50 protein-coding genes, 2 tRNA genes and 1 riboswitch (1 of these 53 running past the window's edge) are annotated in these 57,671 nt (G+C 34.9%); of the genes, 12 read left to right on the top strand and 40 right to left on the bottom strand.

The genetic code is table 11. From position 1 onward, the window contains the following. Positions 1-684: the beginning of a beta-N-acetylhexosaminidase gene (locus CLV62_RS10075; protein ID WP_110310655.1), read on the bottom strand. 948 nt of this gene lie to the left of the window's left edge; 684 of the gene's 1,632 nt are visible here — the first part of the coding sequence; the start codon lies at positions 682-684; its stop codon lies beyond the left edge, outside the window. A gap of 224 nt (positions 685-908) precedes the next feature. Between CLV62_RS10075 and CLV62_RS10070 the strand changes: the two genes are divergently transcribed. Then, positions 909-1,823, top strand: a complete 915-nt coding sequence (locus tag CLV62_RS10070; protein WP_110310654.1) for a GNAT family N-acetyltransferase — start codon at positions 909-911, stop codon at positions 1,821-1,823. A gap of 69 nt (positions 1,824-1,892) precedes the next feature. Here CLV62_RS10070 and CLV62_RS10065 read toward each other — a convergent pair whose 3' ends face one another. The 8 genes from CLV62_RS10065 to CLV62_RS10030 all read right to left on the bottom strand — a co-directional run bounded on the left by CLV62_RS10065 (position 1,893) and on the right by CLV62_RS10030 (position 9,055). Beyond that, complete coding sequence (locus CLV62_RS10065; RefSeq protein ID WP_221409236.1) at positions 1,893-2,693, bottom strand: hypothetical protein; 801 nt, start codon at positions 2,691-2,693, stop codon at positions 1,893-1,895. 73 nt (positions 2,694-2,766) lie between these two features. Beyond that, positions 2,767-4,365, bottom strand: a complete 1,599-nt coding sequence (locus CLV62_RS10060; RefSeq protein WP_110310653.1) for an MFS transporter — start codon at positions 4,363-4,365, stop codon at positions 2,767-2,769. Between the two features lie 15 nt (positions 4,366-4,380). Next, complete coding sequence (locus CLV62_RS10055) at positions 4,381-5,481, bottom strand: HlyD family secretion protein (protein ID WP_110310652.1); 1,101 nt, start codon at positions 5,479-5,481, stop codon at positions 4,381-4,383. Between the two features lie 51 nt (positions 5,482-5,532). Then, positions 5,533-6,855: a TolC family protein gene (locus tag CLV62_RS10050; RefSeq protein WP_110310651.1), complete on the bottom strand. Its 1,323-nt coding sequence runs from the start codon at positions 6,853-6,855 to the stop codon at positions 5,533-5,535. After that, on the bottom strand, positions 6,848-7,270 hold the full coding sequence (locus CLV62_RS10045) for a MarR family winged helix-turn-helix transcriptional regulator (protein WP_110310650.1): 423 nt from the start codon (positions 7,268-7,270) through the stop codon (positions 6,848-6,850). Before CLV62_RS10045 ends, CLV62_RS10050 begins: the two co-directional genes overlap by 8 nt. Positions 7,271-7,444: 174 nt before the next feature. Then, the gene (glpE, locus tag CLV62_RS10040) at positions 7,445-7,741 is read right to left on the bottom strand and encodes a thiosulfate sulfurtransferase GlpE (RefSeq protein WP_110310649.1); all 297 of its coding nucleotides are present in this window, start codon (positions 7,739-7,741) and stop codon (positions 7,445-7,447) included. Between the two features lie 69 nt (positions 7,742-7,810). After that, a complete protein-coding gene (locus CLV62_RS10035) occupies positions 7,811-8,671 on the bottom strand; it encodes a GNAT family N-acetyltransferase (RefSeq protein WP_110310648.1) in 861 nt (286 codons plus the stop codon). Positions 8,672-8,773: 102 nt separating this feature from the next. Further along, positions 8,774-9,055, bottom strand: a complete 282-nt coding sequence (locus CLV62_RS10030) for a lipoprotein (RefSeq protein ID WP_110310647.1) — start codon at positions 9,053-9,055, stop codon at positions 8,774-8,776. A gap of 167 nt (positions 9,056-9,222) precedes the next feature. Here CLV62_RS10030 and CLV62_RS10025 point away from each other — a divergent pair, with 167 nt between their 5' ends. The 4 genes from CLV62_RS10025 (at position 9,223) to CLV62_RS10010 (ending at position 11,902) form a co-directional block, all read left to right on the top strand. Next, positions 9,223-9,912 (top strand): hypothetical protein, encoded by a 690-nt coding sequence (locus CLV62_RS10025; RefSeq protein WP_110310646.1) that lies wholly within the window; start codon positions 9,223-9,225, stop codon positions 9,910-9,912. Between the two features lie 208 nt (positions 9,913-10,120). Then, the gene (locus CLV62_RS10020) at positions 10,121-10,384 is read left to right on the top strand and encodes a DUF4884 domain-containing protein (RefSeq protein WP_110310645.1); all 264 of its coding nucleotides are present in this window, start codon (positions 10,121-10,123) and stop codon (positions 10,382-10,384) included. Positions 10,385-10,441: 57 nt separating this feature from the next. After that, entirely contained in the window at positions 10,442-11,488 is a 1,047-nt protein-coding gene (locus tag CLV62_RS10015) for an EFR1 family ferrodoxin (RefSeq protein ID WP_110310644.1), read from the top strand. 78 nt (positions 11,489-11,566) lie between these two features. Continuing rightward, positions 11,567-11,902: a hypothetical protein gene (locus tag CLV62_RS10010; protein ID WP_146212725.1), complete on the top strand. Its 336-nt coding sequence runs from the start codon at positions 11,567-11,569 to the stop codon at positions 11,900-11,902. 550 nt (positions 11,903-12,452) lie between these two features. Here CLV62_RS10010 and CLV62_RS10005 read toward each other — a convergent pair. The 3 genes from CLV62_RS10005 to CLV62_RS09995 form a co-directional block, all read right to left on the bottom strand. Next, positions 12,453-12,525, bottom strand: a tRNA-Met gene (locus tag CLV62_RS10005). Positions 12,526-12,641: 116 nt separating this feature from the next. Beyond that, on the bottom strand, positions 12,642-14,078 hold the full coding sequence (locus tag CLV62_RS10000; RefSeq protein WP_110310642.1) for a DUF3078 domain-containing protein: 1,437 nt from the start codon (positions 14,076-14,078) through the stop codon (positions 12,642-12,644). 274 nt (positions 14,079-14,352) lie between these two features. Then, positions 14,353-15,522 carry a lactonase family protein gene (locus tag CLV62_RS09995; RefSeq protein ID WP_110310641.1) on the bottom strand — a complete coding sequence of 390 codons (1,170 nt, stop codon included), beginning with the start codon at positions 15,520-15,522 and terminating at the stop codon, positions 14,353-14,355. A gap of 518 nt (positions 15,523-16,040) precedes the next feature. Between CLV62_RS09995 and CLV62_RS09990 the strand changes: the two genes are divergently transcribed. Next, positions 16,041-16,301, top strand: coding sequence for a type B 50S ribosomal protein L31 (locus CLV62_RS09990; RefSeq protein WP_110310640.1), 261 nt, complete (start codon positions 16,041-16,043; stop codon positions 16,299-16,301). A gap of 52 nt (positions 16,302-16,353) precedes the next feature. On the opposite strand, the gene CLV62_RS09985 is transcribed toward CLV62_RS09990, so the two are convergent. The 14 genes from CLV62_RS09985 to CLV62_RS09920 form a co-directional block, all read right to left on the bottom strand. Next, positions 16,354-16,785: an energy transducer TonB gene (locus CLV62_RS09985; RefSeq protein ID WP_110310639.1), complete on the bottom strand. Its 432-nt coding sequence runs from the start codon at positions 16,783-16,785 to the stop codon at positions 16,354-16,356. A 12-nt stretch (positions 16,786-16,797) separates the two neighbouring features. Further along, the gene (locus tag CLV62_RS09980; RefSeq protein WP_110310638.1) at positions 16,798-17,211 is read right to left on the bottom strand and encodes an energy transducer TonB; all 414 of its coding nucleotides are present in this window, start codon (positions 17,209-17,211) and stop codon (positions 16,798-16,800) included. Positions 17,212-17,297: 86 nt separating this feature from the next. After that, positions 17,298-18,302, bottom strand: a complete 1,005-nt coding sequence (locus tag CLV62_RS09975) for an ABC transporter ATP-binding protein (protein ID WP_245904071.1) — start codon at positions 18,300-18,302, stop codon at positions 17,298-17,300. Between the two features lie 41 nt (positions 18,303-18,343). Further along, positions 18,344-19,381 (bottom strand): iron ABC transporter permease, encoded by a 1,038-nt coding sequence (locus tag CLV62_RS09970; RefSeq protein WP_110310721.1) that lies wholly within the window; start codon positions 19,379-19,381, stop codon positions 18,344-18,346. A gap of 173 nt (positions 19,382-19,554) precedes the next feature. Then, the gene (locus CLV62_RS09965; protein WP_110310637.1) at positions 19,555-20,682 is read right to left on the bottom strand and encodes an ABC transporter substrate-binding protein; all 1,128 of its coding nucleotides are present in this window, start codon (positions 20,680-20,682) and stop codon (positions 19,555-19,557) included. A 61-nt stretch (positions 20,683-20,743) separates the two neighbouring features. Further along, positions 20,744-21,847: a YncE family protein gene (locus tag CLV62_RS09960; protein ID WP_110310636.1), complete on the bottom strand. Its 1,104-nt coding sequence runs from the start codon at positions 21,845-21,847 to the stop codon at positions 20,744-20,746. 61 nt (positions 21,848-21,908) lie between these two features. Continuing rightward, entirely contained in the window at positions 21,909-23,903 is a 1,995-nt protein-coding gene (locus CLV62_RS09955; protein WP_110310635.1) for a TonB-dependent receptor plug domain-containing protein, read from the bottom strand. Positions 23,904-24,040: 137 nt separating this feature from the next. After that, a riboswitch (cobalamin riboswitch) is annotated at positions 24,041-24,201 on the bottom strand. A gap of 34 nt (positions 24,202-24,235) precedes the next feature. Beyond that, positions 24,236-25,702 (bottom strand): MBOAT family O-acyltransferase, encoded by a 1,467-nt coding sequence (locus CLV62_RS09950; protein ID WP_221409237.1) that lies wholly within the window; start codon positions 25,700-25,702, stop codon positions 24,236-24,238. A gap of 35 nt (positions 25,703-25,737) precedes the next feature. Next, positions 25,738-27,201 carry a LysM peptidoglycan-binding domain-containing protein gene (locus tag CLV62_RS09945; protein ID WP_110310633.1) on the bottom strand — a complete coding sequence of 488 codons (1,464 nt, stop codon included), beginning with the start codon at positions 27,199-27,201 and terminating at the stop codon, positions 25,738-25,740. Continuing rightward, complete coding sequence (locus tag CLV62_RS09940; protein ID WP_110310632.1) at positions 27,191-28,600, bottom strand: GDSL-type esterase/lipase family protein; 1,410 nt, start codon at positions 28,598-28,600, stop codon at positions 27,191-27,193. The genes CLV62_RS09945 and CLV62_RS09940 overlap by 11 nt, the downstream gene beginning before the upstream one ends. A gap of 350 nt (positions 28,601-28,950) precedes the next feature. After that, positions 28,951-30,351 (bottom strand): OmpP1/FadL family transporter, encoded by a 1,401-nt coding sequence (locus tag CLV62_RS09935; protein WP_110310720.1) that lies wholly within the window; start codon positions 30,349-30,351, stop codon positions 28,951-28,953. A 199-nt stretch (positions 30,352-30,550) separates the two neighbouring features. Next, complete coding sequence (locus tag CLV62_RS09930; RefSeq protein ID WP_110310631.1) at positions 30,551-32,488, bottom strand: NAD(+) synthase; 1,938 nt, start codon at positions 32,486-32,488, stop codon at positions 30,551-30,553. 247 nt (positions 32,489-32,735) lie between these two features. Further along, complete coding sequence (locus CLV62_RS09925; RefSeq protein ID WP_110310630.1) at positions 32,736-33,371, bottom strand: peroxiredoxin; 636 nt, start codon at positions 33,369-33,371, stop codon at positions 32,736-32,738. Positions 33,372-33,497: 126 nt separating this feature from the next. After that, a complete protein-coding gene (locus CLV62_RS09920) occupies positions 33,498-34,247 on the bottom strand; it encodes an endonuclease/exonuclease/phosphatase family protein (RefSeq protein WP_110310629.1) in 750 nt (249 codons plus the stop codon). Positions 34,248-34,449: 202 nt separating this feature from the next. Between CLV62_RS09920 and CLV62_RS09915 the strand changes: the two genes are divergently transcribed. Beyond that, positions 34,450-34,845 (top strand): iron chaperone, encoded by a 396-nt coding sequence (locus tag CLV62_RS09915; protein ID WP_110310628.1) that lies wholly within the window; start codon positions 34,450-34,452, stop codon positions 34,843-34,845. 33 nt (positions 34,846-34,878) lie between these two features. Here CLV62_RS09915 and CLV62_RS09910 read toward each other — a convergent pair whose 3' ends face one another. From CLV62_RS09910 to recN, 8 genes are all read right to left on the bottom strand, one after another. Beyond that, positions 34,879-35,517 (bottom strand): trimeric intracellular cation channel family protein, encoded by a 639-nt coding sequence (locus CLV62_RS09910; RefSeq protein WP_110310627.1) that lies wholly within the window; start codon positions 35,515-35,517, stop codon positions 34,879-34,881. Between the two features lie 93 nt (positions 35,518-35,610). Continuing rightward, entirely contained in the window at positions 35,611-36,690 is a 1,080-nt protein-coding gene (mnmA, locus tag CLV62_RS09905; RefSeq protein ID WP_110310626.1) for a tRNA 2-thiouridine(34) synthase MnmA, read from the bottom strand. Positions 36,691-36,813: 123 nt separating this feature from the next. Next, positions 36,814-37,317, bottom strand: coding sequence for a hypothetical protein (locus CLV62_RS09900; RefSeq protein WP_110310625.1), 504 nt, complete (start codon positions 37,315-37,317; stop codon positions 36,814-36,816). 220 nt (positions 37,318-37,537) lie between these two features. Then, a complete protein-coding gene (locus tag CLV62_RS09895) occupies positions 37,538-37,915 on the bottom strand; it encodes a YccF domain-containing protein (RefSeq protein WP_110310624.1) in 378 nt (125 codons plus the stop codon). Between the two features lie 87 nt (positions 37,916-38,002). Continuing rightward, positions 38,003-38,380, bottom strand: coding sequence for a RidA family protein (locus tag CLV62_RS09890; protein ID WP_050708642.1), 378 nt, complete (start codon positions 38,378-38,380; stop codon positions 38,003-38,005). 28 nt (positions 38,381-38,408) lie between these two features. Next, positions 38,409-39,152: a 23S rRNA (guanosine(2251)-2'-O)-methyltransferase RlmB gene (gene rlmB, locus CLV62_RS09885; protein ID WP_110310623.1), complete on the bottom strand. Its 744-nt coding sequence runs from the start codon at positions 39,150-39,152 to the stop codon at positions 38,409-38,411. Positions 39,153-39,243: 91 nt separating this feature from the next. Beyond that, entirely contained in the window at positions 39,244-39,954 is a 711-nt protein-coding gene (locus tag CLV62_RS09880; protein WP_110310622.1) for an SMI1/KNR4 family protein, read from the bottom strand. Further along, positions 39,951-41,612, bottom strand: coding sequence for a DNA repair protein RecN (recN, locus tag CLV62_RS09875; RefSeq protein WP_110310621.1), 1,662 nt, complete (start codon positions 41,610-41,612; stop codon positions 39,951-39,953). The genes CLV62_RS09880 and recN overlap by 4 nt, the downstream gene beginning before the upstream one ends. A gap of 120 nt (positions 41,613-41,732) precedes the next feature. On the opposite strand from recN, the gene CLV62_RS09870 reads away from it, so the two are divergent. Beyond that, positions 41,733-42,353, top strand: a complete 621-nt coding sequence (locus CLV62_RS09870; protein ID WP_110310620.1) for a hypothetical protein — start codon at positions 41,733-41,735, stop codon at positions 42,351-42,353. Between the two features lie 58 nt (positions 42,354-42,411). Here the strand turns inward: CLV62_RS09870 and CLV62_RS09865 are convergent, their stop codons facing one another. Beyond that, positions 42,412-43,539 (bottom strand): acyltransferase family protein, encoded by a 1,128-nt coding sequence (locus CLV62_RS09865; protein WP_110310619.1) that lies wholly within the window; start codon positions 43,537-43,539, stop codon positions 42,412-42,414. Positions 43,540-43,749: 210 nt separating this feature from the next. Between CLV62_RS09865 and CLV62_RS09860 the strand changes: the two genes are divergently transcribed. Then, on the top strand, positions 43,750-44,655 hold the full coding sequence (locus tag CLV62_RS09860) for an AraC family transcriptional regulator (RefSeq protein ID WP_110310618.1): 906 nt from the start codon (positions 43,750-43,752) through the stop codon (positions 44,653-44,655). Between the two features lie 35 nt (positions 44,656-44,690). On the opposite strand, the gene CLV62_RS09855 is transcribed toward CLV62_RS09860, so the two are convergent. The 5 genes from CLV62_RS09855 to aspS form a co-directional block, all read right to left on the bottom strand. Continuing rightward, entirely contained in the window at positions 44,691-46,085 is a 1,395-nt protein-coding gene (locus tag CLV62_RS09855; protein WP_110310617.1) for an efflux transporter outer membrane subunit, read from the bottom strand. 13 nt (positions 46,086-46,098) lie between these two features. Further along, complete coding sequence (locus CLV62_RS09850; protein ID WP_110310616.1) at positions 46,099-49,269, bottom strand: efflux RND transporter permease subunit; 3,171 nt, start codon at positions 49,267-49,269, stop codon at positions 46,099-46,101. 131 nt (positions 49,270-49,400) lie between these two features. Next, the gene (locus CLV62_RS09845) at positions 49,401-50,504 is read right to left on the bottom strand and encodes an efflux RND transporter periplasmic adaptor subunit (protein WP_110310615.1); all 1,104 of its coding nucleotides are present in this window, start codon (positions 50,502-50,504) and stop codon (positions 49,401-49,403) included. Between the two features lie 12 nt (positions 50,505-50,516). After that, positions 50,517-50,972 carry a MarR family winged helix-turn-helix transcriptional regulator gene (locus tag CLV62_RS09840; protein WP_110310614.1) on the bottom strand — a complete coding sequence of 152 codons (456 nt, stop codon included), beginning with the start codon at positions 50,970-50,972 and terminating at the stop codon, positions 50,517-50,519. Between the two features lie 210 nt (positions 50,973-51,182). Continuing rightward, positions 51,183-52,937 carry an aspartate--tRNA ligase gene (gene aspS / locus CLV62_RS09835; protein ID WP_110310613.1) on the bottom strand — a complete coding sequence of 585 codons (1,755 nt, stop codon included), beginning with the start codon at positions 52,935-52,937 and terminating at the stop codon, positions 51,183-51,185. A 153-nt stretch (positions 52,938-53,090) separates the two neighbouring features. Between aspS and CLV62_RS09830 the strand changes: the two genes are divergently transcribed. The 3 genes from CLV62_RS09830 to CLV62_RS09820 form a co-directional block, all read left to right on the top strand. Next, a tRNA-Pro gene (locus CLV62_RS09830) sits at positions 53,091-53,165 on the top strand. Between the two features lie 390 nt (positions 53,166-53,555). Further along, on the top strand, positions 53,556-54,470 hold the full coding sequence (locus CLV62_RS09825) for a restriction endonuclease (protein WP_110310612.1): 915 nt from the start codon (positions 53,556-53,558) through the stop codon (positions 54,468-54,470). A gap of 4 nt (positions 54,471-54,474) precedes the next feature. Next, positions 54,475-57,671: DUF7149 domain-containing protein (locus CLV62_RS09820; RefSeq protein ID WP_245904069.1), on the top strand; the 3,197-nt coding region annotated here is incomplete at its 3' end.

Genomic DNA, 57,671 nt, shown 5'->3' with positions numbered 1-57,671 from the left:
TGCACTTGGGGCATTAATTTCACTCCAACTACCAACTGAGCCCTCTTGAGTTAACAGAGGGTATCGTTTTATTTCGATTCTCCATCCTTGCTCATCCGTTAAATGCCAATGAAAGACATTTAATTTCAAACGAGCCATTATGTCCAGATATTGCTTTACAGCCTCTTTTCCCATAAAGTGACGCGATTCGTCAAGCATATAGCCTCGCCATCCATATACGGGAGCATCTTCAATGAGTAGAACGGGAACAGTCTGTTTGCCATTCTCTGTTTTTATCAATTGAGCTAAACTCTGAAGTGCATAGAACAAACCAGCCTCCGTAGATGCTTTACAAAGGATCTTATCAGCTTGAACATTGAGTACATACGCTTCTTTATCCAATTTAGAATCGAATTGAAGCACAATAGAGTTTACAGAAGCTTTTCCATTTAGCTTAGGCGATGTTTTAATCGAAAATTCATTGCCTAAAACTCTCTGAAATGTTTCTGCGACGAGTTTTAGATCATTGCTCGCATAGAGTAAGCTTGTTTTCGCATTAAAAGTGAAAAAGCCTTCTCCCAAAGAAACTTTCTGAGGTTTAGGAATCACATTTACACCTGAGTTTGCATAGGTATTTACCGATAATGCAAAAAGCGAGAAAAGGAGAATGATAACTGTAGATAATCGTGTTTTTCGAGTATTCATAGTAATAAATGCTATTATAAGGTTTCTATATCCAAATTTAAGATTAAATTATATTCTTTCCAACCAAAGCAGATCAATTATAAATAATATCTTTGCTAATTAACATTTAAAGGCCTTAGTCTTATTTATTACTTCGGTATGCACAACAGAAATAACTTGTAGTAATTCGTAAGTATGTCGTCAAAGATTTTCGGTTAATTATTCTCTGCAAATAAAAAGGAAATATGCAAAAAGTAGTGACAAATAATAAAGAATATAATTACATCACTAATTATAAAAACAACGAAGTATTGAGAAACAGTCTTCATGTTCAAACCCAGAAGATTTGGAAATTTGACTTCGAGAAATGGTACAAGAGTGGGCATTGGGGTGATAATTGCCTTTTATATTCTTTGTTCGATAACAATAAAATAGTCTCTCATATTACTGTGAGTATTATTGACTTTATCGTTCTAGGAGAGAAAAAACAATTTATACAATTAGGCACAGTATGTACTGATGAAGAGTATAGAAAACAAGGTCTAAACAGATTTCTTCTGGAGAAAGTAATAGAGGAATGGAAAAGTAAATCTGACCTAATTTATCTGTATGCCAATGATAGCGTTTTAGATTACTACCCTCTATTTGGCTTTGTTCCCGTTGATGAGTACCAAGCTATTAAGAAAATAGACTATAAAAGAAGCTCTCTTATAGTCAGAAAGATAAATATAGATAACACTGATGATTACAAGCTGCTATATAACAAGGCGAAAAATAACATTGCATTATTCAAAGTATCAATGGTGGATAATGCAGGGCTGATTATGTTCTATTGCAACTATTTTGATAAATTCAGTTTCAAAGAAAACCTTTTCTATATTGAATCTCTAGACACAATTGTTGTTGCAGGATATAAGGAGAATGATTTGATTTTGTATGATATTTTATCGACAGAAAAGGTTGAAATAGATGAAGTGATCAGTGCGATGATTACGGATCAAACACAAAACGTAATTATACACTTCATGCCTATTGATAGTGAGAAATATGAAATTAAACTATTAAAAGAAGAAGAAGATACTACCCTATTTGTGATGGGTAACAGTAAAAAGTTGTTTGAAACGAATAAACTTATTTTTCCAATACTATCTCGCACTTAAATATAAAAAAGAAGAGAATCATCTTTAGACAAGACAATTCTCTTCTTATATTTTATAGATATTTCTATCTTAAAAACTCCATGCAAAGCCAAACAAAAAGTTTACCTGCGCAAACCAGAAATGCTGTGAAGCTTTATCACTGCTTGACGATGTAGTACGGATACTAGGCATATTGATATACCCTTGTTTACCTTCGCATCTTAGGAAAAACAAATCCCAAAGTAATACATCTGCTGCAATTTTACCATTCAGACCAAAGCCAGCCACATGAAAATCATCATGCCTCTTTTCATCAAATAGTTTCACATTACTTTTGGGTAGCATAAAACCTGCTCCTACACCTGCTATTCCATTGATTTTAAGAATACCATGTTTATAAAAATTATGGTAATATTCGAATTCTGAATTTATATAATTCAATCCATCTGTATGTTCGAAAGTTAGGAAATCATCAGTCAATCTTACATCTCCGTTGGGTGTGATATGATTCTCAAATCCAGGTCTTACATTCCCCGAAATACTAACAGTCTGGTTCTGATCCATTACATATTTCATGTGATCCACACCTATATTTACAGCCATATTATCCTTAAAGAAATATCCGATCTTGAAATTCGTTTGAGGTATCGTCACACGATTGGGTTGTAAATAGTTATGATAACTTACTGCACTCAATTTGTCATGGGCAACAACACGATGCAATGTAAAATCATAATCATTTCCTGTAAAATGTATTGTAGAATTTGTATAATGTGCTCTGTTCCATCCCCAAAAGGCATAAAATTTACCTTTTTTATAAGCCGGTTCAGTTTGAGCCATAACCAAGATACTAGTCTGCAAAATAAGTGTTAACAATAGAAACTTCTTCATCTTCTTAATTTATGTTTATTTCAAAGTGCAAAGGTACCTTATTTAATCTATATGAAAAAACCTTTTTTTATAATCAATGCATATCTCGCCCTACCGCCACCAATGTAACCGGCTTATATTTGAAAAAGTAGAGCAAAATAACAACCAATAGTATGATACCCATTATTAACATATATCCAAGTATTTCTTTTATGCTGATAGTGAGCGCTTGTATCTGTACTTTCGAATAAAGGGCATTTATCGCCATACGCTGAGCATCCTCTATACTTAGCCCTTTAAGTAGAGAGCTTGTGTAGGTTTGCGAATACAAACTATTCGCTATTGGATTAAGTTGATCTACGCTTTCAGACAGATGCACTGTGTTTTGTTGTTGTAATCGGTACAGCCAATTGGAAAGAATACTAGAGCCAACTGCAGGAGCCAGTACGGAACGGGAACCTATAAGAAAAAAAGCATTGTATATCAGTTGCTGCGGTTCTAAACCCTGAATAGCATAAACTGCTAACGCCACAAACAAGATAAGCATACCAAGCCCTTTTAGAAACATAGGGATATACAGATCTTCGTATAAACCCATCGGCTCAACATTAAAGTATAACAAGCCGATAGCCAGTGTAAAACATGAAAAGCCGATAAATATAAGCCAAGCCATTCTTATAGCTTTCTTAAAGAAGTAATAACATATAAATCCACCCAAAATTATTCCGGGAATCATATATAAATACAACTCATTAGATCTGGTAGTATCCAATCGTAGTACTGAATTAACGTAAGAGGCTGTAAGAATAGTAAAAGATGCAAAAAACATCATTATAAACGAAAAGAGGTATACAACTACCGAGTTTCGGTTTTTCATTACACTCAGATCAACAAAAGGTCTACCGTCTGTAATCAACTGTCGTCGTATAAACATCCATCCGACAATAGGTATTAAGACCGCTGCCACCACTATATTATTTGAAGCAAACCAGTCATTCGTTTTCCCATAAGTAACCACATACAGTATGCACATAAAGAGTAGTGAACATTGGAAGAAACTATACCAATCTATTTCTTTATATGGAATACGGATCAATTTACGCCCAAATGCCATAAATATTACCACCAATACCATGGCAAATAGAAGTAAGGCTATCAGAAAATAATACATATGTTGCCATTGGTAGCGATAGGCAAATTCGGCTGTAAGAACCAGAGATAACTGTCCCAGCGTTAAAGTGATCGGATAGAATTTAGAATAAAACTCATTACGGGTATTACTCGGGCTAAAAATAGGCATTATGATCGCAATAATTTCCAGAAGGGTAAATGCCTTAAAGTAACCTATAAAAAAGCTGCAAATAGTTATTACTTCCATTGAGGTGGTTATTGCACAAATCCAACTCAATATAAACTGACAAAAGAGGACTACCTGAATAATAGTTTTAGAGGTTGCAACGGGTTTTATGAGAGGGATAATAGGATATGCTATTGCCATACCAGCCGAAGCTGCATAATATGCCATATTTATATCTTCAGACAATACACCTAAAGCTCCGGAAATATCAACACTACTACCGGTATAAGCTCCATTTATAAGCATCACGGGAATCAGCACAAGTAGAGCTACCACACAAACTAACCATTGTGGCACCCAACTTCTAAAATGTTGACTACTGTTATTAACCGCCATTGCTTTTCTTTCTTCTTACTTGGATTTAATGGCCTCCGTTTCAACCATCATCCCCGCTCTTAGTTTTTCCATATCCTCATCCGGGATATCCACAAAATCAATTCTTACGGGAATACGTTGCTGTATTTTCACAAAATTTCCTGCTGAATTATCTGTTGGTAATAGAGAGTACTTAGAACCTGTGGCTAAAGAAATAGAGGTTACCTTTCCTTTAAATACCTTATCGGGTATGGCGTCTACTTTGATGTTTATTTCCTGACCTATATAGATATTCTGAATTTGTTTCTCTTTATAATTGGCTATAACCCATTTACCCTCGTCTCTTACAATATTCGTCACGGTTTGACCCGCTTGTACCAATTGACCTTCTTCCAACGTACGACGTCCTAAGTATCCCGAATACGGTGCAGTTATTACGGTATAAGATAAATTCAACTTAGCTAAAGCCAAATCGGCCTCTTTACGGAGGATATTAGCATCTGTGTTACTTCTCTTTTTCTGAGTTTCGGTCGACATAGATCGTAACGATTCTTGTTGCATCATCAAAGAGTTATAATGAGCTTTCATTGCTTCATATTCAGTCTTTACCTGATCGTATTGCTGATGCGAAACGGCATCTGCTTCCAGTAAGTTAGTATATCTCTTATAATCTTGTTCAGACTTCCATAAGCGAGCTTTGGCTTCTTCAATATTAGCCTGTGATACAGCAACATTACTTGTGGTAGTGGTTATACTTGACATCAATACCTCTGCCGATGCTTCAGCATCTTTTAAAGCAGCTTCAGCATCCATCAATTTCAGACGGTATTCGCGGTCATCAATAATCAAAAGTGTATCTCCTTCATGTACCATTTGGTGATCAGTAAAATATATTTTGCTGATATATCCTGCTACACGTGTATTGATAGGTGAAATGTATTGCTCTATGGTTGCATCGTTTGTGATCTCGTATCTATAATAGTTAAGGAAGAAATTACAAGCCCATACAATCCCGGCAATAGCTAAAACGATAGTTATTCCATTTAAGATAAAATTACGACGTCTTTTATTTCTGAGTTTCAGATATATTCGTCGCAGCTCTTTTTTTGCTTCAATTTCCGATTGGTCTATGTCCATAAATATTAATTACTGCTTTTTTGATAAGTTAGCCTATTCGTATCTTTAACCTTATAGCCTGCCACATACATTCAATAACTGATAGTATGTATAGACAGCATTCGTACGGGCTGCTGTTAATTGCAATTCAGCATCAAGCTGCATTGCGTTGGCATCCAAAAGATCTGTTAAGATTGAGAGTTGATTAAAATATTTCTTATTCACAATTCGGTAATTCTCATTTGCTTGCTCTACCGATGTTTCAAGAGCTTTTATACGCATCAAAGCTTCTTTATGTTTCAAGTAGGCAGACTTTACAATACCTCTGATATTTTGCTTTTGCTGCTCTTCTTCCAATTGCTGTAAACTTATCTGAGTCTTTGCTACCGAAAGAGAATGCTTCCGATCAAACAAAGAAGATATTTTATAGGATAAATTTAAAGTTACTCCCCATGAGTCGATAAACAAATCCTGAACAGGCGAAGTATTAGGCAATGGTCTTTGAAAAGTATTCCCAAATTGCAATGATAAGCTTGGGCGAAAATCAGCTTTCGTAATATCCAGATTGTTTTTTGCCAAAGCAATATTTGTTTTAGCAATACGCATTTCAGGATAATCGTGATAAGCTGTCTCAATATAATTATCAATGCCTTCATCCATATTCATTTTTAAATTCAAAAAAGCCGAGTCGGGCTCATAAAGCAAATCCTCATCCATCCCCAATGCTATTGCCAATTGCTGACAAACGAGTGTGATACCATTAGTCGTTTCCTGATATGATAGATCAAAGTTAGTTAGCTCTATTTCACTTCGTAAAACATCATTCGATGTGATCATTCCCTCTTCACGCATCTTGCGAATATCTTGAAGCCTACGCTTAGCTTCATCAATATTTATAGAGTATATTGCTCTTTGTCTGTAAAGGTTATAAAGATCGAGATATTTACCGACCAACCATATTTTCAGATTAGCCTTGTCTTGCGTTAACGACAGTTGGGCTAGTTCCTGCTCCAATTCCGACCTTTTTATATTGTTATTGATACGCCCTCCTTCGTACAAAGGTTGCACGGCACTCAATTGATAGTTTTGTCTCCAATCGGGGGCTGATGTATGTTTTACAAACGATAAGTCTTTATCGAATATAGTAGGTGTACCTACATAACCAAATTGACCAGTAACTGCAACATCAGGCAAACGTTTGTTTTTTGCTAACGAATTCTTATCATTAGCAATCTCAACTTTTAAGTATGTAGATTGAATTACAATACTATGTTCTATTCCTTTTTCGAATAGTTCTTCAACTGAGAGTTTATACTGCGCCTTCGCTTCTGAGAATATAAAAATTATAAGTAGTAGAAGCCATAATGAAGTTATTTTATTTGATATTTTAATCATTGCTTATTATCCCACTTAATTCTTTCATATAATCGACACAAAATTGTAGTTTATTTTTGTCTGTCGTTTCTTCTACTTTATGATATACAGTTTCAACTATAATCTTAATTTGTTGGTGTAAAGCTTGCCCCTCTTCAGTAAGAACAATCAACTTGCTTCTTTTATCTTGATGACTTTCGGTACGAGCTATCAAGTTTCTCTTTTCCATATTATTTAATAAATATGAAAGACTCGATTTGTCTTTATGAGTTTGATTAGCCAAGTCCTGTTGATTCACAGCATCCTTTCGATACAAACACCTCATTACCTGAATCATTTCAAAAGTTAAATCAATCCCCTGCTCTTTAATCCTTTTTTGTATAGCCTGTCTGTAGGAAGCCTGCACCATTAGTAGCGCATATACAAATTCTTGCATTTTAACAATCTTTTCTATTTGACGTACAAATATACAACAAAATAAAACATTGGTTGAATATTCAACTAATAATTTACATAGAAATAATACGTTATATTATACAGAAAAAAACCTGCATAATAAATACTATATACAGGTTTTTTAATTTTTTAACTGAGAATATAAAGAACTCAATTACTCATCCTTCCATTCCTCATACCCTCCATCTATACTATACACTGCTTCGAAACCCTGTGCTGTCAAATATTGAGCTAGCGATTGACTACTATTTCCATGATAACACATTACCAATACAGGAATCTGCTTCTCGGTACCAACTATAAAATCAGATAAATTCTCCTGGGTCAAATGTAACGCATTTTCATCATGCCCCTCATCATAACTCTGAGAATCTCTCATATCAATCAATATAGCTTTCTTTTCTGTCGCCAGCATTTTTTTAGCGACCTCCTTACTTATTCTCTGAAACATATTTAAATCCTTTTCTATATTAAAACTACAAACACCTATATATAACCCCTACTTCGGCTTATTGTTCTATTAATCTAAACTGAGCGTCATTTCATACAAGTTTAGAAAATCAGAAAAGCCAATATCAGGTAATATTTTAATAAGGCTAATACTTTCATCCAAAGTTACAAGCTTTATTACACTACTTTCGGTTCTATCTTTCAACTCACTTACAATAAGTTGTTCCAGATTTTTATTTTCCCAACCCTTTAAAACTCTTAATTGAGGAATATCTCCTCGCTTTTTATGAATAAAACCAAATCCTATTACTTCTTCATTAAAAGATACTGAACAATACTCATAATTATCAATATTATTGAGAATGGATATTCTTTGATTTTGCCATGAAGGCATAAATGGCTGAAAGTTTGCCTCATCAATATTCACATAGTTCGCTTTATCATAGCCTACAGCATAATCATCCGGTAAAGAATCTAAAACATCTTCTTTATTTATTTTAAAGCACTTTAAGCGACGTTGAACTCCAAATCCGTTTTTACGATAAAGATCTATCGCTGGCGTGTTATTTTCCAGTACTTCCAATAGAAAGATATCAACATCATCCTTCTTTAATAAATCGACCAATTTGATAAAGAGATCATTCGCAATACCTTTTCGTCTAAAGCTCGGAATTACACCTGTTCCTCCATCATAGCAATATTTCTTACCATCTATTTTTCTATATCCACATAATATAAATCCGACCAGCTTTCCATCACTAAAACACCCTACCGAACAACTAAAGTCAATGTCCCTAGTTATAATCATCTCTTCAAACCGATCAATAGGCATATCCATAGCAACCTCATAGTCCGAAAACGATTCCATAAAGGCCTCATATACTTGTTTTAAAGATATATTTTCAAGCGAATAAATTTCTAAATTTTCCATGAACTAAATAATTCTTATTTTACAATACAAATAAACAAAAGATTACAAAAAAGCAGAATCTGTTTTCACTGATTCTGCTTCATATAATAAATTCTCTAAGTATTACTTCTTATCTTCAGTCTCTTTATACCATTTATTTAGGTGATCATCAACAAACACAAAGAAGAAATGATTTTTATACATATCCTTGTATTCTAATGTCTCCTGCTGCTTACCCTGTACTTGATTTATACCTGTTGTAGTATACTTATCACCCATAAGCGATACAACTTCTTGTTTTGTCATACCCAACTCTATTTGTTTCAGAGCCGAATTATAAACTTTCATAGAACCACAAGCTGAAAGAACTGTAGCAATAAATGCTATAAAAAGTATCTTTTTCATACGATAATCGTTTTTATTTATCAAATAAACGCTTTACAAGACTGATAAGTTCGAAGAATTCGGACTTCCAAAACAAAAATACTCTATAAAAACAAAAGAATCAATATTTAGAGACTATAAATTACTAGACTTTCTAACTATATTTAAACAATAAAGAATAAGTATATATGAAACAACTTTTAACCGCCTTACTTATCCTCTCAATACATCTTACCTTAAATGCTCAAATCTATAATAAGCCTATAAGAATAGAATACGATGTTTATCATATAAAAAAGAATGATACAATTAAAAGTACACTATATCTTGAATGTACAGGAAATAAGTGGAGTTTTCAGAATAAACACATAGATGATAGTTGGGCAATCCGTTGGATTCAAAAGGACTCAAAAACGAGTAACGATTATTTTGAAGAAACCGGTGTAAAAGAAACTTCTGAAAAGATATTCCTGCATCCTCCTCGCTTCAAAGAATATGCTATTCTGGAGTTTTGCCCATTTCCCTTAATTCACTACCCATTAGAAATAGGTAAGAATTGGGAATGGGAACTGGAAAATATTCCTGAAATCTATTATAGAGCGTTAAACAACCCGACTAAACTCAAAACCACTGTAAGAAATAAATACAGAATCACTAAAAAGACTTCATGGTTTTACAAAAAAGCAAATACACACATAGAATGCTTTGAAGTGGAGGCTATCGGTGAAACTTCTTTAGGAATTACAAAATTAACTTTTTATTTCTCACCTCAATATGGCTTTATATACCTAAACTTTGAAACACTTAACAAGGATCGATTTATTTTGATGTTTAAACAACAAACAGCAAATTTAAAATTTGAGAGTAAATCAAAATAGACTGATTAGTTTGTTTGATAACTCACAACCTTTGTATCACTTATGTATTTTTAATATGAAAATATTATCCTGTTTTTCGTATATTTGAAATTATTAATCTATATAAGTAATTCCAACCAGTTAATGCTATATCTTAAAGTAATAGCCAACTATAGTTCTTTTATTAACCAAATCAAAAAGAAGATCTGAAACCCTAAAACGATAAATAATGAAAACATTTATAATTTTATTAATCGGTATATCTTTACTCAGTTTTTCATCTTGCGGAAGCAATGAACCGCTCGTTCGAACCAAAGCACAAAACAATGCGACATACGAAGTAGATTATCTGTTTGAGCATGACGGATGTAAAGTGTATCGTTTTCTAGATAATCACAAGTATGTATATTTTACGAATTGTACAGGAGATGTAACCGTATCAAATAATGATTCTACTAATACTCAGATACAAACAATTATAAGAAACAGGTGATAATCTGCTTTAGCAAATCGAATAAGTAGAATACATTATTATCAAAACATGTCTATAATGTCAACATATAAAGAAATAACAATATTTTATTTTTCGGGAACAGGAAACGCCCGAAGAATTGCATTATGGATTTCGGAATTTGCGAATAAGAAAAACATCGATTGTCAGCTAATAGATATTTCAAAAATTGATATCAGAGAACTTGAAGCATTTAATACTGATCGGCTAATTATAATTATTTCTCCAATTCATGGCTTTAATTTTCCAAAAATAACAATCGATTTTATACGCCATCTTCCAAAAGGTAAAAATAAGGTTGTATTGATGAATACAAGAGCGGGAATGAAAATAGGCTCTTTTGTCACACCCGGGCTTACGGGAGTTGCTTTTTTATTATCATCACTTCTATTAAAAACCAAAGGTTATAGAATCGCAGGGCAGATTCCTTTCGATATGCCATCTAATTGGATATCGATTCACCCGGCCTTAAGTCAAAAAACAATTAAATTTTTGCATAAAAGAAATTATTACCTCACAGAAAGAGTTTGTGATAAAATATTTTCAGGAGGAACTGTTTTCACAGCATACAAGGATATAATTCAAGATATACTAATCTCTCCGATATCTCTGGTTTATTATATTGCCGGCAGGTTTGCCTTTGCCAAATCGTATTATGCAGGAAACAATTGCGATAATTGCGAATTATGCATAAAGCAATGTCCGGTAAAAGCAATCGAAAAGATTAGCAACAGACCATTCTGGACTTTTAAATGTGAGAGTTGCATGAAGTGCATGAGTAATTGCCCTCAAAAGGCAATTGAAACAGCACATGCTCTCTTCCTTGTAACAGGAATTCTCACCACAAGTATTGGTTCTTATCTGCTCTATAAATTATTTCCAGACAACTTACAGTTTCTATTTATTAAATTTATAGTATTAAACATCACTTTCTTTGCTCTTTTAACGATTTTGTATAAAATACAGCAACTATTATTAAAGAACAGATTTATAAGGAAAATAATATCCCATACATCATTAACATACTATAAATTCTGGGGGAGATACAAATCGATTCCTGATAATAAATGGAAAAAAGATTCATAAAATATTTTTAATTACTTTAAACCTATACTTTATTTTAAAGTCTAATCACTATACTATAAACTCTAATTTATAATGACTATGAAAAAGGTAATATTCTTATTTATTGTTTTTTTAGCATCTATCACAATCCATGCTGCAGATAAAAAAGTGTACAAAGGAGGAAGCTACTCTGATGTAGCTTATACGATTAGGGATAATAAAATATACGTGGGAGGGAGTTACTCTGATGTAGCATATACAATTAGAGATAATACGATATACATAGGAGGAAGCTACTCTGATATTGCTTATACAATTAGAGATAATACGATATACGTGGGAAGAAGTTACTCTGATATAGCATATACAATTAGAGATAATAAAATATACGTAGGAGGGAGTTACTCCGATGTAGCATATACAATTAGAGAATAAGTCTCTATTTTCTTACTGGGTAGTATTTCTTCCCTACTTTAAAGTACACTTGTTTATGCAAAAAAGCAATCGGATTTTCGATTGCTCTTTTTTAGCTGGATACTCTATCTAATTATCGGATAATTTTATTGAGGATAGGAAAAGAAGTAATTTATTTTAGAAGATATCAAAACTATCAAATGTAATTCAAATTTTCATGGTTAAAAATATCCTAATTCAGATTTCGCCAATAGATTTCATCAGAATCTGATGAATCCTTGCAACTTTGTGGTATAATGATTGATGATATCATGTATAATAGAATTATAGATAAAATAATTTCCACTATTATTCTTATAACTAAAATAATCTTACATTCCCTTTCCTCTTCTATTGTAAATAATTTTACAATGCTTTTATCTACATATAAAAAAGTAAAAAATAAAAAAATAAGAATAAAAGGACAGCAACAATACCTCCCCATATTAGAAATATAAATTCTATAAATTCTCCCATATAAACTTTTCCATAATGGAAAAAGAACCACTAATAAGTGATTCTTTCTCTTCTGTTGCGGGGACCGGACTCGAACCGATGACCTTTGGGTTATGAGCCCAACGAGCTACCAACTGCTCCACCCCGCGATATTTCGAGTACAAAGATACGTCTTTTTTAATACAGTCCAAATATTTCGCTCACTATTTTTGTATTATTTTGATAGATATTTCATATACGACTAAGCATCAATACAATAATTCTCTTACCATTTGTAATTTAATCCGAAACTTACAAGTTGGTTAACCTGAAAATAGCCTAATTGCCCACCCTTAGGCACATTATCGTCAAATCGAGTATTCACCGATACAGTAGTAGAAAGAAGACGAGTAAACAACATCGTAAATACATTTTCGAACTCAACTTCCACCCTTTCATAGTTTGTGAAATATTTAAAGCGAGATGTCCATGTCACATATCTGCTAACTCTAAAATCCAGATTCGAACTAACCAGAGAACCAAATTCAGCCAATGTTCGCTCTCCTTCCTCTAATCCAAATCGCTTTTCATCTACCGATTCATCTCTTACATAAATATAGTTGAGAGACAAAGGAGATAAATTCAAAGTTAGATTTAGTCTTTTCCTTTTATCACTTTCAAATTTTTTATCAAGTTTATAGCCCATACCAATACTTATATTTGCCATAAAAGGAGCTAGAAAGGAAGAGGTCTTAACATTAGAATTAAGAGGAAAACTTTGGAAGAATGGAGTCTTTGTCTCTAATCGAGCAGAATATGACCAATTATTATATGCCTTATATCCTAATATATTCTCTAAACGAAATAAGTCTTCACTTATATTTACATCATGGAGTTCATCAGAAGGAGTAGCCTGTAAGTTCAATCTCCACTCCAGAATATTATTAAATGTAATCTTATCTTTAGCATAGTTTACAGTTACCCTGTGATCATTACGAATAAAAAAACTACTATTACCTCCCCTACTCCAGTTATGGGTAATATAATTTTGAGCTACTTGAAGCGCATGATTTCCACTTTTAACCCAATATATAAAACCGGGATCAATTTTCTCCATCTCTATAGGAGTCACCTTTATAGCTTCATCTGTAGCTATAAGATCATGGAGAAAATTACGCTTGGTGGCATCTTCTTCCCTGAGTTTCGGTATACTTTTCAATACTGATGCATTGTATCGGACATCTCCAATATTACTCATATCCATATAAAAATTCCGGCGTCTGGCTTGTACTTCCTCTACTCTTTTTATCAAAGGAGCAAACGTACTCTCTTCGGGAATTAAATGAAATTGAGGAGTTTCCTTTGATGCATCTTTAGGTATAAAATCTAATCGCGGAGGTAAGATCTTACCATCGAACACAACAGGAAGAAAAAGGCGGTCATATATTACTGTATCCCGAAAGCTTACATTATAAGGAAACGGATCCCAATCTACAGGGGGAACAATAATCAATCCGTTAGATCCTCTAGTATATACAAGAGCCGAATCATTCTGGAATATGGATTTTTGAGCTACGTTAAGCGCAAATCTATCGTCCACCGAAAGCATATATGCAGGGATAACTTTTTCATTATAACTTAAATCTAATGTTTCGGCATGAGAAGCCAAAGTACAAAGTGACATCACAAGTGATGCTAAAATATAAAATAAAGAATTTTTCATCTTGATTAGATTGCTTTCCTCTTAACTATTTAGCCAATAAACGAGACATAATATTCAAATATTGCAAATATAATAATAAAAGCTTGTCATAGCTTAATCTTTTACACATGGAAGTCTTCTTTAATTTCTAAATAATACTTATTTTTTACTAAAAAGAAGAAGTGGAGTCCATTACTCGAGAATAAAGAAATTATAAATTTCACCCACCTAAATACAAAAGGAAAGACATAGAGCCTTTCCTTTTATTGATTTTAATAGTTACACGTGATTGTGTTTATTTTATAGATGCAAATTTTATACAAACCGGCATATCTAAATTTATATCATGCCCTGTATCCTCAAGTAAACCTGTATTTTCATCGATTTTAAAAACCTGAATAACATCACTGTCCCGACAAGCCACTAATAATAGTTTGCCATTAGGAGTAATTGCAAAATTACGAGGATGCACTCCTGTAGTACGATACCCTACCTTTGTCAATTTACCATCTGCTTCATTTATTGAAAATATCGCTAAACCATCATTTTTCAGTCGATTGGAAGCATATAGGAATTTACCATTAGGAGTAATGCCAATATCACCACTTCCTTTAGCATTTACCGTATCTGCTTTTATAGTCTGTATCTCCTTCAGATTACCATCATTATAATCGAAAGCTATCACATCTCCTGACAATTCTGTTATCACATATGCAAACTTATTGTTAGGATGGAACTTAAGATGGCGAGGACCTGATCCCCCTTTAATAGAAAATGCAGCAGGACTGCCTACTGATAAAAAATTATCTCCTGATTCATTTACATTGAACTTATGAATCTTATCTGTCCCTAAGTCATTCGCAAATAAGAACTTTCCATCAGGAGTAAACTGCACACAGTGAATATGCGATTGTTTTTGACGGTCAACATCCGTTCCTTTTCCCGAAAAACTAATAACCTGTGACGCTGTCTCCAATCCTCCTGCTTCATTTACAGAGAAATAGGTAAGACTTCCACCCAAATAATTAGCTGTAACAACATGTTTACCATCAGCATCAATATTTATATAACAAGGAGCACCTCCTCCTGTTAATTGCTTATTGATAAAAGTGAGTTTTCCATCCTGTTTATCAAAGGAAAAAGCATTAGCAGCCGATGTCCCGATACCCTCATCCTCAGTTACTGAATATACAAACTTTTCGGATTGATCCAATACCAAATAAGACGGGTTATCAACTTTTATTTCACTTATATATTTAGATGTACCTGTTATAGTATCTAATTTATATACATAAATACCTTTACTTTCTCCTGAAGTATATGTACCAACCAACATATACATTTCCGAATCACTCTTCTCTATTTGATCCATAGACTGATTATCTGCATTATTGTTTGCATTTTTATTTCCACATCCTATTATAAGAAATACTGACGAAAATATTGCTACGACTTTTTTTAGCATAGTTTTTTATATTTGTTTATTACTTGAATTAAACGTACCAAATTTTCAATAAAGTGACATTAGTTATAAGAAGTAACCAATTAGGTAACAAAGGTTACTTGATAAGTGTCACTTTTTGGACTTCGCTAAACCATTGTAAATCAGACAACAATCATTAAAAAGGTGACAAAAGTAACAAAAGTAACACTTTTTTGGAAATCTTTATTTCCCCTTGTTTATTATTCACTGTTTCTCATATTGATTAATTTCCGATTCGGCCAGACTACAGGTCGGTCCCTACTACCCCTATTTCCTAATAATTGCCAACCGTTGATTGCTGTTTGATCCTTGTATAGATAGATAAAATAACCCAACGTTTGAACCGGAAAAATAGAATAAACAAACTTAATGAATAAAAATAGGAGACCAACTCCTTTTTAATAGGAAAATTCGATCGGTAATATTTTTTTATTCTTTAAAAAAGTCTATCTTTGCAGACCTAAAAGAGAATAATTAAAAAAATAAATATAATAATAGCAATGAAAAAAGGAATTCATCCAGAAAACTACCGTCCAGTTGTTTTCAAAGATATGTCAAACGATGAAATCATAATCTCTCGTTCGACAATCAATGCAAGAGAAACTATCGAAGTAGACGGTGTTACTTATCCTCTAGTCAAATTAGAAATCACTAGTTCTTCTCACCCATTCTACACAGGAAAACAAAAATTGGTGGATACTGCAGGACGTGTTGATAAGTTCATGAATCGTTACGCTAAACGCACACAAGTTAAAAAGTAATTTTACTTGGTGATAATAATACTTAAGGCATTCCGAATTTCGGGGTGCTTTTTTATTTTGTACGAAAACAAATTTGGATAGGTATTGTAAAGTAGCAGGCGACATTCTTACCATTCACTTTTCCGGGTATCCATTTTGGCATACTTTCCACAAAACGAATAACTTCCTTTTCAAAGGATTTAGTCAATGGTCTAATGAGTCTTATATTATCAATTTCACCCGTTTCTCTGACTACGAAACGAACTACGAACCTGCCATTATCAATAAGTTCTGACTGATCTAGGATCGGATATCTTAGATATTGGCTGATATATTTCATCATTTCGATTTCACCTCCGGGAAACTGAGGCATAACCTCAGGATTCTTATATATAGTGATAGTATCTCTTCCTATATAAGCAGGTTCATGTTTTGATGGCTTAATTTGAGCTTCCAGATTAAGCGAAAAAAAGATAAGCATAAAAATATATACTAATTTTATCATAAACAGTAGATATTAGTGAGCCATTTTGAACAAAACGGGGAGAGTATAAGGACAAGGTATTTTCTTTCCATTTCTTTCACCGGGTATCCACTTTGGCATTAATTTTACTATACGGATAGCTTCCTCATCTAAATATTTTTCTAAAGAACGCACAACCTCTATATCTGATAATTCTCCTGTTTCTCTCACTACAAATTTCACCACAACTCGCCCCTCAATAGATGATTCATTATGGATTGCCGGCCATGTTAGATTGTCTTTGACAAATTTCATGAGAGCTGTATTACCTCCGGGAAACTGAGGCATATTCTCAATAGGACAAGAAAAAATAGTATTAATAGAATCTGTTCCTGTCAACTTTTTATCTTGAGAGTAAAGAACTATGCTAACTAATAGAAGGCTGGAAAGTAAGGCTAATTTTTTCATAAGAAAACATATTTAGGCAATAAAAGGTTTTAAACCTTAGGTTTTCTTTATAGAGGAAAGAGTAATAGAAATTCCATAAAACAGAATTAGCCTTTTAGCCAAAGATCGAGTTCTTCGAAAGAGGAAAGAATCTCCGTCCGATTATTTCGAATAACCGACATCCCAGTAGAAGACGACAATTTCAAAGAAAGTTCGTTTGTTGCATTATCTGTCAGAGAATATCCTTTTCTCGATAAAAAATTCTTTGTCCAAAAGAACAGTTCACCATCGGCTTCCAGATATATCTCCTTTGTGATATTATGCTCCGAAACAAATCGTCCTGTTTGTCGATCAAAAACAATAGTACTATTTCCGATATAATCATTTATCGCATCAGATAATACTATATCTTCTGTTACACCACACTTCAACCCCTTATCCCTAGCCAACAACCACAAACGATCAGCCAGAGTAAGAGCCAGCTCTATATCATGAGTTGATAATAAAATAGTCTTGTTTTGTTTTATTGCTATCAGATGCAATAAGTTCATAATCTCAATACGGTTAACTATATCAAGAAAAGCAGTCGGTTCGTCCAATATAATAATAGGACATTCTTGTGCCAAAGCTTTTGCAATCATCACTTTTTGACGCTCCCCATCCGATAATTCGGCAACATACGAATCCTTTTTATGCAGAATACAAACATCATTCATTGCTTTTTCTACAATCTGATGATCTTCTTTAGTTAATCGACCAAAGAAGCCTGTATAAGGGTATCTTCCTAGTGCTACAAGTTCAGAAACAGTTAATCCCCCAACAATAGTTTTATCCGTCAATACAAGTCCCAATAGCGTAGACAATTGCTGTTCTGAATATTTTGAAATATTTTTCTCCCGTAAATTAACTTCACCCCTCAATGAAGGTTGAAGCCCCGTGAGTGTACGCAACAATGTTGACTTACCCGCACCATTAGAACCCAACAGACAAGTTAACTCTCCTGCATAAAGATTAAATGACATATCTTCATACAACACAGATGTATTCCTGTTACGGGATTTTGGATACCCGATACTAAGATTTTGAGCTGATATAATAGGTTCTTTATTCACCTTATGGGTATTTAGTCAAAAAAAATAAAGGGTCTGATACCTTAATTGAAATATTGAATTTTCTTTTGATTTACAATAACATATATAATTACAGGAGCTCCAAAAATAGGAGTAATAGCGTTCAATGGAATTAATCCTGCTGAACCTGGAATTACGCTAATCAAGTTACATAACAAAGCCATAAATGTACCTATAAGAATAGTCATGGGTAATAACGACTTATGATTGGATGTTCCCAACATAAGGCGAGCAATATGAGGTACAGCCAACCCTATAAAAGAGATGGGACCACAATAAGCAGTTGTTACAGCCGTCAATATGCCTGCACATAGTAATAACAGAAAACGTACTCTCTTTATATTAACCCCTAGATTAGCAGCATATCTATCACCTAGCAACAAGGCATTTAGCGGCTTCACCAATACAACAGCTAATATTAATCCGATTGATACTGTTATACAGTAAAAGGGAAGTTGTTCCATAGATACACCTGAAAAATCGCCCATCCCCCAGATCATATATGAGAATACCTGCTCACTCGTACTCCAGTATTTCAGTAAAGAAATAACCGAAGAGGTTAGGTAGCCAACCATGATACCAATGATCAGCAGCATAATATTGTTCTTTACAATAGAAGCAAAACCTATAATAATCAGAAGTATAAGAGCTGCTCCTACAAATGCACCTGCAACAACAGTCATAGATATCGAAAGATCAAAGCCTACGTTATTACCTATTATACCACCAAACAGAAGTATGACAATAGCTACACCAAGCCCTGCACCTGCACTGATACCTAGAATACCTGCATCGGCCAAAGGATTACGAAAAGCAGTTTGTAGTAATAAACCAGCAACAGCTATTCCTCCTCCCGTAAATAAAGCTGTAATAGCCTGAGGTAACCGCACTTCAATAATAATATGTTCCCAAGATTTCTTTACAGCTTCACCTCCTGCCAAAATATCAACCATTGCCTGAAACGGAATCTTTACAGATCCCACAAACAGATTTGCAAAAAATAAAATGACAATCGCAACTATAAGTAGCAGTATATATCTTACGAGGTGGTTATTTTTCAATTTCAACAGTTCTATTTATATCTAAAGGTAAATCAAAACCTTTTGCTTAAACAAATATAGTAATACTCTTTTAAAGTAAAGTCACAGCCGTATTTATTGTCTATCCAAGTAAAACGATCGATCGTGATGGTATCTCGGACACAAACAAAATGACTTCATCTACTTTTATTACTTCACTCTTTCATCTTACTATAATAGCGAGGAGTATAGTCCGGAAATAGATCCGGATGGAAGATATATGCAAAGTCTTGTAATATGTAATCGGGATGTATTGGAAGATCTTCATAATAAGACTTCTCAGCCGCATTACATCCGTAAATATTACGATTCTTGAATGCTGAGAAGTACGAATATGGCTTATATTCTTTTTCTAACGAAGTATAGGTCAAATCAGTCGGATGATTATATTTTATCAACCAAAATTGGGCATCTCCCGCTTTATCCAAGATCTCTTCGAAAGCTAAAGGTGTTGAAGCAACATTATCGTTATCAGACCAAACATAGTTAGCACCGGCATCGCTTAGCATTCTTGAAATGAAACTACCTCCACCCGATATATACCAAACGTTTCCATACATTAAATCAATAAATACAGACGGCTTTTCTTTGACCGATGCCATTTTATCTTTAATGGCATTATAGTTATTCACAGTCGTATTGAATAGTGAATCAGCTTGCGATTCATTATCAAAAAATAAAGAATAGAATCTAATCCATTCAGCACGCCCCAATGGCAAAGGCTCCATATAATCAGGCGTTTCTATTACAGGTATACCTGCTTTATCAATACTGCCATAAGTACGCCCTTGTATTGGGGTAGCAAAAATAGCTTCAGGATCAACATCTACTATTTTTTCTATTACTGGATTTGCTGCCTGACCTAAATCGGCAATAGTTCCATTTTTTACACCTTCCTGAATATAGTCGATATCAATATAACTAGGCTCACAAACACCTTTTACTGTCGACAAAACACCTAATTCATTAAGAGTAGCACAATGAATCGTTGAATAAGCAACTACGCTACTCAATGGAGTTCTGATAAGTGTACCTTTAGGTAAGTTGGCAGGTAAGGCTTTAGCTTTATCCACTAAAATATATCGTTGCAGAATTTTTGTAGAATCCCATGGATCTACAACTGTTACTTCTTTATAATCGGCGTATTTTTTTACAGTAAAGCCTTTGGCATATTCTACCGTATAAGCGGTATCTATAGCATTATCAACCTCAATCGATTGTTTATTACCCGAACAAGAGATTAATAAAACTGAAAACAATAATAGAATCAGAGAATGTCTCATACGTTATTATATAAAATCAAAAGGAGCTGTAATACAACTCCTTTTGATAATAAATTTTATATTATTTTACAAACCAGATTTTCACAGGAAAAGCTCCCCCTGTATCTAATTTGGATTTTAATTTACCTGCTGATGAAAATATATACATATCCCCATTATTCTGTCCATTAGCCCCTAAGACATACATATCGCCGGTGGTAGGTTCAGATTTTATTAAGCTAATGTCTTTTATCGTAGTTCCATCTGTTATAAAACTTTCTTCTACCACTTTCTTATTTACGATATCGTAATAAGTAAAAGAAGACGATGGAGTATAACTCGCATCATACTCTTTTTTCAGCATATATAGTCTATCCCCCTCCGGAAATATTGAAAATGAACGCCCTTCATCCAGTTTAGTTACAGCATCTGTAGTTGTATTTATTTGTTGAAGTATGTTTGGTATAATAGGTTTAGTCAAACCATAATTACCCAATGATACTAAATACAAGTTATTATATTTATCCACTTTAAGCTCGTTTGGATTTATTGCTACAATAATATCTTTCTTAGTACTCAATTCTGGATCTACAACTGATACAGTATTATTAAATTGATAATCAGCTACAAAACCACCCGAATTAGCTACATATACTTTATTATTCACAACTTTCACTGCTTCGGGATTAGGACCTACTGCTATGCTTTTATCAATAGTCAATGTTGTAGTATCTATACGGGCTAGATATCCATCAAATAAAGTTACATACACTTTACCATTGTATGACTCCAAAGCACGTGGTTGTAGTTTTTCAGAAGGGCGTGTAGCATCACTTTTTATGGTACTTACAATCTTACCGTTAATATCTAAAACATAGATCAAACCGGAGTTATATACCGCAACATAGGTTTTACTGCCATAAACAATTGCATCCTGTCCGACATCCCCCACCATTATACCATTTGCCTTTTCAAATTGATTTGAGATTTTCGCCGACTTAAAGCCATAGTATGACAAAACAGACCCATTGCTTCCCATTTTTCCACTATTCAGTATATACGCTCCGGGGAGTTCGACTGCCGAAGTATCCTGATTATTATCACTATCATTATCGCTACAAGAAGAGAAACCGATTAGAGTAGCTCCAAATAGTAACATACTCCACAATAAATTCTTTTTTTTCATCTTATTTTTGATTATTATTTAATTTGTTATAATTACTATCGTAATAAAAAGGTCTGGGACCTTAGAAATTCATTCTTAATAATATCCTGTAAGAACGCCCGGGCATAGGATAATCTTTTATTATATAATACGTCTTATTAGATAAGTTGGCAATGTCACCTTGTACCCTGAATTTATATCTGCCCCTTTCGAATGTTCTGTTCAATGTGATTGTATGATCAATAAAACCTTCAATTCTGTTTCTATCTATATTTTGAGGTTCTGCATATGTTTTACCACTTGCTATAAACGAGTATCCGAAATTAACCCAGGGATTTTCCAACGTTAACGATGCTGCACCCGAATGTTCAGGAGTATACGGTATCTGGTCTCTATTGTTTTTATCAGCCGGATCGGTAATATCTATAGCTTTCTGATACGTATAATTACCTGATATTTCTAAATTCAATTTATTGTTAAATACCAGACGGGCATTTGTATTAAAATCTAATCCTGTTATTTTCACTTCTCCTAAATTCACGACTTTGGATTCAAACATAGCAGGATAAATCACAATCTTGTCTTTTACATCATTACGATAGACATCTGTAGAAACACTAAAATAATTGAACAATTCAGAGAAAGAATTTGTCCATGTTAACCCTACATTATATTGCTGAGTTTTTTCGGGGCGAAGGCTCGTATTACCCATCCGGATGTAATAAAGATCATTAAACGAAGGAACCCTGAATATATCTTTATACGATGCCCTTATCCTAAGACCTGTAAAATTGAATGGACGGTAAGAAAAACTGACAGATGGTGATAACCTTTTTCGATCATCGGGTTTATTACCCACCACCACATCCTCTGTGATATAAGTACCCAGCAAATTCGCTATAACGGTAAGTTTCTTATTATCGTATTTTGCAGACAATGAAGTAAGAGAAGTAGACCGGTCAGGCTCTGCAAAACCGGAGTAATTAGCTGTTAATGTATTATAGTTATAATCCTGCGCTAACGAAAAAGATATTGCCTTATCCGGATTGTACAGTAATGAACTTGTAAGATATAATTCATCCTGCTTATATATATCTTCCAATATACCATTCGGATATTTAGCGTTTTTATCCATATATAGGGTATAGGTATTTCCATATTTACCTTGTAGCTGCCAATTAAATTTATCGCTGATAGTATTGATATATTTAGCCTGTGTAAAAAAGTTTCTGTCCCATAGACGTTCCTTACTATCATTATTATAAAAAATAATGGCACCCGGCAAGCCTCTCTCCGAATCAAAATAATATACTTTTACGGACAATTCCTGCGATTTGGTCAATTCCCCGAAAACGTTTAACTCAGTACGCTTAATATCTACATCGGTATTTTGTCTCTTTCCCGTTATTACTGTACTCGCATTCTTTTGTTTAAAGCTATATTCTCCATCAGCCCTTTGCCAGCTGCCATCCAGAGAAAATGAGAATTTATTGCTCAATTTATATGCATAATACAAATATGGATTGAATTGTCCCCATGATCCGGTAACGAGCTGTGCATGTACCGAATATTTTTTATGTGTGAAAGAAGGTTCTCTTGTAGTAATACTTAAAACCCCTACTGAAGCCGAAGCCTTGGCTGTTCTGAAAATATCGTCACTTTGCCCGATTGTCAAAGATAACATGGCAATATTATCTAACGAAAAACGTCCTATATCGACTTGTCCCGATTGGGCATTACTTACAATAATCCCATCATAAAGCACAGCTGTATGCTCAGAACCTACACCTCTGATGGCAACAGTCTTCATGCCTCCGATTCCTCCAAAGTCTTTGACAACGACTCCCGAAAAACGACGTATGGCATCCGAAATAGATAATACTCCGGTCTTGTCTATATCTGATTCTGATAATACCTGAATGGGGTTGCTCGATAGAGCAATGGAAGGCTTTACCTGTGCAGTTACAATTACTTCATCGATATGCTGAGTTTTTATAGAATCTTTATTCTGAGCATCTACTTCAATAAAGCAGAGCTGAAAAATAAGAAAAACAAGCAGGAAATAAGAATACTTCATATACTGAAAGCCTATAAACCAATAATAGATTTAGCTTTCGGACAAAATACGGTGAAGAAATTACAATGGAAATATTCTAAAGAAGAATGAATCGACAGTTTTTGATCTTCAGCTCTATTTCTCGAAAGCTGTTTAGTATCACTTTTTGTCGTCTTGCAGGTTTTCTGACTTACATTCTATTCATTTACAAATAGATTGCTTACAGTAGCGAGTCTGTCCAGGTCTTTCACCTGATTACCCTTTTTGCATCCTTTTAAAATATTTATTACTTATAGGAGCAAAACAACGGTGCAAAGATATGTTATAAAACCTAATTCATCCAAACAAAATTGTTAAAATTGGAAGTAGATGAATGGTTGCGTTCCACTAGACGCAGTTGCATATACCAACCAGAATACACCACCTACAATAATAGCACGTCCAATATATGGTAACTTTAGGAAGCCCATCTCCACAATATCGCTCAATCGCTTAGGTGTAAAATGTAAAACGAAACCTATAAATATAAGTATAAATACATTTCTATATCCTTGCATTATCATAAGCCATGCTTCGGGATTATATTCGAGCCGGCTGATATTTCCTATTACGGCTGTAGCCACTTCGAAATCGTTTGCTTTAAAGAATATCCAGCAAAATGCCACGAAATGGAAAGTAATAATTCCACAAATCAAATTGATCAGTATATTTTTCTCAGGAAGTTTCACAAACTGCCTGAATAGACGTTCTACAGCAAGTGCTCCGCCATGTAATGCACCCCATGCGATATATTTCCATGCCGCACCATGCCAAAGGCCTCCGATAAGCATGGTTAAAAACAGATTGATATATGTGCGGAATCGTCCTTTTCGGTTCCCCCCTAATGGAATATACAGGTAATCCCTCAACCAAGACGATAGAGAGATATGCCATCTACGCCAAAACTCAGTCACCGAAACCGATTTATAAGGAGTACGGAAGTTTTCAGGGAGCTTAAATCCCATTAATAATGCTATACCGATAGCCATATCGGAATAACCCGAAAAGTCACAATAAATTTGTAAAGTATAACCATAGGTCGCCATTAATGTTTCGAATGGTGTATAGCTTAGAGGACTATCAAAAATTCGGTCTACAAAGTTCAATGATATATAATCAGATATAACAGACTTTTTTATTAAACCCGTAATAATAAGAAATAGAGCTAGACCTGCTTCTTTCTTCGACAAACTTATCTCGCGATACATTTGCGGCAAAAATTCTTTTGCTCTCACGATGGGTCCCGCAACCAACTGAGGAAAGAAGGAAAGATAAAAAGCAAAATCAAGAACATTTTTAGCCGGTTTAAGCTCCCTACGGTATAAATCAACCGAATAGCTTATAGCCTGAAATGTAAAAAATGAGATTCCAACGGGTAAAATAATATGTTGGAGCTGGAAGTTCCCTTCAAACAGAGTATTCAGATTACCTATAAAGAAATTAGTATATTTAAAATATGCCAATACTAATAAGTTGAGTACTACGGTAATTGTAAGTATAGACTTTCTCAACGTTTTCTTCTGAGATAAATCCATCATCTCCGACAGAATATAATTAATTAAGGCGGACAGTATTAATAGAATAAAATACTCGCCTCCTGCCTTATAATAGAAAAACATCGAAAAAAGAAATACATATGCTGTACGAAAATGCGCATATTTTCGAGTCAAAATGTATACTAAATAAAAAGCAAGGAAGAATCCAAGAAACAAACTCGAGCTAAACAATAGCGGGTTGCTTGGGTCATACTCAAACCACGACCGTATCTGATCGGTAGTTATAGAGAAATAAGATTCTAAGTAAGTTAACACAGTTTTCAATTAGTTCTACTTTTTACATAGTTATCATAAGCAGCCAAAAAATCGGCAGAGAAAAGCTCTCCCTGTTTTTCATACCCTTCCCTTGTATAATGTACCTTATCTTTTGCCATCAATGGGGCAAATTTATTTTCCAGAGGGGCTTTTGCTCCACCTAGTTTACCTAATAAGTCCCAGACAACACAACCTTTCAATTGCTTCAGAGCATCTCCATATCCTTCTACAAAAGTATTAGGAGTTCTTCGTTTAAACAACGAAGGCGGAGGCGTCATCAATAGAATTATAGCTTTGGGATTATTTTTCTTTATCTTATCTACAAACATCTGCATTTGAGAACTATAATAAGGAGTTGTCCATCTATTGAAAGCCTCATTTGTTCCCAGAGAAATAACAATCAGATCGGCACTCAAAGAAGGTAGCTGCTCAAAAAACAACGGATATTTGTTATAATCCGAAACTTTTGTCCCGTTTACACCTATGCTATGATAGATAATCCCCGGTCTGTCGTTTTCTATTACGACACCACTCAGATTATACTCTGCCTGATTATTGCCCGGTAGTATTACTATCTGATTCGAGGACATTGGCAGAATAAATTCCGATTCATAGGGTTTTTCTTTAGAGAGAATAATCTTTGGCTCATTATCGTCTTTCGGCTCCTCTTTTATGACTTTGGCCACGATAGGCACTTTCGGCTCCCGTTCAGGCTCTTCTTGCTTATTGGGTATTTTCAAATCCATGCCTACACGTATAGTATTTGAGCTTAGATTATTTATATCTTTCAGTTTTTCCACCGAAATGCCATATTTTTGAGATATCCTATATAAGGTTTCTTTACTCTCTACTGTATGCATGGTATAATTTACCTTTCTGACCTCAACTTTCTCTTTTTCAACAGGAAGTTCAACAGGGGTTTTCTCCACTACACTCTTATAATCGGTATTAGGTAAAGCCAGTCTAAAACAAGATGTCTTAGTCGGATACAACAGCCTTATCTTACTGAAAGTATACAAAGGATTGACATCTATATTTATTTCAAAATCGGAATTGTTTGAATATAGCCCTATACCACTCAGCCCGACTGAAACATCTGTCACAGGATAAATATTACGACGACTCTCCCATTCCGTGTTCGAGGCATATTTTATATAACTGGTTCCATTGGTTTTAGCCAAGCTATATGGAAAGGTAAAACCATACCCTCCATTGCCAAACTTAGTTTGCAAAATCTGACGTATTACATTCGTAAACATATCAGCCTGTACATGCGAATCACCAATATGTACAATATTCACCTTACCTTTTTGGTTTTTCTCCAATTGATATAATTTCTCAAACAGAGGATCCAACAATTTTACATTCTTAAAATCAGAGGCTGCAATATCCTTAGCATCTTTCGCATAGACAGCGGAAGATATCAAGCATAATAGAAGTAAGAATGTTATTGTTTTTTTATAAATCATCTGAATGTTTAATTCGGTTCGGAATTTGTCCCGATTCCTTTAATTTTTTGTATTGAAAATACCCTTTGTCAAGTTCATCATAAATAAGTCCCCCTATTTTCTTTGCACCCTTCTGATTGAAATGAGTATAATCTTTATTTGCCAGCGATGGATTTTCCTGTACCCATTTAATCATAGATCCGTATCCTCCCATCAATGTATACAGGTTTATAAAACCCGAATGGGTACTCTCAGCATATAATCTCTGATGTTTAACCAAAGGTTCTACTGCCTTGTCAGTCTTCATTTCCATATCAGTTTTTATAGCCCTGTCTCCTGTAGATATTATTAAAATGCTTGCATTCGGAAAGCATTGTTGCAAATGATTAACCACACCTGCCATTTTAGTTTCGTACCAGCTATAATCAGTTGTACCATATCCTAAAACATTTGTACCATATTGTAATACGATAAGATCATAGTTCAATATCTTATCTAATGCGTTCATCAAATCAGTATTAAACAGGGAAAGAGGCAATCCCGAATTTCCACGCAAAGAGAAATTATCGACATGGACACCTACTCCATCGTCAAAATTAACTCCATAAAAAGGTATAGAATCAGCCTTTTCGAAAGTAGCTTTCAGCATTTTAGTTGTAGAGGATAGTTTCAGCGTATTTAAAAGCCTGTCTGTTATTAAATCGTGACGTATGGAAGAATCCTTTCCTAAAGCTATATTAACCGAGCCATTGTGGTTGGAAGAGCTTCCGTAAAACAATGTAGGATTATATAATAGGGTTGAATTGATAACATCATTGGCAACATATCTTAACCATGTCTGAGAACCTCTCGGCACAAAAGAGACTTGTCCATCGACTCCAAAGGCTCTCTTTGGTTTCTTTACATTTAAGAATGACTGAGTTTCCCAATTCTTCGAATATTGATGCGTAACCGAATACCTGGCAGAAGCAGAAAGAGAAGTTATACCTACAAAGCCCACACCTTTTCCTCCATATTGACTTTGATATGCACTACGTATATCCTGTACAATCAGGTCACCATCATTCATTGAATCACCGAAGTAAGCTATACGTACTTTTCCTTTTCCCGAATTTTCGAGTTCATATAATTTCTCATAGAAATTTATGAGATTACCAATGCCTTCGCTATTGTCCGAAGCATCTATATCGATTCTATTAATTAACGTATCATTCTCCAATGAGTCAGCCTCAGCCATTGATACCGAATCATTAGTCATAGCGTCCAACGCCAAACTATCTATAACAATTCCCGGTATAGGAGCTGTATTCTCCGGAAATAATCTGGCAGGAAGAACCTGTTTCAACCCCCAAAATATACCAATAGCAATAATTATAGTCAAAAAAGACTTGAAAAAATAATTTTTAGCTTTACCTTCCATACCTAAATTTAGGTCGCCGACCTGTTTATTGCTTCAAAAAATGCCATATTCAAAGATTTCTTAAATCAGGCATTTTTTTATAATTAGTTCTAATTCCCTAATCCATTAACAAGAAATAGAGAACCTAATATGTCAATATTACCGTGTGTTCAAAAATGCGCTGCAAAGCTAGTTACTTTATTGAAATTTCGAATACTATATATAACAAAAAAACTGCCTTTCGGCAGTTTTTTATCAGGTAATTTGTCTATTAAATAACAAAAGATATTTAATATCGTATTTCGAAATCATAACTATCAGTTGTTGTTATGACTACCAAAGTAATAAAAAGATATAAGACCTTATATTTTTCAGAATGAGAAGTCAACCCCCGCTCCAAAAACTTTATTAGTTCTTGAGAACACATCCTTAGATGTACCTCCTCCCGGTACTTTTGTATAATCAGAATAAGTAGTCCAGAAATAACCTACATTTATTCGAACTGTAGGAGAGACATTAACCGCTCCTCCTAAACCCAAAGAGTACGAATCACAAGAAAAACTTAAATCTTTTTGGAAAACATCACCTACACCATAACGTGTTATTTGCCCCCCTGCACTCACTAAAAACATTCTATCAATCTGGTATTCCAAACCTGCTAAATATTCATTCGTTGAACCTGCATCTTTTTGCTTGTCTCCATCCATTTTGGCATCCGAATCAAAGAAATGATGATAACCAACGCTAGCCATCAGTTTTTCAGTCACTTTATAAGAAGCTCCTATAGTAAACAAAGCAGGAATGTCATGAGCTGTATTTACGCCATCAGCAAACATACCAGTATCGTCTCTTTTTGTATTATTTTCTACATCCAATGCAGTCTTGAATTCGTACTTAACCCCAATATTCAATTTATTCTGATAGTTGAAATTAAAACCAAGGATAGGAGCAACACCCCACCCGCTTTGTGAACTTTCCAACATAGCGCCTTCGTCACTTGATGCTCTTGACATTAAAAGTATCTGTTGTTGCAATACAGGATTGGCTGCAACACCTGCAGCAACACCTTCCAATAATTGGTTGGCATATATCATATTCGGAGAATAGTCAGCCGAACTTGCAGGAGTTACATTTAGTTTTAATCCTCTCAAGTATCCTTCATATGAGTTTCTTACGACATTCAATCTAAAACCGGCATAGGCTGAAAACATTTCATTAATCTCGTATGTTCCACCTAGTTGACCTCCAATAATCATATTAGAGCCTCTCATATACTGATCTACTTGGTATCTGCTAGCTTTATATCCGGCATTTTGTATTACTAAAGCACTGGTTCCGGCAAGAACTTCAAATGAAGGTAACCCATCATTAAAAGTGGCTTTTCCTCCACCACCTGATATAGCGACAGATCCTGATAAAACCCATTTACCTTTTTTATAAGCACCTTGCAAGCTTGGAATAAACGGAACAGAAGCCTTCCCCTCAAATGCTTTTGTATCTAACCCTCCATTCATCATGAATATAGGGGAAGTAGACGTTATAGTTCGTGTTTGAAATGCACTCTGATTATTGAAAGAAAAATGGAACCCATCAGTTAGTTTTACTAAACCTGCCGGATTCGTATAAACCGCATCAATCTCCGTAGAAGCATCACGAGCCGGATTTCTAAGGAAATGTACACTCTGATTAGTATTGGTTAATATTCCGCCTGCAAACAAAGAAGAAGAACACATACAAAGGGCAGCAATGGCTACCAATTTTGATTTATTCATGAATTTTATAATAGGTAATGTAAAATAATTATTGATATCATTTAAACTATAGCAATCTCTGGTTCCTATACTTGCCAAAGCAATAAAAAGGTCTAGTACCTTGAAATTGGGCAGCAAATGTATTAATATTAATTTTAGTTTCAAAAGAAACTATAACAATTTAACCACCTGATAATCAATATTATTATTGCATACACAACTATTGCAGTGCGTCCAATTGTTTCAACCAGATAGCACCCGAGGCATCACTTGCCATACGCCAATCGCCACGAGGTGAAAGATTTATCGACCCAACCTTTGGTCCATCAGGAATGCATGAACGCTTAAATTGCTGTGAAAAGAATCTGCGGTAAAATACTTTTAACCACTTAAGAATTTCTTCTTTTTCATAATCCTCCTCAAATGCCTTCTGTGCTAAAAAGTATATTTTTCGTGGTTCATACCCAAACCGAAGCATATTATATAAGAAAAAATCATGCAATACATAAGGCCCTACTGTATCTTCTGTTATTTGTAAAATTTTGCCGTCCTTTCCTGCCGGTAACAATTCGGGACTAACGGGCGTATCCAAGATATCTAAAAGTATGTGTTGAGAACCAGAATCTAATTGTGTATCCGAAATCCACCGTACAAGAGTTTTCACCAAGGTCTTGGGAATACCCGTATTAACGGCATACATTGACATATGATCGCCATTGTAAGTACACCATCCCAATGCTAATTCCGAAAGATCTCCCGTACCTATTACTAATCCATTTACCTTATTGGCATAATCCATTAATATCTGTGTACGCTCACGAGCCTGCGAGTTTTCATAAGTTATATCGTGAATACTCTCATCATGATCTATATCTTTGAAATGCTGAATTACTGCATCCTTTATTGATATTTCTTTAATGGTTACACCTAACGACTTCATTAAGTCAAGGGCATTATTATAGGTGCGGTCGGTAGTACCAAAACCGGGCATTGTAATGCCATATATATTTTTACGCGAAATATTCAGTTTATCAAAAGCCTTCACCATAACCAATAAAGCCAATGTTGAATCGAGCCCACCGGACACCCCTACTACCATAGTTTGGCAATTGGTATGTAGCAAACGCTTAGCCAAGCCACCGACTTGTATGGCGAAAATCTCAGAACATCGGTCATCAAGATTCAATAGTGATGGTACAAATGGAGTTCTATTAATCAACCTTGTCAGTGAAAATTCAGAATCAATTTTAGAAGTACCGACCTTAATGATTCGATATTTTACCTCATCCAGATTTTTATATTCTGATATTGAGAATGATTTATTTTTTAAACGGTCATTTCTTAAACGATCGACATCTATTTCCGTAACACAAAATTCGCTATCAAATGAGAATCGTTGTGTCTCCGCCAGAATTGAGCCATTCTCGGCAATCATACTACTACCCGCAAAGACAATATCGGTTGTCGATTCTCCATTTCCAGCGGCCGCGTATACATATCCTGCAATACAACGGGCTGATTGTTGACTTATAAGTGATTTTCGATAAGCATGCTTGCCAATTGTTTCATTACTAGCGGAAAGATTAAATATTATTTCAGCTCCATATAAAGTATGTACACTTGATGGAGGAAGAGGTGTCCAAAGATCTTCACATATTTCAATTGCAAAACTAAAATCCGAAGTACGAAATATCAAATCAGTACCTACCGGCACAATTTGCCCACACAATTCAATATTACTTTGAGTAAGTTCACGAGGGGAGGAAAACCAGCGCTTATCATAGAACTCATTATAATTAGGCAGAAATGTTTTAGCTACAATCCCTAAAATATTCCCTCCATTAATAACGACACCAACATTATATAGCCTATTACAAATTTGAAGAGGCATTCCTACAATGATAATTATAGAAGATTGCTCGCTTACTAAACGGATTTTCTCCAGAGAATTTATAGCTTCCTCAAGAAGTAAGCTTTGATTTAATAAATCCTGAGCTGTATAAGAGGTTATACACATTTCGGGAAATACAATAGCTGAAACTCCTTGCTTTTCAGCATCAGCTACAACTTTTAATATCTCCTCGGTATTAAAATCGCAATCTGCAACCTTCAATCGAGGTGAAGCTGCTGCCACTCTTACAAACCCATAATTATTCATCATTGCCAATTAAGTTTAAGACAAAATTACGAAACAAAATTCAAATCTTTGTTATTCAACAAATAACTTCTGGAAAAGTTACAAAGGAAAGGAGGTGGTATTTTTATAGTTATGCAAATCACTCTTTAATATTGTATATCAAAGCAATCCCATCCTCTTCAATACAAACCAAAAAGCTTGATCTTCTAAAACAACAAAGCCACAACAAGTAAACTGCTGTGGCTTTATTATTTATATCAGTTATTTCTTAGTGGCTATGAGATAGATAGTCAGAAATACCTTCTTGAGTAGCTTTTAAACCTTCTTTTCCTTTTTTCCAGTTTGCAGGGCATACTTCACCAAACTCTTCTGTAAATTGTAGAGCATCAACCAAACGAAGCGTTTCTTCAACACTACGTCCCAGAGGCATATCATTTACAACTTGATGACGTACAATACCTTCCTTATCAATCAAGAAAAGACCACGGTAAGCTTGAGGAGCTCCAACAAAAATCTCTTCTCCAAAATCGTTATAATCTGTATCACCGGCTAAAACATCGTAATTTTTAGAAACCATTAATGTTTGGTCAGAAATAATCGGATATTTAACACCCTGAATACCACCTTGGTTTTGTGGAGTTTGCAGCCATTTCCAGTGAGAGAATGCAGAGTCTGTTGATGCACCTACTACAGCTACATTACGAGATTCAAATTCTGCGATTTGATCTTGGAATGCTATCAATTCAGTTGGGCATACAAAAGTGAAATCTGCCGGATAAAAGAAGAATATTACATACTTCTTTCCAATAAATTGTTCTAACGAAAAATTTTCAACAATTTCATTACCATTTACTACTGCACTAACATTAAATACAGGGGCTTTTTTACCTACTAATACTGCCATGATTTTAATTAATTTAGTTATATTTTCTTATAACAAAGTAACAAATTCCACACCAACAAATCAAATAGATAATCACTATACCCACATAGACAAAAACAATCAAAAATCGTTATGCAGACACGCTTCTTACGGAAGTTTTACATCAACTATCACCGGTCTATGATCTGATGCTTCGGGTTCATCTATTACAAAACTATTTCTGAAAAATCGGCTTTTAAAAGTTTTTTTATCTAGTGCAATATAGTCAATACATTCTGTAGGTTTATCTGCCGGAAATGTATTAGCGGAAGAACTCAAAACTGTAAAACTTTTCTTTAGCAGCTCAATTACTTCTGAATCCGGATGAGCATTAAAGTCACCGGCTACAAATACAGGTTTCTTTATTTCTGCCAACTCTTGTTTTATAATCTCGACAGATTTTAACTGATCCTCAGTCGTTAAAGAAAGGTGAACTCCTAAAAATACAAACTTATCAAATTCCGCAATAAGCAGTACTCTCTGTTCTTCCCTTCCCGGTAGTGGAATATAACTTGTGCGTATAGGTTTTTCTCGGGACAATAAACCCGTTCCATATTTTCCTCCGTCATAATCGATAGCAGGGGCATAATAGTAGTACATCCCCGTTAATCTACTAAGTTCTCCTAATACAAAACGCTTATTGCTTCGGTTAGTCATACTATCAACCTCCTGAACAGCAACAATATCGGGATGATACTTATTTATTACATTTACAGTACGTTTATAATCGGACTTCATATCCATTCCTATCCCATTACGGATATTATAAGTCATAATGCGAAGATCGTTTTGAGAACTGATACTCAAAGAAATGAGAAGTAAGACACCAGTCAAAAATGTAATTAATCGTGTTTTCATATTTTTATAAATTAAGGCATAGATAAACAACAGTTGTATAAAATATAGACAAATATACCAATTGAAAATGAGATATCACCTCATTTAGAAGATGTGAAAAGAAAAGCTACACAGTTACATTTATATGATACGGAGAACCGAACAAAACCTGTAAAAAACAGGTTATTAAATATAGAAATAAATATTTGACTTAATTTAAACAATGAAATCAGAAACAAACATTCCCAAACCCACTACGGTTGATGAATATATTGCTGCAGCTTCTCCCTCTGTAAAGGAATATTTGGTACAACTAAGAAATATCATCAAACAAACAGTTCCACAAGCTGAGGAGTCTATCAGTTATGAGATGCCAGCCTATAAGTTAAATGGTATTCTAATTTACTTCGGCGGCTTTGCAAAGCATGTCAGCCTGTTTCCCGGTTCGGAGGCTATCGAAGTCTTTAAAGATGAATTGACAGACTATAAAACTTCTAAGGGTACTATTAGATTTTCTCCGGATAAGCCTATCCCTATTACACTAATAAAGAAGATTATAAAATTTAGAGAGAAAGAGAATTTAGAAAAAAACAAAAGGAAGAATCAAAAGAACTCCTGAATCACAATGATCTGAGAATTCAAAATGGAGAAACTAATCCTCTCCCTTGAGAATAGGTAGCCTCCAGTGATATTTAGTTGCCAAAATTCGTATTACAAATACACATACAGCCGTAGATATTTGAACAACAGGCATAGTTACTCCTAGATAATTTAACAGGCAGAATAAGAGCCCACCAATGATACAGGCAACTGCATAAAGTTCCTGAGTAAATATAATAGGTATTTCATTGATCAGAATATCACGGATAATCCCCCCGACAACACCAGTAATAGTAGCCATTATGACAATCACCCATGGAGCGTAACCCAAAGCCAGCGTTTTTTCGGCTCCTACCACCACAAATAATCCTAATCCGATACTATCGAACCAAAAGAATGTATTATTGAGCCGAACTAAGATTTTACGGTAAACAATCACACAGAATAAAGCTAAAACCGTACACCAAAGATATACACTCGACAGCATCCAGAAAGGAGTAAGCCCCAGAAGCAGATCCCTCAAAGTCCCCCCTCCGATAGCAGTCACCAACCCGACAACCAAGGCTCCAAACCAATCGAATCTTTTAGCGGAAGCTAATCTGATACCACTGATAGCAAAGGCAAAAGTTCCCAGAAATTCAATAATATCAACAAATCGAATATTACTCCAAAAATCAACTAGCTCATCCATATCACAAGCATCAGGTAATGTAAAATATTATTATAATTTTAATAACAGCCAATTATGCCGCTGTATTTACCAAAGCAATAATCGGCTGCAACCTTAATCAGCTTGTTCATCAGCAATTACACCACTTCCGAGACATAATTTTGATTCTTTGTCATATACAACTCCAAATTGTCCGGCAGCAATACCTTGTATCTTTTCATTCGATTGAATACGATATATGTCACCTATTTTTTCAATGGTTCCTGTTGTAAATTCGGGAGTATGCCGTACTTTGAAGGTAATATCTTTTTTATCTTCGAAATCACCCCAAATATCCTCTGTTATAAATGAAAACCCTCCGAGGTTTACCGTTTTTCCATATTGAGTTTCGGGATCATAACCATTAGATACATATATAATATTTCGCTTAACATCTTTCTTTATTACAAACCAAGGTCCACCACCTAGTCCTAAACCTTTACGCTGCCCAATGGTGTGAAACCAATAGCCATTGTGTTTTCCTAAAACTTTTCCCGTTTCAAGTTCCACAATCTTTCCGGGACGTTCGCCCAAATATCTGCCGATAAAATCATTATAATTGACTTTACCTAAAAAGCAAATTCCTTGACTATCCTTTCTCATGGCAGAAGGTAAACTCTCTTGAGCTGCAATAGCACGAACTTCGCTTTTCAACAAATTACCTATCGGAAACATCAATTTAGAAGCTTGCAGGTAATCTATTTGTCCTAAGAAATAGGTTTGATCTTTAACATGGTCTTTTGCTGTAGACAGCCATGTCTTACCGTTCAATTCGGTGGTAGTGGCATAATGTCCTGTAGCTATCTTATCGAACTCGTGTCCCCACTTTTGCTCGAAACAGCCAAACTTAATCATCTTATTACACATAATATCAGGATTCGGAGTTAAGCCTCTCTTTACAGCTTCGATGGTGTAACTCACTACATTTTCCCAATACTCTTCGTGGAGAGATACAATCTCCATTTTACAACCATATTTTTTAGCAATATAAGTTGTTATTTCTATATCTTCTTCGGCAGGACAATCAATATAACCGTCTTTATCTTCCATACCAATACGTATATAAAAGATGGTAGGATCATAACCTTGTTCTTTCAATTGGTGAACAACTACCGAACTATCAACGCCTCCCGATACAAGAGCTGCTATTTTCATTTTTCTATTTAACTCCTTTAAGGTTTCAAACCTTTTTATTTATAAAGTAAGTACAACTGCCTTTTATAAATTAACAGCCGTATTAAATCTTATTATTAACTATGTTTTTTCAAATTACAATATTTACCAGATCTGAGTTTTTGCAAACATCTTTAATACTCCTAAACCAAGACCGACACCCGCCCGAACGAAAAATTGGTTTTGGCCGTTAGTGACATCAAAATCATATCCGGCTTTCACGAAGAAGAACTTATAATCAACATATATGTTAGGCGTAATTACAATTCCATTTTGTCTACCCTGTCTGAAATCAAAGAGATATCCACCATCAACACCGACCAAAATAGTATAAGGGTTCTTATTAAACAAATCCTCACTCAAAAAAGATTTAATCTGAATAGGTTTTAGATTCAAACCGCTCATTTTTGCACCTCCCGATGTTGTTATTTCTAATCCACTGGATACAAAGGTATTCAACTTATTTTTCTGATGAAATGTAGGAAAAGCCATACTTGTAAAAAACTGCCCGTTGGCTCCCTCCGAATATTGCCCCCCTAATCCGATCAACTGTCCGTAGCAAAGAACAGGTAAAAGAAGTAACAATAATAATATCTTCGATTTCTTCATCTGGGTTATATTTAGTAAAAAAATAGTACCATAACCATTATAGCACTACATATAAACAATTTTCTCAAACATAGGTTTACATAATTATTTATCACACTACAAAAATAATGCTTTCTTTTAATATCAAAGCCTTTTTCCGATATACATTATCTATATAAAAAACAAAAGCCTCTATACAAAAGTTAGTATAAAGGCCTCTATTCGTTATATATTAACTCAATCAGGCATCTACAACCTTCTTTCCGAAAGGAAACAATGCTAATTTGATAAATTTAAAATGCTGCAATCCAAAAGGTATACCAATGATAGTTATACAAAGCAAAGCTCCAAAAAACACATGAGTCAGAGCAATCCAAAAGCCTCCTACAATAATCCAGATAACATTCATTATTGTATTGAGGCATCCCGATGACTCTTCAATAGTAACTACCTTACTGCCAAAAGGCCATACTGCAAGTACACCCAATTTGATAGACTGTAACCCGAAAGGAATACCGATGATGGTTATCATCATAGCGATGCTTGCAATAAAGTATTCAAGAGCAATTGCCCATCCACCAAATACAAGCCAGATAAGATTACCTATAAAATTTCTCATTTTTTGTAATGTTTTTTTACTACATGTCAAATAAATAACAGCTATTGATATTTTACTTGCAAAAGCAATAAAAAAGAGTCTGTGACCTTATCGAACTGCAATCACTTCAATTTCCACCAAAGCAGCCTTAGGAAGATCTCTTACCGCAAAAGCAGAACGAGCGGGAAATGTTCCCTCGAATTGAGTTGCATAAACTTCATTCATGGCTGCAAAGTTAGCTATATCAGAAAGCAAAACTGTTGTTTTTACAATATTGCTAGTTGTAAGACCTGCTTCTGTCAAGATAGCTTTGATATTTTTGAACACCTGCTCGGTTTGTTCTTTAATGCCTCCATCTACAAAGTCGCCAGTAGCTGGATCGATAGGAATCTGTCCCGACGCATAAAGTGTTCCGTTTACTTCTATTGCCTGACTATATGGCCCTATTGCCGCAGGAGCATTATTAGTTGATATTATTTTTTTCATTTTCTACATTGTATAAATTTTGTCAATATTATGCGTTCAATCCTTTTTGTCTGATAGATTCATAAATCAATACTCCGGCAGCTACCGAAACATTCAGCGAACCAATAGTTCCAAACTGTGGAATTTTCACTAAATCATCACAAATACGAAGATTGTCATTAGACACACCTACGTCTTCTGCACCCATCACAATAGCCACAGGACCGGTATAATCAACCTCAGTATACAGTTGAGCAGCGCGTTCTGTTGCAGCTACCACTTTTACTCCGCTATTTTTAAGAAATTGAATAGCTTCAGTCAAACTATTTTCTTTACATACCGGAATCTTCATCAATGCTCCTGCCGAAGTTTTTACAGCATCCGCATTTACTGTAACGCTTCCTCGAGCAGGTATTACAATAGCATCAACTCCTGCAACCTCACAAGTACGGGCAATTGCACCGAAGTTACGAACATCGGTCAACCCATCTAAAACTAAGATAAAAGGGCTTTTTCCTTGTTCATATAAAAAAGGAATAATATCTTCAATCTTCTCATAAGTAACAGCCGATAAAAAAGCAATTACACCTTGGTGATTTTTACGTGTATATCTGTCGATACGTTCCACCGGAACTCTTTGGACAGGTATATCGTGTGATGCTAAAGCAGCAGTTAATTCTCTAAAAAGATCACCTTGCAGTTCTCTCTTTACAATTATTTTATCTATTTCTTTTCCTGCTTCTATAGCTTCTATAACGGCACGTATGCCAAAAATCATTTCTTTTTCTTTCATTAAAAGTCTTTTATATCGTAGGGACGTATTATATACGCCCATTTATTTTATTTCTCTATTTACTAATGGATGTATATAACATCCGTACCTTTTAGTCTAGTTTTTGAAAACCAAACTTATTCTTGAAATCTGACAAATCATAGTCTTTTCTTGTACTTAGGTATATTAAATCATCCACATCCGAATCTAAATCCTGAACAGAATAATAAAGCAACAATCCATATTTGCACCAATGAATAACTAATCCATTACCATCAACGACCTTTTCCCATTTATCAGCTAATTCTTTTTCGAATTTGCTCCATATCTCAGCACTCTCCAGATCGCTCTTGTAACCAATGTAGCTTAAAGAGTATCCTCCCTCAGTTTTTGCTTGTATATCGCTATCTGCACTAGCTGCCTGATAAAACATAATCAACACCAAGAACTCAGGTAAAGGTAATGCTTCAGCGTACCAAATTACTTCGCCTTCGGGATCTCCTATATTTGGCGAATGATATACAGGAACTACGTCTTTTCCTAGATCTTCTAAATCGATCCCCCAAGAAAGGACAGCCTGATTCTCTTCCAAAAAGACTAATTTGTTGCTCTTTATATATATTTGTTTAGGCTTTGCGAAAAACTCGAAAGCATCGGTAAACAAACTTATACGACCAACATTCAAATAAAAGTCTTTTAAAGTTTGCGGAAATTTCACATTTAGTTTTTTCTCTGCTACTTCTAAAGATTGAATATCTACTCCCTCCGATGCTTCTAATTTGCGTCCGAGTATTTTTTCTGCGGTTTCTTTTATTTTATTCATTTCTTTCCTAACATCACTTTAGCATTCTCTATCGCAGCATCTGTTATATGTGACCCGCTCAACATCTGTGCCAATTCTTTAATACGCTCATCCTCTGTCAGCTTTCGCAAGTTGGTAGTTGTACTATCCCCTTCGTGCGATTTATATACAAAATAATGAGCTTTTCCTTTTGCTGCAATCTGCGGTAAGTGTGTAATAGCCAAAACTTGCATCTGACCACCAAACTCCTGCATAATATGCCCCATTTTATCAGCCACCTCACCAGAAACACCCGTATCTACTTCATCAAAAACAATTGTAGGAAGAGCTGTTGCCCCTGCAATCATTGATTTCAAACAAAGCATCACTCGCGAAATTTCACCTCCCGAAGCAACTTCTGCCACCGGTTGTAATGGTACGTTTTTGTTTGCTGAGAACATAAACTGCAAATCGTCTATACCCGAAGTATCCGGATAATTTCTTGCAGTTATCTCACACTCAAATCGAACATTAGGTATTCCTAAATAGGCTACCTTTTCGATGAGTTGTTTCTCTATATTTTTAGTTGCTGACTTACGTTTCTTACTTAGCTTTTCAGCAAGTACTAACATTTTCTCTTGTTTCTGAATCAGTTCCTTTTGAAGCTCTTCTATCTGCTGATCATATGAATCAATACTCGTTAGCTTTTGTGCTAAATCGTTATATATAGCTATCAATTCAACAACAGAAGATACTCTGTGCTTCTGTTGTAAACTATAAATCTGATCTAAACGTTCTTCTATAAACGATGCACGCTCGGGACTAAACTCCACATCACCCGCATAACGCTCGCTTTCAGTACTCAAATCTTTCAGATCGATATATGCTGTCTCCAAACGTTGTACAATAGACTCAGCATGAACATAAATTCCCGATAAACTTCGGGCAGCGGTTAATCCTTCTTTTAGAGAAGAAACGACTCCTTTATCATCATCCGAAAGCAAAGTATATACTTTATACAAAGCCAATTTTATATCTTCGGCATGATTCAGTGTCTCCTGCTCTTGTTCCAGTTCTTCAAGTTCACTCTCTATCAGATTAGCCTCTGCCAAAGCCTCAAATTGAAAACGAAGATAATCTTCATCCTCTTTGCTTCTTGCTGCTAAATCTTTCAAGTTCGATAATGCTGTATCAGCATTCTTATATAATTTAAATGACTCACGATACTCTTTCAATAAACCGCCTGTACCTGCCAATAAATCTACAACCTGCATCTGGAAACGGCTATCGCCTAGCATCAAGTTTTGATGCTGAGAATGTATATCAATCAACTGACTTCCTAAATCTTTTAAGTCATTCAACGATACGGGTGTATCATTGATAAATGCTCTTGATTTACCTGTCGATAATATTTCCCTACGCAATATGTATGTATCGGGATCATAATCAATACCTGCTTCTTCACAAAAGCTTTTGAGGTCGTACGCCGACACATCAAAAGTACCCTCTATTATACATTTAGTTTCGCCCTGCTTAATAGTTTTAAGATCAGCTCGCTGTCCCAAAATAAGCCCTAAAGCTCCTAATATAATTGATTTACCGGCACCTGTCTCACCTGTGATTACAGAAAATCCTGATTCGAAGTCTATTTCGAGACTGTCGATTAAAGCATAATTTTTTATATATAATGACTTAAGCATATAACGTATACTAAGAATAAAAGAGTGTGAGCATTATGATAAACAAATACAAAACAAAGGTAGTGAAATTTCATCATGTAGAAACACCTTTGTATCTTCGCATTTTAGATAAAATACAATATGGATTACAAAATAAAAGTAAAAGCGCTTAGAGAAATAATGCCTATACCGATGGCAGAAGCAATAAAACTCCTCAAAGAAAACAATGGTGATATTAAAGTATGTGCCGATATATTTAAATCGAGGTCGACCGAACACATATGCAAAGAAACAGGTTGTTCTAAAGAAATGGCAATACAATTCTACGAGAAAGAAAAATTTGATTTAAACAGAACTATTTCGTTTATCAGAGAAGAATTATTTGATCTGAACTATAAGCCTATAAATAACATAACATTGGATAATCTCAACAAAACACGATCATGGATTGCCATAGTACAGGAAAAAGACTTTGCAACATCACTCGATTATAATGAACTACCATCCGTTATACAAACATTAGCGGCAATACCTTCTTTGCAGGATATGGCTTTGACTCTAAAGCAAGCCAAGAAAATCAAGGATGTCATATTTAAAGGATATAGTGATGACCTGAGTATTGATGAATTTGTTCGTCGCAATGTTCAATTAGATGACAATCCCGATTTTCAGAAAGCGTACCAAAGAATAAGTTTGAGTACAACCATTGTTATTGATGAAATTAACCGACATCGCCGAAATTTAAAAACTAGCCTTAAATAAACTTATCGAGTTTATTTAAGGCTAGTCCATTTATAATATATAGTGACAACTTTCTAAATTATAGAAACTTCTTTCGAAGCCATTCTCTAACTGGCAGATCATAAAACTTCATAGTTATATATGCCACCGTAATGGATGCAACAGCCGTCAATAGTCCATAAGGCCACGCTTCTTCCAACGTATAACCATTATTGGCAACCCATGCCATATACACGTATACAATGGGATAGTGTGTTATATAAACCGGATAGGATATATCGCCTAAGAATTTACAAAATTTTGAAGCTTTTTTTCCTTTTACTTTACCTCCTGCTCCCAGCCAAATTATAAAAGGAAACAATATCATTATACAGAAACACTCATACAAGCCATTCATCCATAAGCTATCAGCACTTCCCACACGAGGCATTGCTAGTAGTACAACCAATAATAAACCTGCTGATAAAAAAGCATTTTTAGTATAATGCAACTTACTTACCCTAGCTAGTAATAAACCCGCTAAAAAAGGAAAAGCCAAACGTGTAAAACCAATTCTTAATTGGGTAAGATCATCAATAGTCCAACCACCAATAATATCGCCGTTAGGATTAGTTACGGCATACTGAAGAGTGAATCCTGCAGCTATTACAACAAGAATACCTAGTGTTATTTTTGAAACACGACGCAAAACAAGTGCATAAGCAATATTAGCTATATATTCAAAGAACAAAGACCATGCAGGACCATTCAATGGATGCATTTCATTCCAACCTCTTATATCCAACCCTTTGCCTACAGGTATTAAGGTAAATCCGATTACCATAACTAGTAACATCTTCCAAACAGGAACTTCATTTATTCCGCTCCAACCTAAATCGGGGGAATGCTGAAAGTAAAACAATAGACCACCAATTAAAGAACCCACAATAATCATTGGTTGCAAACGAACGATACGGCGTTTAAAGAAGTCTTTAAGTGTCATTTTACCCCAACGGTCATCATAAGCATATGCAAGTACAAAGCCTGAGAGCAGGAAGAAAAAATCGACTGCTAAATAACCATGGTTAATAATTTGCTTAGCATGATCACCTCCCGCATGAGTCTCAAAAACATGAAATAAGACAACTACTACAGCGGCAACACCCCGCAAACCATCCAGAATTTCGTAATGTGGTTTTGAACTTTTAAGATCTACGTTTCCTTCCATTATTTTTTGATTATATTAATCTATCGACATTTATTGACTAGCTAAGCTTGAAATGATACATCATTTATAGTTTTTAATAGTATCGATCATCCTTAATTTTTGCTCAAGCATAAAGAATCACAAAAATAAAATAAATAGAATGATTTCAATTGTCTTATATTTAATTATACTTGTCTTATATTTGAATAATGAAGAAATATTTGATATAAAATGTTCGAAAAATTAAAATATACTTATGTTCCAGAATTAAAAATACATTCTTTCTTTTTTGATCATGTCAAAATATACTGGAATGAACAAATAACATTTCATAAACAAAAAACATGGGAACTCTCATATATAATCACAGGAAGTGGAACTAGAATCATTGGAGATACAATAGAGCCTTTTTCTCGAAATGAGGTTATACTAATACCTCCTGATATACCTCACTGCTGGTCTTTTAATGAATTTGATGCGGATGAAACTGGAAAAATAGAGAACATAACACTTACATTTTCCAATCTGTTTCTCGAAAAATGTGCGTCTACTTTTCCTGAAATGGATAAGTATATAAAGAGAATGCAACATAATACAGAAGCAATTTCTTTTAAAGGAAATACATTAATACAATTGCAGAATCTCATGCTTTCTATGACAAAGCAAACAGAAATAGAAAAAATATCTTCCTTAATTAAACTTTTAGTTCTGATTTCCTCGCCTGAGGATACCGATACTGTAGGAAAAGCTATATTCGAGGATAAAAAGACTATAAGGATGCAAAAGATCCAATTATACATTATGAATAACTATCAGAACAATATAAACTTAGACGAAATGGCTAAACTTATAGAGTTAGATAAATCCTCATTTTGTATCTTCTTTAAGAAAATGACAGGTAAGACCTTCTTTTCATATTTAACAGAATATAGAATTGAATCTTCATGCCAAATGCTTATCCAAACAAATCTCTCCATTGCTGAAATCTGCTTTATCTCAGGATTTAAAGATATTCCGTATTATAACCGTGTATTTAAGAGGATAAAGAATATAACTCCAACTGAATATAGAAAAACAGCATCTTTACAATATCCCCATCCTACTAGTCTAAAAGAAAAAAGCATATACTCAAATTGAGTATATGCTTTTTTTATCAAATATCGAAAGGGTAATTATTTAACACCACCTCCTAGTGCTCTGTACAAGTCAACTGTAGCTTGTAACTGCTCTAGTTTATCACTAACTTGTCCTAGTTGAGCTTGTAATAAGTTTTGTTCTGCGATCAATACCTCAGTATAATCAGACTCGCCTGCTTTTAACAACTCTTGAGTAAAATAAACTGCTGTACCCAAAGACTCTACTTGTTTAGCTCGTGGAGCATTCTTTGTCAAAGATGCCTCATAAGTATACATAATATCAGACACTTCTTTTCCGGCAGTCAAAACAGCTTTTTGGAATGAAAGTAAGCTCTCTTCTTGTTGAGCTTTACGGATTCTCAATTGACCGATCAATTGCTTTTGAGCAAAGATAGGTTGAGTAAGACTCGCCAAGATATTTGCTATAATATTCTCTGGTTTAAAGTTTTCTACAAAACCAATCAAAGAACCACTATTCAAAGTCAACGAAGGATAGAAACTAGCCTGAGCTGCATTAGTCAATTCGAATGCACTTCTAAAAGCAAGTTCTGCTTGTTGCACATCCGGACGTTTTGCTAACATCTGAACCGGCACACCAAAAGATATTTCTTCGGGTACATCCTGATTCTCAATTGATGCACGCATAACCGAACCCGGCTTACGAGCCAACAATAAACAAAGACTATTTTCTAATGTTCTAATTTGAATTTCCAAACTAGGGATACTTACTGCAGTACCATACATCAAACCTTTACTTTGCTCTACAGCAGCACCATTCAACATACCCGCATCTTTTAATGCTTGCATTGTTTCGCTACTTTGTCTCAACAATTCAACTGTCTCTTTAGTAACTCTCAATTGCTCATCTAATGCCATCAAAGAATAGTATGATGTAGCAATATTAGATATAAGAGAAGTTTGTATTAGATCGCGATACGCGTGAGTTGATAACATTTGAGCAAACGAAGCTCGAGCTTGTCTATTCAGCTTACCCCAAAGGTCAGCTTCCCATGTTACGGCTATACCTAAACCATATTGAGTAGAGCTGTATCCCAAAACATCTTTTACACCAGCATCATTAATACTGGTTCTGGATTGGTTAAATTGACCAACCAATGCTACATTAGGAAAGTAAGCAGCACGTGCCATACTCAAACTAGCCTCAGCTTGTTGAATATGAGTCATTGCTATTTGCATATCAAAATTTTGCTCTAAGCCTTCCTCAATCAAAGCCTGAAGAATAGGATCCTTGAAGTACTCTCTCCACGAAAGATCCGCTATAGACGTAGTATCAGTCGGATTTTCATCTCTGAATAACTCCTCTGAATCAACCTCAGGAGTTTTATATTTATTGACAACCTGACAGGAACTGAATCCTATTGAGGCTGTTAGCCCCAATAGAATAATTCCTTTGATATATTTCTTGTTCATATTTAATTTCTATTTACTTGCTTGCTATTGTCTTATCGTCAGAATTCAACACTCCAGATTTACTAAATTTTTCCTGTATATTCTGGAAAATGATATATAGAGACGGAATCACCAATACTCCAATCATAGTACCAATAAACATACCACCAATGGCACTGATACCAATAGATCTGTTACCGATAGCTCCTGCTCCCGATGCAAACATCAAAGGCATAAGACCAAAGATAAAGGCGAATGATGTCATCAGGATAGGACGCAAACGTGCAACTGCACCATTGATAGCAGCATCAACAATACTCATACCTTGTTGACGACGCTGTATAGCATATTCCACGATCAAAATTGCATTCTTCGAAAGAAGTCCGATCAACATGACCAGCGATATCTGGACGTAGATATTATTCATAATTCCACTACCTCCCATCATGGCCACGAAGATAAAAATGAATACTCCCGCAAGACCAACCGGTAACGATATAATAACCGCTAATGGCAGAATATAACTCTCATAAAGAGCGGCTAACAAAAGATAAACAAAGATTAAACAAAGACCAAATATTAGTATTGTTTGATTACCACTACTTACCTCCTCACGTGTCATACCCGAATATTCATAACCATATCCGGCAGGAAGTGAAGTTTTAGTAATTTCATCCACCAATTTTATCACGTCTCCGGTACCATAACCTTTAACAAAGTTAGGTATGATGGTTACATCCATAGATGAGAACATATTAAAACGAGTCAATGCTTGCGGTCCTGTTACATTCGTAAATGTCAGGAACTCTGTAATAGGTGCCATTGCTCCGCTGGATGTCCGTACAGATATCTTATCTAAATCTTCCAACTTAGACCTGTATTCGGGAGCAGCTTGTACCATTACCCTGAACTGTTTTCCATACAAGTTGAAGGTAGATACATACATACTACCAATATAAGCTTGCATAGTAGTCATTACATCCGTAAGAGTTAAACCCGCCTCTTTTATTTTTGCCATATTGGCATCTATCTGTTTTTGAGGGAAACTAGGATTAAAGGTAGTCATAGCCATCATTACCTGATCTTTTGACTTAACTTCATCCAAGAATTTATTCGTTATTTCATTGAATTTGTGAATATCCCCTCCTGTTTTATCCTGAAGTTTCATTTCAATCCCCGGAGTCATACCAAAACCTTGTAGAGTAGGCATCCCGAAGAACATAAATGTGGCATTCTGTATATGAGCAGTTTTAGCTGTCAAAGTACTGGCCAGCTGATTTACAGTCATCTTACGCTCCGACCATGGCTTCATTTTTATAATTAATGAAGCATACGAACTTCCCGATCCACTCAAGAAACTTGTTCCGGAAATACTGGTCACAACATTCACTTCCTCAATGTCTCTGATAATTTTAGTTACCTCTGCAACAACAGAATCGGTTCTCTCAAGAGACGAACCCGGAGGTAAGGTAATCATAGCCATCGCATTACCACCATCTTCCTGAGGTACGAATCCTTTAGGTATTATCATAACCATCAAGACGTATAAGATTACAGAGCTTACCAGAATAATAACTACGGTAATCCAGCGATGTCCTCTCTTTCCTAAGAAGTGAAGGCTCGATTTATACTTTTGAGTAGCGGCATTAAATCCGATATTGAAACTATAATAGAAACGTTTGATAAAACTTTTCTTTTGACCATGTTCTTCATTATGAGGTTTCAAAAACAAAGCACATAAAGCCGGACTCAATGTCAATGCATTAATAGCTGAAATAACAATCGCAATGGCCAGAGTTAAACCAAACTGTTTATAGAATATACCACTCGTTCCACCGATAAAACTTACCGGTATAAATACTGCTGCCATTACCAATGTAATAGATACAATAGCCGGAGCAATTTCTTTCATCGCTGCCATAGTTGCTACTTTGGCGTCCTTAACCCCCGAGTCGAGCTGGGCATGGACCGCCTCGACGACGACTATCGCATCATCGACGACTATACCGATAGCCAGTACCAAAGCAAAAAGAGTCAACAAGTTGATAGAAAAACCAAAGACTTGCAGGAAGAAGAACGTACCTATAATAGCTACCGGAACTGCAATAGCCGGAATCAATGTAGAACGGAAATCCTGAAGGAATATAAACACTACGATAAATACAAGGATGAAAGCCTCAATCAAAGTATGGATTACTTTTTCGATAGACGCATCCAAGAAATCATTCGCATTAAATAAATAAGTCAATTTCAACCCTGGAGGGAATGAAACTTTAGCATCCGACAGAGTAGTTTGAATATTATCGATAATTTCCTGTGCATTTGATCCTGCTGTTTGACTAACAGCAATAACCACAGATTCTGTTCCGTTCGTTAGAGAGTGTACAGTATAGTTAAGCGAACCTAACTCAACATCAGCAACGTCTTTGATACGTAATACCTGCCCATCTTGTGAACGTATTATAATATCTTCGAATTGAGTAGCCAATTTTAGACGACCCGTATATTTCAATGTATATTGAAACGATTGATCGCTATTTTGCCCTAATTCACCCGGGGCAGCCTCAATATTTTGATCCATTAAAGCTGCTATAACTTCTGACGGTGCTATTTGATAAGTACTCATCAAATCGGGCTTAAGCCAAATACGCATAGAATAGTCCTGTGCACCATACACCATCGCTTCCCCTACTCCAAAAACACGTTTGATCTGAGGTAAGATATTAATATTTGCATAGTTCTGAATAAATCGTCCGTCATAATCAGGATTATCACTGGTCAACGACATAAACATAATAGTACTACTTTGTTGCTTTTTAACAGTGACTCCTACCTTCACAACCTCTTCAGGTAACAAAGGTGTTGCACGGGCAACCATATTCTGAACATTTACTGCTGCAATATCAGGATTGATCCCTTGCTTGAAGAATACGGTAATAGTTGCTTGTCCGTTATTCGAAGCAGAAGATGTCATATAGGTCATACCTTCCACACCATTTACTTGCTCTTCGATGGGGATAACAACACTATTCATAACTACGTCAGCATTAGCACCACTATAATTGGCAGTAATCTGTACCGTAGGGGGGGCAATATCAGGATATTGGGCAACAGGTAGGGTAAGCAGCCCTATCAACCCCAATATCACAATAATGATCGAAATCACTGTAGATAATACAGGTCTTTCTATAAAGGTTTTTAACATTGTATTCTTTTTATAGTTTTAATTTTTATTCAAGTAAGGCCTCAGACCTCTTATTAGTTAGTTAAGCATAAATACAACCGGCTCACGTAATTGAGAAAATTGCATAAAATGCATACTACCTCTTAATTTAATTACTGAACTTTTATTTTCATACCATTACGAAGAGTTATAACCCCATCCGTTACAATTCGATCACCACTAGAAAGTCCGGAGGTTACAGCGTAATCCTTTCCACCAGGTATTTGCAATACAGAGATAGGAGTTTGCACTACTGAATCTCCTTGAACTTTATATACTAAAACTTTGTCTTGTTGTGCAAATGTTGCTTTTTGAGGAACAACTAATACATTTTCCAGATGTGTAGGTATACTGATTTTTCCACTTGTACCACTTCTCAATAATCCTTGAGGATTAGGAAAATCGGCTCTGAAACTAACTGATCCGGTATTAGTATTTACTAATCCCGAAATCGTTGATATTTTACCTTTCTCAGGATATACTGATCCATCTGCCAGGGTGAGAGATAGTTCCGGCATATTTTTAATTTTCTCTGCTTGAGTTTTTCCAGGAGCTTTTTCCAAAAATTCCATTAAATCCTTTTCATTCAAAGAAAAATAAACATATACATTATTCGTATTTGCTACAGTAGTCAACACATAAGCTTTATCTACAAGACTACCTTGACGGTAAGGTATTGAACCTACGATTCCATCAACAGGACTAGTTACGCTTGTCCAACCCATTGTAGCTTTAGCATTAGATAAGGTGGCTTGAGCCTGTGCGAAAGCTGCCTTTGATGATTCATAAGCATTTTCAGTAGTTTCCAACTGAACATTGCTCACAATGCCTTTTTGTGCAAGAGGACGTATGCGTTCAACGTTCAATTTAGCTGTATTCAATGCAGCCTGTGCACTATTTACTGCTGCCTGAGCCGATAGTAAGGCCTGCTCTGATTGTGGCGAATTTATTTTAAATAACGCTTGCCCTTTTTTCACAAGGGCACCTTCGTCTACGTAAATTGCTTCAATGAAACCATCAATACGTGGTCTGATTTCAATATCCTCCTGACCTTTGATTGTTACAGGATATACAGATTCCAAAACTGTATTCTGCTCACTCAATACGGCAGTAGGATATACCGCAGCCTCTTGTTTTGGCGCTTCCTGCTTGCTGTTCCCACAAGAAACAAGTAACAAGGCTACTAATACCCCAACACTTAACCTATTCAAAAACATACCTAATATTATTTAATTGTTTAACTTGTTTAATACTTCTAATAAAGATCGCAACTGCGCTTTTAAAGCATCGCCATCCATATGTTCTAAGAGTGCATCTGTAGAATGACGAACTTTGGTTATCGCTTTTAAAAAAAGTTCCGTACCATCATCTGTTATTTCTACTACACGTGCTCTCGTATCTATTTTACTAGCTTTTCTGTCGATCAATTTTTTCTTGTGCAGATTTCGAAGAATTGTGGATGTTGTCATAGGATCAACATTGGTTACATTCGAAATTGCAATTTGTGTTACTTCCTGCTCCGTTTGACCCAAATGATACACAGCCGATAATACCTCCATCTGCGAACCAGTAAGCCCAAATTCATCCAATAGTTTATGTTTACCGCGTTGCCATGTTTTCATTATCTGCCATATAAGAAAACCTAAATCATTGTATGGATCACCTATTCTACAATCTTTATTCATTTTTACTCATTATCCATTATATTTTGTGGATGCAAATATAGTAAGTACACTTATAATAAGCGCACCTACTATCAATAAAAATGAAATAAATTAACTTTTTTTACTTATATAATATAAATTAAAAGGTCCGTAATACTGCGCCTAATGTACAAAAAAAGGATAGTGCTACAAAAGCAACTATCCTTTTTTTTATAGAATTTAACGTTAGCTTTAGTTCTTCAGATTTACAACAAGCTGTAATTCTTTCAATTGCTCATCATCTATTACAGAAGGAGCATCAATCATAACATCACGCCCCGAATTATTTTTGGGGAATGCAATACAATCACGTATGGAATCAAGTCCGGCAAATAGAGATACTAACCGGTCTAACCCGAAAGCCAACCCTGCATGTGGAGGTGCTCCATATTTAAAAGCGTCCATCAGAAAACCAAATTGCGCTTGTGCTTTTTCTTTGGTAAATCCTAAAACTTCAAACATCTTCTCTTGTAACTCACTATTGTGGATTCTCACAGAGCCTCCTCCAACTTCAACACCATTAATAACCATATCATAGGCACTGGCTCTAACAGTTGCTGGATCTGAATCCAATAATGGAATATCTTCTTTATGAGGACTCGTAAATGGATGATGTTTTGCAAAGAATCTATTCAACTCTTCATCTTTTTCCAATAAAGGAAAATCAATTACCCACAAACAGTTGAATTTGTTCTTATCACAAAGTCCTAAACGCTCTCCAACTTCAAGACGAAGCTCGCTTAACTGCTTCTGAGCTTTTTCTGTTTCACCGCATATGATAAGGATCAAATCGCCAGCTTCAGCTTCACAACGCTTCGCCCATGCTGCAAGTTCTTCTTGCCCATAAAATTTATCGACTGATGATTTAAATGTTCCATCCGCCTCACATTTTACATATACAAGACCCTTAGCTCCAATTTGAGGACGTTTTACGAAGTTCGTCAATTCATCTAATTGCTTACGTGTATATTCGGCGCACCCTTTAGCACAAATAGCACCTACGTACTCTGTACTATCAAATACAACGAAATCTTTACCTGCTGTTAAATCTTTCAATTCAACAAATTTCATCTCAAAGCGAGTATCCGGTTTATCTGATCCATAGTACTTCATAGCATCAGCATATGTTATACGAGGGAAGTCCGGTATATCAATGCCTTTTACAACTTTAAATAAATGCTTAGTCAACCCCTCAAACATTTGAAGCACATCCTCCTGCTCTACAAATGACATTTCACAGTCTATCTGAGTAAATTCGGGCTGACGATCTGCACGTAAATCTTCATCTCGAAAACATTTTACTATCTGGAAATAACGATCGAATCCCGATACCATCAACAATTGCTTAAATAATTGTGGTGACTGAGGCAAAGCATAAAACTCTCCCGGATTCATTCTCGAAGGGACAACAAAGTCTCTTGCTCCTTCGGGAGTAGAACCAATCAAAACAGGAGTCTCAACTTCCATAAAGTTCAACTTATCTAAATAAGCGCGAGTTTCGAATGCTATTTTATGACGAAGCTCTAGATTCTTACGAACAGGATTACGTCTTAAGTCTAAATAACGATATTTCATTCTAATATCGTCTCCCCCATCTGTCTCATCCTCTATAGTAAAGGGAGGAGTTTCCGATGAATTCAATACTATAACTTTACTTGGAGCTATTTCAATATCTCCGGTTGGAATATTTTTATTTTTACTTGAACGTTCCTGAACAGTTCCTACAACTTGTAAAACCCATTCGCGTCCAAACTTATTAGCTTCCTCATAAAGGTCTTCGTTTACATCTTTGTAAAAAGCTAATTGAGTAATGCCATAACGGTCGCGAAGATCAACAAATGTGATACCACCTCCCAATTTACGCACCTTTTGCACCCACCCCGACAGGATAACTTCTTTATTTTCATCTGCTAGCCTAAGCTCTCCGCATGTATGATTTCTATACATAGTAAAATAATTGACTAATATGGATTCTGTTTCTTGAGTTACAAAAATAGCTATTTTATTGGGGTGATCTCATTTTTTCAAAAAAAAAATCTCCAAATATTTTGTTATTAAAAAATATGTCATACCTTTGCATCGCATTTGGGAAATCAAATACGGGATGTAGCGCAGTCCGGTTAGCGCACCTGCTTTGGGAGCAGGGGGTCGTGGGTTCGAATCCCGCTATCCCGACAGTTCAAAATCAGAGAGTTAGATGAAAATCTGGCTCTCTTTTCTTTTTATACGTACACACAATTTGCACACAACTATTGAAATACAAAGAAAAATAATGCAACTTATTCCAATATCAAAATCAGCTATTTAAGCCATATTTTGTTTCAAATAATTTCATTTCCCAGCTATATCAAAGACTGACAATCTACACTTACAGTAATACAAATATATGCTAAACAAGTAATAATAGCTTTCTTGATAATATTAAAATATAATTTGATAAAATAGTTGTGTGCACACAGAATTTGCAAATCTATTTCTCGTCCTAATTATTAAGTTAATTAAACAATATTATTAACTTTGTCTCTAATGCTAACCCTCTGATTTCTTTATAAAAGTGTAATAAATATGATCCCTAGTTATCAAGCAATAATGCTTCCTTTATTGAAAGCTGTCCAAGACAAAAAAGAATATAGACTCAATGATATAATTGAACAACTTGCCGATGAGTTTAAGCTTACAGAAGATGACCGAAAAGAACTACTACCAAGCGGACAAACTTTTTTATTTGGAAATAGAGTCGGCTGGGCAAGAACCTATCTAAAAAAATCAGGGCTTATAGATTCGCCTAAACGAGGATTCATATGTATTACGAAACGAGGGCTTGCTGCTCTCAAGCAAAAACCAAAAGAAATAAATGTTACTTTTTTAAAACAATACCCCGAATTTCTAGAATTTCAAAATTTGAAACGTGATGACGTTTCATCTACAAATACTGATAACCCAAATGAAATATCAGCACAAACACCTGAAGAAGTTTTAGAAAACTCCTATCAAAATATACGAAAATCATTAGCACAAGAATTATTAGATAAGGTAACGAAGCTATCTCCTTCTTTTTTTGAAAAGCTTGTGGTAGAGTTGCTAGTCAAGATGGGCTATGGAGGATCAATGAAGGATGCAGGAAAAGCAATTGGGAAAAGTGGAGATGAGGGTATTGATGGAACTATAAAAGAAGACAAGCTAGGGCTTGACATTATTTATATACAAGCAAAAAGATGGCAATCAGGAAATATTGTAGGGCGTCCAGAAATACACAGATTTATTGGAGCTTTAGCTGGGCAAGGTGCTAAAAAAGGTGTTTTCATTACAACATCATCATTTAGCAAAGATGCATTAGAATATGTTCCCCGTAATGAAACCAAAATAGTATTAATAGATGGATTTCAACTTGCCCAACTAATGATAGATTATAATCTTGGTGTCGCAACTCAACACGTTTATGAGATTAAAAAAATAGATAGTGATTACTTTGAAGAATAAACTTATGCAGACAATTATAAAGACTCCAAAACAAGCCTTAAATCCAGCATTTTTTAAGCAGAAGCCAGATCGTGAAGAGATTGAATTATTCAAAAAAGAGTTTATTTCTTTACTGGATAAAATTAATGATTCGGAAAGTGAGGAGTTTCACAAAAATCTGATAACAGATTTTCTTAACTCTGTATATTATAAAAATAACCACTATATAAATACCAAAGGCTATAACGATCTTGTTATTCATAATGGAAAAGATGCTAAATCGCCAGTTGGAGTATTAATTGAAGTAAAAAAGCCAACGAATAAAGGAGAGATGATTAGCAAAAATAATCTCAATGCTAAATCATTTCAAGAACTCGTGTTATATTACCTTCGGGAGAGAAAAACTGCAAAAAACTTCGAACTACGTTATTTGGTAATCACAAATATAAATGAGTGGTTTGTATTTGATGCTCAGGATTTCGAGAAACTTTTTTATCAAGACAAAGCCTTACTGAAAAAATTTGAACAGTTTCAAGATGGAACTCTATCAGGAACAAGCACAGATTTCTTTTATAAAGAGATAGCCGCTCCTGCTATCGATAAACTTCAAACCGAAATACCATATACTTATTTTGATATTAGAGATTATAATAAAATACTTAGAAATGCGGATAGAGAGGATGACAAGAAGTTAATAGCTCTATATAAATTTTTGTCTCCGATACATTTACTCAAACTACCTTTTGCAAATGACTATAACCAGTTAAACAAAGAGTTCTATGGCGAGTTACTACATATACTTGGCTTAGAAGAAATTAAAGAAGGCACTCAAAAATTTATTGTTAGGAAACCTAAAGGAAAAAGAGATAATGGCTCTATCATAGAAAACGCCATTAATGAATTAGATTCAATGGATAAGTTATCCCGGCTACCTAATATTAGTCAGTATGGCAACACCAATGAAGAACGTTTATTCAATGTTGCATTAGATTTAAGTATTACATGGATTAACAGGGTACTATTTTTAAAGCTACTTGAATCACAAATAATAAAATATCATAGTAATGATAAGGGTTATTCCTTCCTTACGATCGATAAAATTGAGGGTTATGACGATTTGAATAGTTTGTTTTTCCAAATTTTAGCAAGAAAAGAGGAAGAACGGAGAGAAGGATATCTAAAAGAGAAATTCGCCCATGTACCCTATTTAAACAGTTCATTATTCGAACAAACAGAACTTGAAGCCTACACAATTGCTATTAGCAACTTACGAGATAAGGCTCGAATAAGTATATACTCAAAATCTGTATTAAAAGGTAAAAACAATACAAAAGAAATAGAGCTTAACCCACTAGAATACCTCTTGCGGTTTTTGGATGCTTATGATTTCAGTAGCGAAGGTTCGGAAGATATTCAGGAAGAAAATAAACCTTTAATTTCGGCTTCAGTATTAGGTCTTATTTTTGAGAAAATAAACGGATATAAAGACGGCTCATTTTTCACACCGAGTTTTATTACCATGTTTATGTGCCGAGACACTATTACCCGAACAGTAATACAAAAATTTAATGAGGCAAAAGGTTGGGAATGTACAACAATAAATGATCTCTACAATAAAATATCTGACTTGTCAGAGGCAAATCAGATATTTAACTCTATCAAAATATGCGATATGGCGGTGGGATCGGGGCACTACCTCGTGTCTAGCCTAAATGAAATGATTGCCTTAAAGTCTGAATTAGGAATCTTAATAGATAAAAATGGCAAACGGCTTAGAGATTATAAAATAACAGTAGAAAATGATGAATTGATCATTAGTGATAACGAATTTGGAATTTTCAAATATATCCCCTATAACCATGAGAGTCAGAGAGTACAGGAAATTCTATTTCACGAAAAACAAACGATTATAGAGAAATGCTTGTTTGGAGTAGATATTAATCCCAATTCAGTAAAGATATGTCAATTACGTCTATGGATAGAGCTATTGAAACATACTTATTATAAGGTTGGAACTAATGAATTAGAAACATTACCCAATATTGACATTAATATTAAATGCGGAAATTCTCTTGTACATCGTTTTTCATTAGATGAAGATTTAAAGCCTGCGTTAAGGGCTATTGGTTATACAGTAGCAGAATATAAAGAAGCTATTGCGAAATATCATGATGCCCATGATAAGGCTGAGAAACATGAGTTAAATAGATTGATAACGAAAATAAAGAGTGGCTTAAAAACTGAAATTGGAAGAAATGATAAGACCTCTAGGACTTTGTTGAAATGGCAAAAGGAGTTATCTGATCTAACAGCACCGAATCTATTTGAACTTAATTCTAAGGAAAAGAAGGTTATTCAGAAGAAAACCAATGAAACTCAAAAAATGGTTGATAAATACAAATCAATCATCAATGAAATAAAGAATAATAAAATCTACCAAAATGCACTAGAATGGCGTTTGGAGTTCCCTGAAGTATTAGATGACGAGGGTAATTATATTGGCTTTGATGCTATCATTGGAAATCCACCATATATCCAGCTTCAATCAATGGGTGAGATTACAGATGTTTATAAACAAATGGGATATGAAACATTTGAACGAACTGGCGATATATACTGCTTGTTCTATGAATTAGGTAACGATTTACTTCGTCCAAACCATTTCTTATCATTTATCACATCCAATAAATGGATGCGTGCAGGATATGGGCAAAGTATGCGTCAATATTTTGTAGAACAAACGAATCCAATTTTATTGATTGACTTTACTGGTATAAAAGTCTTTGATGAAGCTACTGTAGATGTCAATATTATGACATTCCAGAAAGGTGCTAACCTACATAAAACAGAGACTTGTCAAATAAAAAAAGACTTCAGTTCTGGGATAACTAAATTGAGCGATTATCTTATGCAAAATGCTATAAGTTCCTCATTTGGTGGGGAAAACTCTATTGCTTCTTTTGTAATACTATCTGAAATAGAAAGGTGCATCAAAGATAAAATAGAACGAGTAGGCATTCCTTTGAAAGACTGGGATATAAATATCTATCGAGGTATATTAACAGGGTACAATGAGGCTTTCATAATTGATGGGAAAACTAAAGATGAATTAATAGAAAAATCCCCTAAAAATGCCGAAATTATTCGCCCTATTTTAAGAGGCAGGGATATAAAACGCTATGGCTATGAATTTGCTGATTTATGGCTAATATGCACATTCCC

Source organism: Indolivaga alginatilytica, from assembly GCF_003201355.1.
GTDB classification, from domain to species: domain Bacteria; phylum Bacteroidota; class Bacteroidia; order Bacteroidales; family Dysgonomonadaceae; genus Dysgonomonas_A; species Dysgonomonas_A alginatilytica.
Note: the sequence above shows the minus strand (reverse complement) of the source record. Positions and strands in the feature narration are given on the sequence as shown.

Excerpts from the sequence above, each read along its gene's own strand:
- CLV62_RS10070 (WP_110310654.1), top strand. The coding sequence starts at position 909 with ATGCAAAAAGTAGTGACAAATAATAAAGAATATAATTACATCACTAAT.
- CLV62_RS10065 (WP_221409236.1), bottom strand. The coding sequence starts at position 2,693 with ATGAAGAAGTTTCTATTGTTAACACTTATTTTGCAGACTAGTATCTTG.
- CLV62_RS10060 (WP_110310653.1), bottom strand. The coding sequence starts at position 4,365 with ATGGCGGTTAATAACAGTAGTCAACATTTTAGAAGTTGGGTGCCACAA.
- CLV62_RS10055 (WP_110310652.1), bottom strand. The coding sequence starts at position 5,481 with ATGGACATAGACCAATCGGAAATTGAAGCAAAAAAAGAGCTGCGACGA.
- CLV62_RS10050 (WP_110310651.1), bottom strand. The coding sequence starts at position 6,855 with ATGATTAAAATATCAAATAAAATAACTTCATTATGGCTTCTACTACTT.
- CLV62_RS10045 (WP_110310650.1), bottom strand. The coding sequence starts at position 7,270 with ATGCAAGAATTTGTATATGCGCTACTAATGGTGCAGGCTTCCTACAGA.
- glpE (WP_110310649.1), bottom strand. The coding sequence starts at position 7,741 with ATGTTTCAGAGAATAAGTAAGGAGGTCGCTAAAAAAATGCTGGCGACA.
- CLV62_RS10035 (WP_110310648.1), bottom strand. The coding sequence starts at position 8,671 with ATGGAAAATTTAGAAATTTATTCGCTTGAAAATATATCTTTAAAACAA.
- CLV62_RS10030 (WP_110310647.1), bottom strand. The coding sequence starts at position 9,055 with ATGAAAAAGATACTTTTTATAGCATTTATTGCTACAGTTCTTTCAGCT.
- CLV62_RS10025 (WP_110310646.1), top strand. The coding sequence starts at position 9,223 with ATGAAACAACTTTTAACCGCCTTACTTATCCTCTCAATACATCTTACC.
- CLV62_RS10020 (WP_110310645.1), top strand. The coding sequence starts at position 10,121 with ATGAAAACATTTATAATTTTATTAATCGGTATATCTTTACTCAGTTTT.
- CLV62_RS10015 (WP_110310644.1), top strand. The coding sequence starts at position 10,442 with ATGTCAACATATAAAGAAATAACAATATTTTATTTTTCGGGAACAGGA.
- CLV62_RS10010 (WP_146212725.1), top strand. The coding sequence starts at position 11,567 with ATGAAAAAGGTAATATTCTTATTTATTGTTTTTTTAGCATCTATCACA.
- CLV62_RS10000 (WP_110310642.1), bottom strand. The coding sequence starts at position 14,078 with ATGAAAAATTCTTTATTTTATATTTTAGCATCACTTGTGATGTCACTT.
- CLV62_RS09995 (WP_110310641.1), bottom strand. The coding sequence starts at position 15,522 with ATGCTAAAAAAAGTCGTAGCAATATTTTCGTCAGTATTTCTTATAATA.
- CLV62_RS09990 (WP_110310640.1), top strand. The coding sequence starts at position 16,041 with ATGAAAAAAGGAATTCATCCAGAAAACTACCGTCCAGTTGTTTTCAAA.
- CLV62_RS09985 (WP_110310639.1), bottom strand. The coding sequence starts at position 16,785 with ATGATAAAATTAGTATATATTTTTATGCTTATCTTTTTTTCGCTTAAT.
- CLV62_RS09980 (WP_110310638.1), bottom strand. The coding sequence starts at position 17,211 with ATGAAAAAATTAGCCTTACTTTCCAGCCTTCTATTAGTTAGCATAGTT.
- CLV62_RS09965 (WP_110310637.1), bottom strand. The coding sequence starts at position 20,682 with ATGAGACATTCTCTGATTCTATTATTGTTTTCAGTTTTATTAATCTCT.
- CLV62_RS09960 (WP_110310636.1), bottom strand. The coding sequence starts at position 21,847 with ATGAAAAAAAAGAATTTATTGTGGAGTATGTTACTATTTGGAGCTACT.
- CLV62_RS09955 (WP_110310635.1), bottom strand. The coding sequence starts at position 23,903 with ATGAAGTATTCTTATTTCCTGCTTGTTTTTCTTATTTTTCAGCTCTGC.
- CLV62_RS09945 (WP_110310633.1), bottom strand. The coding sequence starts at position 27,201 with ATGATTTATAAAAAAACAATAACATTCTTACTTCTATTATGCTTGATA.
- CLV62_RS09940 (WP_110310632.1), bottom strand. The coding sequence starts at position 28,600 with ATGGAAGGTAAAGCTAAAAATTATTTTTTCAAGTCTTTTTTGACTATA.
- CLV62_RS09935 (WP_110310720.1), bottom strand. The coding sequence starts at position 30,351 with ATGAATAAATCAAAATTGGTAGCCATTGCTGCCCTTTGTATGTGTTCT.
- CLV62_RS09930 (WP_110310631.1), bottom strand. The coding sequence starts at position 32,488 with ATGAATAATTATGGGTTTGTAAGAGTGGCAGCAGCTTCACCTCGATTG.
- CLV62_RS09925 (WP_110310630.1), bottom strand. The coding sequence starts at position 33,371 with ATGGCAGTATTAGTAGGTAAAAAAGCCCCTGTATTTAATGTTAGTGCA.
- CLV62_RS09920 (WP_110310629.1), bottom strand. The coding sequence starts at position 34,247 with ATGAAAACACGATTAATTACATTTTTGACTGGTGTCTTACTTCTCATT.
- CLV62_RS09915 (WP_110310628.1), top strand. The coding sequence starts at position 34,450 with ATGAAATCAGAAACAAACATTCCCAAACCCACTACGGTTGATGAATAT.
- CLV62_RS09910 (WP_110310627.1), bottom strand. The coding sequence starts at position 35,517 with ATGGATGAGCTAGTTGATTTTTGGAGTAATATTCGATTTGTTGATATT.
- mnmA (WP_110310626.1), bottom strand. The coding sequence starts at position 36,690 with ATGAAAATAGCAGCTCTTGTATCGGGAGGCGTTGATAGTTCGGTAGTT.
- CLV62_RS09900 (WP_110310625.1), bottom strand. The coding sequence starts at position 37,317 with ATGAAGAAATCGAAGATATTATTATTGTTACTTCTTTTACCTGTTCTT.
- CLV62_RS09895 (WP_110310624.1), bottom strand. The coding sequence starts at position 37,915 with ATGAGAAATTTTATAGGTAATCTTATCTGGCTTGTATTTGGTGGATGG.
- CLV62_RS09890 (WP_050708642.1), bottom strand. The coding sequence starts at position 38,380 with ATGAAAAAAATAATATCAACTAATAATGCTCCTGCGGCAATAGGGCCA.
- rlmB (WP_110310623.1), bottom strand. The coding sequence starts at position 39,152 with ATGAAAGAAAAAGAAATGATTTTTGGCATACGTGCCGTTATAGAAGCT.
- CLV62_RS09880 (WP_110310622.1), bottom strand. The coding sequence starts at position 39,954 with ATGAATAAAATAAAAGAAACCGCAGAAAAAATACTCGGACGCAAATTA.
- recN (WP_110310621.1), bottom strand. The coding sequence starts at position 41,612 with ATGCTTAAGTCATTATATATAAAAAATTATGCTTTAATCGACAGTCTC.
- CLV62_RS09870 (WP_110310620.1), top strand. The coding sequence starts at position 41,733 with ATGGATTACAAAATAAAAGTAAAAGCGCTTAGAGAAATAATGCCTATA.
- CLV62_RS09865 (WP_110310619.1), bottom strand. The coding sequence starts at position 43,539 with ATGGAAGGAAACGTAGATCTTAAAAGTTCAAAACCACATTACGAAATT.
- CLV62_RS09860 (WP_110310618.1), top strand. The coding sequence starts at position 43,750 with ATGTTCGAAAAATTAAAATATACTTATGTTCCAGAATTAAAAATACAT.
- CLV62_RS09855 (WP_110310617.1), bottom strand. The coding sequence starts at position 46,085 with ATGAACAAGAAATATATCAAAGGAATTATTCTATTGGGGCTAACAGCC.
- CLV62_RS09850 (WP_110310616.1), bottom strand. The coding sequence starts at position 49,269 with ATGTTAAAAACCTTTATAGAAAGACCTGTATTATCTACAGTGATTTCG.
- CLV62_RS09845 (WP_110310615.1), bottom strand. The coding sequence starts at position 50,504 with ATGTTTTTGAATAGGTTAAGTGTTGGGGTATTAGTAGCCTTGTTACTT.
- CLV62_RS09840 (WP_110310614.1), bottom strand. The coding sequence starts at position 50,972 with ATGAATAAAGATTGTAGAATAGGTGATCCATACAATGATTTAGGTTTT.
- aspS (WP_110310613.1), bottom strand. The coding sequence starts at position 52,937 with ATGTATAGAAATCATACATGCGGAGAGCTTAGGCTAGCAGATGAAAAT.
- CLV62_RS09825 (WP_110310612.1), top strand. The coding sequence starts at position 53,556 with ATGATCCCTAGTTATCAAGCAATAATGCTTCCTTTATTGAAAGCTGTC.